General features: G+C 73.3%; 54 protein-coding genes (1 of these 54 cut by a window edge). 26 read left to right on the plus strand and 28 right to left on the minus strand.

Translation table 11 applies throughout. The features are described 5' to 3' along the window. Positions 1–211 precede the first annotated feature (211 nt). The 7 genes from ACIQI7_RS08225 to ACIQI7_RS08255 all read left to right on the plus strand — a co-directional run bounded on the left by ACIQI7_RS08225 (position 212) and on the right by ACIQI7_RS08255 (position 9905). A complete protein-coding gene (locus ACIQI7_RS08225) occupies positions 212–805 on the plus strand; it encodes a hypothetical protein (protein WP_401106271.1) in 594 nt (197 codons plus the stop codon). 275 nt (positions 806–1080) lie between these two features. Beyond that, a complete protein-coding gene (locus tag ACIQI7_RS08230) occupies positions 1081–3723 on the plus strand; it encodes a hypothetical protein (protein WP_401106274.1) in 2643 nt (880 codons plus the stop codon). Between the two features lie 130 nt (positions 3724–3853). Continuing rightward, positions 3854–4885 (plus strand): phosphate ABC transporter permease subunit PstC, encoded by a 1032-nt coding sequence (pstC, locus tag ACIQI7_RS08235; protein ID WP_401106276.1) that lies wholly within the window; start codon positions 3854–3856, stop codon positions 4883–4885. A 64-nt stretch (positions 4886–4949) separates the two neighbouring features. Then, on the plus strand, positions 4950–6197 hold the full coding sequence (gene pstA, locus ACIQI7_RS08240) for a phosphate ABC transporter permease PstA (RefSeq protein WP_401106279.1): 1248 nt from the start codon (positions 4950–4952) through the stop codon (positions 6195–6197). 38 nt (positions 6198–6235) lie between these two features. Further along, positions 6236–8065: a phosphate ABC transporter substrate-binding protein PstS gene (locus ACIQI7_RS08245; RefSeq protein ID WP_401106282.1), complete on the plus strand. Its 1830-nt coding sequence runs from the start codon at positions 6236–6238 to the stop codon at positions 8063–8065. Further along, a complete protein-coding gene (locus ACIQI7_RS08250; protein WP_387759684.1) occupies positions 8062–8973 on the plus strand; it encodes a sortase in 912 nt (303 codons plus the stop codon). Before ACIQI7_RS08245 ends, ACIQI7_RS08250 begins: the two co-directional genes overlap by 4 nt. A 155-nt stretch (positions 8974–9128) precedes the next feature. Next, positions 9129–9905, plus strand: a complete 777-nt coding sequence (locus ACIQI7_RS08255) for a phosphate ABC transporter ATP-binding protein (protein WP_401106902.1) — start codon at positions 9129–9131, stop codon at positions 9903–9905. 24 nt (positions 9906–9929) lie between these two features. Here ACIQI7_RS08255 and ACIQI7_RS08260 read toward each other — a convergent pair whose 3' ends face one another. Continuing rightward, positions 9930–10772, minus strand: coding sequence for an HAD family hydrolase (locus tag ACIQI7_RS08260; RefSeq protein WP_401106285.1), 843 nt, complete (start codon positions 10770–10772; stop codon positions 9930–9932). 161 nt (positions 10773–10933) lie between these two features. Here ACIQI7_RS08260 and ACIQI7_RS08265 point away from each other — a divergent pair, with 161 nt between their 5' ends. Continuing rightward, the gene (locus tag ACIQI7_RS08265) at positions 10934–11122 is read left to right on the plus strand and encodes a hypothetical protein (RefSeq protein WP_401106288.1); all 189 of its coding nucleotides are present in this window, start codon (positions 10934–10936) and stop codon (positions 11120–11122) included. Positions 11123–11343: 221 nt separating this feature from the next. Here ACIQI7_RS08265 and ACIQI7_RS08270 read toward each other — a convergent pair whose 3' ends face one another. The 3 genes from ACIQI7_RS08270 to ACIQI7_RS08280 form a co-directional block, all read right to left on the minus strand. Beyond that, positions 11344–12057: a hypothetical protein gene (locus tag ACIQI7_RS08270; RefSeq protein WP_401106291.1), complete on the minus strand. Its 714-nt coding sequence runs from the start codon at positions 12055–12057 to the stop codon at positions 11344–11346. A 94-nt stretch (positions 12058–12151) separates the two neighbouring features. Then, positions 12152–13006 carry a hypothetical protein gene (locus ACIQI7_RS08275; protein ID WP_401106293.1) on the minus strand — a complete coding sequence of 285 codons (855 nt, stop codon included), beginning with the start codon at positions 13004–13006 and terminating at the stop codon, positions 12152–12154. Beyond that, positions 13003–13548 carry an RNA polymerase sigma factor gene (locus ACIQI7_RS08280; protein ID WP_401106296.1) on the minus strand — a complete coding sequence of 182 codons (546 nt, stop codon included), beginning with the start codon at positions 13546–13548 and terminating at the stop codon, positions 13003–13005. Before ACIQI7_RS08280 ends, ACIQI7_RS08275 begins: the two co-directional genes overlap by 4 nt. A gap of 85 nt (positions 13549–13633) precedes the next feature. Here ACIQI7_RS08280 and ACIQI7_RS08285 point away from each other — a divergent pair, with 85 nt between their 5' ends. The 4 genes from ACIQI7_RS08285 (at position 13634) to ACIQI7_RS08300 (ending at position 17323) form a co-directional block, all read left to right on the plus strand. Continuing rightward, on the plus strand, positions 13634–14545 hold the full coding sequence (locus ACIQI7_RS08285; protein WP_401106299.1) for a serine/threonine-protein kinase: 912 nt from the start codon (positions 13634–13636) through the stop codon (positions 14543–14545). 164 nt (positions 14546–14709) lie between these two features. Further along, positions 14710–15630: a DUF72 domain-containing protein gene (locus tag ACIQI7_RS08290; protein ID WP_401106302.1), complete on the plus strand. Its 921-nt coding sequence runs from the start codon at positions 14710–14712 to the stop codon at positions 15628–15630. Positions 15631–15716: 86 nt separating this feature from the next. Next, a complete protein-coding gene (locus ACIQI7_RS08295; protein WP_401106304.1) occupies positions 15717–16604 on the plus strand; it encodes an LLM class flavin-dependent oxidoreductase in 888 nt (295 codons plus the stop codon). An 89-nt stretch (positions 16605–16693) separates the two neighbouring features. After that, a complete protein-coding gene (locus tag ACIQI7_RS08300) occupies positions 16694–17323 on the plus strand; it encodes a hypothetical protein (RefSeq protein WP_401106307.1) in 630 nt (209 codons plus the stop codon). 27 nt (positions 17324–17350) lie between these two features. Here the strand turns inward: ACIQI7_RS08300 and ACIQI7_RS08305 are convergent, their stop codons facing one another. From ACIQI7_RS08305 to ACIQI7_RS08320, 4 genes are read right to left on the minus strand one after another with little or no spacing between them, the layout of a single operon-like run. Continuing rightward, complete coding sequence (locus ACIQI7_RS08305) at positions 17351–17866, minus strand: hypothetical protein (protein ID WP_401106310.1); 516 nt, start codon at positions 17864–17866, stop codon at positions 17351–17353. After that, positions 17863–18411: a hypothetical protein gene (locus ACIQI7_RS08310; RefSeq protein WP_401106313.1), complete on the minus strand. Its 549-nt coding sequence runs from the start codon at positions 18409–18411 to the stop codon at positions 17863–17865. Before ACIQI7_RS08310 ends, ACIQI7_RS08305 begins: the two co-directional genes overlap by 4 nt. Then, the gene (locus tag ACIQI7_RS08315; protein ID WP_401106316.1) at positions 18408–20690 is read right to left on the minus strand and encodes a hypothetical protein; all 2283 of its coding nucleotides are present in this window, start codon (positions 20688–20690) and stop codon (positions 18408–18410) included. The genes ACIQI7_RS08310 and ACIQI7_RS08315 overlap by 4 nt, the downstream gene beginning before the upstream one ends. A 13-nt stretch (positions 20691–20703) precedes the next feature. Beyond that, positions 20704–21141: a hypothetical protein gene (locus ACIQI7_RS08320; protein WP_401106318.1), complete on the minus strand. Its 438-nt coding sequence runs from the start codon at positions 21139–21141 to the stop codon at positions 20704–20706. A gap of 215 nt (positions 21142–21356) precedes the next feature. Between ACIQI7_RS08320 and ACIQI7_RS08325 the strand changes: the two genes are divergently transcribed. The 4 genes from ACIQI7_RS08325 to ACIQI7_RS08340 all read left to right on the plus strand — a co-directional run bounded on the left by ACIQI7_RS08325 (position 21357) and on the right by ACIQI7_RS08340 (position 24963). After that, positions 21357–22334, plus strand: a complete 978-nt coding sequence (locus tag ACIQI7_RS08325; protein ID WP_401106319.1) for an ABC transporter ATP-binding protein — start codon at positions 21357–21359, stop codon at positions 22332–22334. Continuing rightward, complete coding sequence (locus ACIQI7_RS08330; RefSeq protein ID WP_387759710.1) at positions 22318–23217, plus strand: ABC transporter permease; 900 nt, start codon at positions 22318–22320, stop codon at positions 23215–23217. Before ACIQI7_RS08325 ends, ACIQI7_RS08330 begins: the two co-directional genes overlap by 17 nt. Before the next feature lie 32 nt (positions 23218–23249). Next, entirely contained in the window at positions 23250–24167 is a 918-nt protein-coding gene (locus ACIQI7_RS08335) for an ABC transporter ATP-binding protein (protein ID WP_401106322.1), read from the plus strand. A gap of 79 nt (positions 24168–24246) precedes the next feature. Further along, entirely contained in the window at positions 24247–24963 is a 717-nt protein-coding gene (locus ACIQI7_RS08340; protein ID WP_387759714.1) for an ABC transporter permease, read from the plus strand. A gap of 142 nt (positions 24964–25105) precedes the next feature. On the opposite strand, the gene ACIQI7_RS08345 is transcribed toward ACIQI7_RS08340, so the two are convergent. The 11 genes from ACIQI7_RS08345 to ACIQI7_RS08395 all read right to left on the minus strand — a co-directional run bounded on the left by ACIQI7_RS08345 (position 25106) and on the right by ACIQI7_RS08395 (position 37473). Beyond that, positions 25106–26350, minus strand: coding sequence for a CynX/NimT family MFS transporter (locus tag ACIQI7_RS08345; protein WP_401106325.1), 1245 nt, complete (start codon positions 26348–26350; stop codon positions 25106–25108). 63 nt (positions 26351–26413) lie between these two features. Then, a complete protein-coding gene (locus ACIQI7_RS08350) occupies positions 26414–27136 on the minus strand; it encodes a FadR/GntR family transcriptional regulator (RefSeq protein ID WP_401106328.1) in 723 nt (240 codons plus the stop codon). A gap of 149 nt (positions 27137–27285) precedes the next feature. After that, complete coding sequence (locus ACIQI7_RS08355) at positions 27286–28131, minus strand: HAD family hydrolase (protein ID WP_401106330.1); 846 nt, start codon at positions 28129–28131, stop codon at positions 27286–27288. 52 nt (positions 28132–28183) lie between these two features. Continuing rightward, on the minus strand, positions 28184–29458 hold the full coding sequence (gene serS / locus ACIQI7_RS08360; RefSeq protein ID WP_401106332.1) for a serine--tRNA ligase: 1275 nt from the start codon (positions 29456–29458) through the stop codon (positions 28184–28186). Between the two features lie 517 nt (positions 29459–29975). Beyond that, a complete protein-coding gene (gene pheA, locus ACIQI7_RS08365; RefSeq protein ID WP_401106334.1) occupies positions 29976–30911 on the minus strand; it encodes a prephenate dehydratase in 936 nt (311 codons plus the stop codon). Positions 30912–31058: 147 nt separating this feature from the next. Further along, the gene (gene efeB / locus ACIQI7_RS08370) at positions 31059–32396 is read right to left on the minus strand and encodes an iron uptake transporter deferrochelatase/peroxidase subunit (protein ID WP_401106336.1); all 1338 of its coding nucleotides are present in this window, start codon (positions 32394–32396) and stop codon (positions 31059–31061) included. Then, positions 32393–34453: a FixH family protein gene (locus tag ACIQI7_RS08375; protein ID WP_401106339.1), complete on the minus strand. Its 2061-nt coding sequence runs from the start codon at positions 34451–34453 to the stop codon at positions 32393–32395. The genes efeB and ACIQI7_RS08375 overlap by 4 nt, the downstream gene beginning before the upstream one ends. 12 nt (positions 34454–34465) lie before the next feature. Then, on the minus strand, positions 34466–34978 hold the full coding sequence (locus ACIQI7_RS08380) for a copper chaperone PCu(A)C (protein WP_401106342.1): 513 nt from the start codon (positions 34976–34978) through the stop codon (positions 34466–34468). Next, positions 34975–35643: an SCO family protein gene (locus ACIQI7_RS08385; protein WP_387758972.1), complete on the minus strand. Its 669-nt coding sequence runs from the start codon at positions 35641–35643 to the stop codon at positions 34975–34977. The genes ACIQI7_RS08380 and ACIQI7_RS08385 overlap by 4 nt, the downstream gene beginning before the upstream one ends. 79 nt (positions 35644–35722) lie before the next feature. Next, complete coding sequence (locus ACIQI7_RS08390; RefSeq protein WP_401106345.1) at positions 35723–36472, minus strand: YcnI family protein; 750 nt, start codon at positions 36470–36472, stop codon at positions 35723–35725. A gap of 185 nt (positions 36473–36657) precedes the next feature. Then, positions 36658–37473 carry a hypothetical protein gene (locus ACIQI7_RS08395; protein WP_401106348.1) on the minus strand — a complete coding sequence of 272 codons (816 nt, stop codon included), beginning with the start codon at positions 37471–37473 and terminating at the stop codon, positions 36658–36660. A gap of 230 nt (positions 37474–37703) precedes the next feature. Between ACIQI7_RS08395 and ACIQI7_RS08400 the strand changes: the two genes are divergently transcribed. Beyond that, on the plus strand, positions 37704–38339 hold the full coding sequence (locus ACIQI7_RS08400) for an ATP-binding protein (RefSeq protein WP_401106351.1): 636 nt from the start codon (positions 37704–37706) through the stop codon (positions 38337–38339). A gap of 148 nt (positions 38340–38487) precedes the next feature. Continuing rightward, positions 38488–38949, plus strand: a complete 462-nt coding sequence (locus ACIQI7_RS08405; protein ID WP_401106354.1) for a hypothetical protein — start codon at positions 38488–38490, stop codon at positions 38947–38949. Between the two features lie 33 nt (positions 38950–38982). Here ACIQI7_RS08405 and ACIQI7_RS08410 read toward each other — a convergent pair whose 3' ends face one another. The 5 genes from ACIQI7_RS08410 to ACIQI7_RS08430 form a co-directional block, all read right to left on the minus strand. Next, on the minus strand, positions 38983–40017 hold the full coding sequence (locus tag ACIQI7_RS08410; RefSeq protein WP_401106357.1) for a UDP-N-acetylmuramate dehydrogenase: 1035 nt from the start codon (positions 40015–40017) through the stop codon (positions 38983–38985). Between the two features lie 8 nt (positions 40018–40025). After that, the gene (locus ACIQI7_RS08415; protein WP_401106360.1) at positions 40026–41069 is read right to left on the minus strand and encodes a serine hydrolase domain-containing protein; all 1044 of its coding nucleotides are present in this window, start codon (positions 41067–41069) and stop codon (positions 40026–40028) included. Between the two features lie 2 nt (positions 41070–41071). Then, positions 41072–42373: a UDP-N-acetylglucosamine 1-carboxyvinyltransferase gene (locus ACIQI7_RS08420; RefSeq protein WP_401106362.1), complete on the minus strand. Its 1302-nt coding sequence runs from the start codon at positions 42371–42373 to the stop codon at positions 41072–41074. Positions 42374–42375: 2 nt separating this feature from the next. Beyond that, positions 42376–43116 (minus strand): hypothetical protein, encoded by a 741-nt coding sequence (locus ACIQI7_RS08425; protein WP_401106364.1) that lies wholly within the window; start codon positions 43114–43116, stop codon positions 42376–42378. 364 nt (positions 43117–43480) lie between these two features. Next, the gene (locus ACIQI7_RS08430) at positions 43481–44797 is read right to left on the minus strand and encodes a helix-turn-helix domain-containing protein (protein ID WP_401106367.1); all 1317 of its coding nucleotides are present in this window, start codon (positions 44795–44797) and stop codon (positions 43481–43483) included. Between the two features lie 522 nt (positions 44798–45319). On the opposite strand from ACIQI7_RS08430, the gene ACIQI7_RS08435 reads away from it, so the two are divergent. The 5 genes from ACIQI7_RS08435 to ACIQI7_RS08455 all read left to right on the plus strand — a co-directional run bounded on the left by ACIQI7_RS08435 (position 45320) and on the right by ACIQI7_RS08455 (position 50754). Then, a complete protein-coding gene (locus tag ACIQI7_RS08435) occupies positions 45320–45928 on the plus strand; it encodes a hypothetical protein (protein WP_401106369.1) in 609 nt (202 codons plus the stop codon). Beyond that, entirely contained in the window at positions 45925–47349 is a 1425-nt protein-coding gene (locus ACIQI7_RS08440; protein ID WP_401106372.1) for a hypothetical protein, read from the plus strand. The genes ACIQI7_RS08435 and ACIQI7_RS08440 overlap by 4 nt, the downstream gene beginning before the upstream one ends. A 205-nt stretch (positions 47350–47554) precedes the next feature. After that, positions 47555–48886, plus strand: a complete 1332-nt coding sequence (locus ACIQI7_RS08445; protein ID WP_401106373.1) for a hypothetical protein — start codon at positions 47555–47557, stop codon at positions 48884–48886. 314 nt (positions 48887–49200) lie between these two features. Continuing rightward, positions 49201–49422 (plus strand): hypothetical protein, encoded by a 222-nt coding sequence (locus ACIQI7_RS08450; RefSeq protein ID WP_401106375.1) that lies wholly within the window; start codon positions 49201–49203, stop codon positions 49420–49422. Between the two features lie 21 nt (positions 49423–49443). Further along, positions 49444–50754, plus strand: a complete 1311-nt coding sequence (locus tag ACIQI7_RS08455; protein WP_401106376.1) for an amidase — start codon at positions 49444–49446, stop codon at positions 50752–50754. Here the strand turns inward: ACIQI7_RS08455 and ACIQI7_RS08460 are convergent. Next, positions 50751–51392 (minus strand): TetR/AcrR family transcriptional regulator, encoded by a 642-nt coding sequence (locus ACIQI7_RS08460; RefSeq protein ID WP_401106379.1) that lies wholly within the window; start codon positions 51390–51392, stop codon positions 50751–50753. The genes ACIQI7_RS08455 and ACIQI7_RS08460 overlap by 4 nt on opposite strands. 175 nt (positions 51393–51567) lie before the next feature. Here ACIQI7_RS08460 and ACIQI7_RS08465 point away from each other — a divergent pair, with 175 nt between their 5' ends. Beyond that, complete coding sequence (locus ACIQI7_RS08465) at positions 51568–52434, plus strand: alpha/beta hydrolase (protein WP_401106381.1); 867 nt, start codon at positions 51568–51570, stop codon at positions 52432–52434. After that, positions 52431–53048 carry a TIGR03086 family metal-binding protein gene (locus ACIQI7_RS08470; RefSeq protein ID WP_401106383.1) on the plus strand — a complete coding sequence of 206 codons (618 nt, stop codon included), beginning with the start codon at positions 52431–52433 and terminating at the stop codon, positions 53046–53048. The genes ACIQI7_RS08465 and ACIQI7_RS08470 overlap by 4 nt, the downstream gene beginning before the upstream one ends. An 80-nt stretch (positions 53049–53128) precedes the next feature. Here the strand turns inward: ACIQI7_RS08470 and ACIQI7_RS08475 are convergent, their stop codons facing one another. Then, positions 53129–53287, minus strand: coding sequence for a hypothetical protein (locus tag ACIQI7_RS08475; RefSeq protein WP_401106386.1), 159 nt, complete (start codon positions 53285–53287; stop codon positions 53129–53131). Between the two features lie 203 nt (positions 53288–53490). On the opposite strand from ACIQI7_RS08475, the gene ACIQI7_RS08480 reads away from it, so the two are divergent. Then, on the plus strand, positions 53491–54312 hold the full coding sequence (locus ACIQI7_RS08480; RefSeq protein WP_401106389.1) for an integrase: 822 nt from the start codon (positions 53491–53493) through the stop codon (positions 54310–54312). Positions 54313–54381: 69 nt separating this feature from the next. Here the strand turns inward: ACIQI7_RS08480 and ACIQI7_RS08485 are convergent, their stop codons facing one another. Together ACIQI7_RS08485 and ACIQI7_RS08490 are read right to left on the minus strand one after the other, a co-directional pair. Then, positions 54382–55341: a pirin family protein gene (locus tag ACIQI7_RS08485; protein ID WP_387758989.1), complete on the minus strand. Its 960-nt coding sequence runs from the start codon at positions 55339–55341 to the stop codon at positions 54382–54384. A gap of 124 nt (positions 55342–55465) precedes the next feature. Further along, positions 55466–55759: the 3' portion of an SseB family protein gene (locus ACIQI7_RS08490; RefSeq protein WP_387758990.1), read on the minus strand. It continues 210 nt past the right edge of the window; the window shows 294 of its 504 coding nt (coding positions 211–504); its start codon lies off the right edge, out of view; its stop codon occupies positions 55466–55468.

Here is a 55759-nt window from a genome sequence, read left to right on the forward strand (position 1 = left end):
CGGGGGGGCTGCGCCCCGGTGCCCCCGGGCCCGGGGGCGCCCCCCCCCCCCCCGGCCCCCCCCCCCCCCCCCCGGGGGGGGGGGGGCCCCCCCCCCCCCCCCCGCCGGGCCCACGCGACGACGACGTGACGGGGGAGCCGGTCAGCCACGCCTGAACGTCGCCGCCTCGCACGACCAGCACACCTCCTCTCCCTCTCCCAAGGAGTCCAGCATGTCCCGCATCAGCGCCCGCCTGGCAGCGACCGGTGCCGCCGTCGTCCTCTCCCTGACCGCCGTGAGCGGTGCCGCCGTCGCCGACCCGGCCACCACCCCGGCCGCCGGCCAGGCCGTGATCACCACCGACGTCGCCTTCCTGACGAACGCCGCGCTCAACGGCATCGTGGTCATCCCGATCCAGCCCGCCAGTGCGGCGTACGACCAGACCGCGGGCCTCACCGTGACCCTTCCGGTGAGCGGCGGCGCGGCCGACATCCCGGCCTTCTACGGCGACGTGCGGTTCGGTGGCGGCCTGCTCTTCCTGAACCTGAGGACCGGCAGGAGCGTCACCTTCAAGCAGCTCGACTTCTCGGTCGACGACGGCTACTTCACCGCCGTGCCGAACGGCTCGACGACCCCGGTGCCGCTGCTCGACCCGGCCGGCGACAACGTGATCAGCCGCAGCGGCCTCACCCAGAACCTGAACTCCTCCAGCTTCCAGGTGGACGCCGCGGGCGCGCAGTACCTCGACGCCGCGCTCGGCACCGGCTACTTCACCGCCGGCCAGCAGATCGGCAAGCTCGCGCTGTCCTACACCCCGGCGCACTGAACCACCCGGTACCGAGCCCCGGTACCGAGCCCCGGTGCCGAACCGCCCGGCACCGGACCGCAGGTCGGCGGGCCCGCGCCCCGGCGCGGGCCATTCGCCTGCGGAGTTCCCAACTCCGGTACGGAGTCGTCGCGTTGTGGTCTCGTACACCTGGTCGACCGGATCCCGCCATGTCCGACTGGCCGAATAGTACGCACGGAATCGTCCGTCCCCGGCGCGATCGACGCCCCTCGTGCCGCCTCCCTCGGCGGCCCGCACCTCCCGGAGGCCTCGCCATGAGAAACCGCGTACCCGACCCGAGAGGCCGAGGGAGGTGGCGCCGTCGACTACCGGCCCTGGTCCTCGCCAAGGCCGCGGTGGCGGCGCTCGCCGTCATTCCGATCGGGCTGGGCGCGGCGCCGACGGCGCACGCCGACTCGGCCGTGACCGTCCCGGGCCCGAAGGTCTGGATCCCGGCCGCCAAGCAGTACGGCGCCCCGGGCAGCGTGACCGTCTCCCAGACGGCCAACCTGACCAACCAGGTCCTCCAGGTCTCCTGGAGCGGTTTCACGCCGACGGTCTACCTGGGCTCCAACGCTCCGGCCCAGACGGCGCAGCCGCTGTCGACCCACATCCTCTACGCGGTGCGGATCTACCAGTGCCGCGGCACCGACCCGGCGGTGACGGACTGCTACGGCAGCACGCTCTACGGCGGCGACCCGTCGAAGGGCTTCGAGCAGCCGCCCCGTCCGACCCGCACGGAGGTGCCGGAGTGGCCGACGAACCAGGTGATCGCCGCGACCGGCCCGGACGGCTCGGGTTCCGCCTCGATCGAGGTGTGGAGCGCCAAGGAGAGCGCCACGCTCGGCTGCGACGCGACCCACCCCTGCTCGCTGGTGGTCGAGCCGAACTACGGCGGTGACCCGCTGGACCTCTACCAGGTCCTCGACGGCAAGGCCGACTGCGAGTTCCACGACCTGGACACCGACCCGGACGGCTACACCGCCGCCGACGGGATCATGGTGCCCGGCAACCAGAACTGGAGGACCGGCAACCGGACCAGCGAGCAGTGCGCCTGGCAGCACCGGACCGTGGTCCCGCTCTCCTTCGCCCCCACGGCGGACTCCTGCGCGGCGAGCGACCAGGCCTTCGGCGCCGCCGGCCTGGAGATGGCCAACCGGGCCGTGCAGCAGTGGCGGGCCGGCCTCTGCCTGGGCGACTCGCCGATGACCGTGGGCTACGTCCCCGCCGGCGGTGAGCCGCAGGCCCGCGCCGCGTTCCTGGCGGGCAGCAGCACCACCGAGGTCGCGCTGACGGCGCGGCCCGACCGGTCACCGCCGCCGAGGCCGTACGTCTACGCCCCGCTCGCCACCACCGGCATCTCGGTCACGTACCTGATCGACGACCCGAAGACCGGCCGGCAGATCCGCGACATGAGGCTGAACGCCCGGCTGGTGGCCAAACTGCTCACCCAGTCCTACGCCTCGCCGGGCGCCACCATCCCCTCCGTGGCCGGCAACCCGACCTGCCTCTTCACCGACCCCGAGTTCAGGCAGCTGAACCCGGAGACGGCGGCCAACGGGATCCACTGGCCCACGAGTTGCGGCGGGACCCTGACGGTCTACCCCGGCGTCCCCGGCGGCACCACCGACTTCACCCACCAGCTGACCTCGTGGCTCGCCGCCGACCCGGACGCCGCCCGCTTCCTGGACGGCGAGCCGGACCCGTGGGGCATGCGCGTCGACAGCTTCTACCTGAAGCCGAAGTTCGTCGGCTACCCGACCGAGGCCTTCCAGGTCCAGGACTTCTCCGGGCCCGCGCAGGGCAGCTCGGGCGTGGACTTCCAGCACTGGAAGCAGTACGAGTGGAACCCCTCCCTCGACGGGCTCGGGAGGGTGGCGCGCAACCTGATGCAGTACCAGCCGAACTGCCAGCAGCCGAACACCGAGGCCAACGGCAGCCACAAGCCCTGTGCCGCGCAGATCCCCGGCGTACGCTCCCTGCTCGCCATCATGGACACCGCCCAGGCCAAGGCCTTCTCGCTCCCCGAGGCCTCGCTGCTCAACCCGGCCGGCTCCTTCGTGGCGCCCGGCACGGCCGGCTTCCAGGCCGCCGTCGCCGACATGCCGACCGACGCCGCCACCGGGGTCCAGCAGCTGCCCTACGGCGCACCGGACACCGCGTTCTCGCGCGACCAGCGGGCGTACCCGCTGACCACGGTGCAGTACGCGATGGTGCCGACCGGCGGGCTGCCCGCCGCGAAGGCCGCCGCGATCTCCCGGTTCCTCCAGGCCGTGACCACCGACGGCCAGACCTACGGCCTCGCGCCGGGGCAGCTCGCCCAGGGCTACCTCGCCCTGACCGGCGCCCAGCGGCAGCAGGCCCAGGAGGCCGTGCGGCACGTCGCCGCCCAGGACGGCCGGCTGCCCGGCAACCAGACCGCCCCGCCGGCCGGCAACCCCGAACCGGGCACCCCGGAGAGCGGCAACGGCGGTTCCGCCTCCGGCGGTACGGGCTCCGCCGGCCCGGTCGACGGCACCGGCCCGGTGGGCACCGGATTCGGCTCCTCGGACGGCGGCTCCGGCGGCACCGGATTCGGCTCCTCGGACGGCCTGACCGGCGGCGGCCTCTCCGGCACCGGCTCCACCGGCGCCACCGGGACGGGTACGGCCGGCGGTGCCGCGGCGCCCGGCGCCCCGGCCGCCGGCAGGCCCGGCGCGACCGCCGCGCCCGCCGGCAACGCGATCGCCGCGGCCCCGGTCGGCACCCCGGTGCCCGACCGGCCCGGCACCGCCCGGCTGCTGCTGCCGGTCGCGCTGATCGCCGGCCTGGTGCTGCTGGTCGGCGGACCGGCCGCGCTGTTCCTCGGCGGCACCCCGGCCGGGGCGAAGGTGCTGGCCGGCGCCCGCACCCAGTGGTCGCGACTGCGCCGCAGGTAGGAACCCGCGCTCGGCGGGGCCGCCGTCCCGGCCCCGCCGAGCGCGTTCCCGCCCGCCGGGGCAGCGTCCCGGCCCTCACCGAGCACGCCCGTTCCCGAGCACGCCCGTTCCCGAGCACGGAGAGCACACCATGACATCCGCCGCCGAGCCCGCGGCACCGTACGCCGGGGCGCCCCGACCTCCCGGCCACGGGCCCGACCAGGACGTGCCGCGCACCATCACCGCCCCCGCGACCCCGGGCGACCGGGTCTTCCGCGGCGTGCTGCGGCTGGCCGGCCTCTCGGTCTTCGCGATCATGGGACTGATCGCCTTCTTCCTGATCCTGCGGGGCACCGACGCGCTGCGCGCCGTCGGCTGGTCCTTCCTGACCGAGCAGAAGTGGCAGACCGCCGCCCACAACTTCGGGATCGGCGCCGTCCTGCCCAACGGCCTGCTGATCGCCCTGATCGCCCTGGTCATCGCCGTCCCGGTGGCGCTGGGCACCGCGGTCCTCATCTCCGAGTACGCGCCGGTGCGGCTGCGGGCCGCGCTGGTCTCGCTGATCGACCTGATGGCGGCGATCCCCAGCATCGTCTACGGCCTGTGGGGCCTGTTCTTCCTCCAGCCGCGGATCCTCGGCTTCGTCCGCTGGCTGGCCAACCACCTCGGCGACGCGATCCCCTTCCTCAAGGTGCGCACCGGGGACATCGGCACCTCGTACACCTCGTCGACCTTCATCGCGGGGGTGGTGGTCGCGCTGATGATCATTCCGATCATCACCTCGCTCAGCCGGGAGGTCTTCTCCCAGGCGCCGCAGGGCGAGCGGGAGGGCGCGTACGCGCTCGGCTCGACCCGCTGGGGGATGGTCCGGGCGGTCGTCCTGCCGTTCGGCCGGGGCGGTGTGATCGGCGCGGTGATGCTGGGCTTCGGCCGCGCGATGGGCGAGACCATCGCCGTCGCGCTGATCATCTCGCCGAACTTCAAGGCCGTCACCCACATCCTGGAGAACGGCGCCAACTCGATCTCCGCGCTGATCGCGCTGCGCTTCGGCGAGTCGGACGCGCTGTCGCTCTCCGCGCTGATGGCCGCCGGCCTGGTGCTGTTCGCCCTCACCCTGCTGGTCAACGTGCTGGCCGGGTTCGTCATCAACCGCTCGCGCTCCGGCGCCGCGACGGCGGACTGAGCATGACGGAGTCTCAGCCCGTGCGCGGGGCCCGCAGCCGTCCGAACCGTGAAGGGACCATCCGATGACCACGCTCGACCTGCCGCCGGTCGCGGTTCCCGGGCCGGCCGGCGAGCCCGGGCCGACCGGGCCCACCGGGTCCGCCGTGGCCGCGGCCCCGCCCCCCGAGAAGAAGCTCCGGATCGGCGGCGTCACCCGCGACGACGTCCTCACCGTGACGGGCGCGGCGGCCGGCTCGCTCGCCCTGGACTGGGTGCTGTACGAGCGGGTGCTGCCGTTCAGCGGCGCCTTCGGCTTCCTGGTCTGCTGGTACCTGTTCTTCCTGGCCGGCTACTACCTGCTCGGCCGGCTCCAGTGGCACCCGATGATGGTGCGGGACCGGCTGATCGCCGTCGTCGCCTGGAGCTCCGGGCTGCTGGTGGTCGCGCTGATCGCCGACCAGATCGGCTACGTCGCCGGCCGGGGCTGGGAGGCGGCCCAGCACCTCAACTTCTTCACCGAGTCGATGGAGTTCACCGGCCCGCTCGACGGGCTGACCTCGGGCGGAGCGCTGAACGCGGTCGTCGGCTCGCTAGAACAGCTCGGCCTGGCGACGCTGTTCGCCGTTCCGCTGGGCATCGCGGCGGCGGTCTTCATGTCCGAGGTGGGCGGCCGGATGGCCCGCCCGGTGCGCACCCTGGTCGAGGCGATGACGGCCCTGCCGTCCATCGTGGCCGGCCTGTTCGTCCTCGGCGTCGTGATCCTCACCTTCGGCTTCGAGAAGAGCGGCTTCGCGGCCTCGCTCGCGCTCACCGTGATGATGATGCCGATCGTCACCCGGGCCGCCGAGGTGGTCATCCGCCTGGTGCCCGGCACCCTGCGCGAGGCCTCCTACGCGCTCGGCGGCAGCCAGTGGCGCACGGTGTGGAACGTGGTGCTGCCCACCGCCCGCCCCGGCCTGGTGACGGCGGTGGTGCTCGGCATGGCGCGCGGCGTCGGCGAGACCTCCCCGGTGCTGCTCACCTCCGGCTTCACCTCGCAGTTCAACGCCAACCCGTTCGACGAGCACCAGGTGTCGCTGCCGCTGTACATCTGGAACTACGTCAAGCAGCCGTACGACGGGATGATCGCGCGCGGTTTCGCGGCCGGTCTGACCCTGATGGCCGTGGTGCTGATCCTCTTCGTCACCGCGCGCGTGCTCGGCGGCCGCCGACCCGGACAGCTGACCCGCGCCCAGCGGCGCCGGATCGACCGGGACGCCCGCCGGACGGAGGCGGCCGCCCTCGGCGGCACTGCCCGCCCGAACGCCCTCCACGCGCGGTCGGAGCGCTGATGTCAAGACCAACCACCCTGCGTACCAGAGGAGTTCACATGTCCAGGGGCCTCAGTCGCTCCGTGGCCCGGCTGCTGGCGGGGGCGATGTCCCTGATGCTCGCGGCGGCCTCCCCCCTGCTGGGGCAGACCCCGGCGTTCGCGGCCTCCGTCTCGCTGAGCGCGGACGGCTCCAGCTGGGCCGGACCGGCCATCGACCAGTGGCGGCAGGACGTGTCCCCGCAGGGCATCCAGATCAACTTCAACCCGGTCGGCTCGGCGGCCGGCCGCACCCAGTGGGCGGTCGGGCAGGACGACTTCACCGCCTCGGACGTGCCGTTCCGCGCCGCGCAGGACACCGGCGTGGGGCAGGGCGGCAAGGAGTCCGGCACCGGCAGCGCGGAGAACCCGGTCTGGGGCTTCTCCTACGTGCCGGTCACGGCGGGCGGCACCACCTTCATGTACAACCTGGTGGTCGGCGGCAAGCAGGTCCGCGACCTGCGGCTGTCCCCGCAGACCATCGTGGACATCTTCACCAACAAGATCACCAACTGGAACGACCCGAAGATCACCAACGACTACGGCAAGGCGCTGCCCAGCCTGCCGATCACCCCGGTGGTCCGCTCCGACGGCTCCGGCGCCACCGCGCAGTTCACCCGCTGGATGGAGCACACCCACAAGGACCAGTGGGACGCCTACTGCACGTCCGTCAACGGCGTGAGCTGCGGCGGCTACACCGAGTTCTTCCCGCCCTCCGGCCGGATGACCGCGCAGAACGGCTCCGACGTGGTGGCCGGCTACATCAAGTCCCCGACCAACGTCGGCACCATCGGCTACGACGAGTACGCCTTCGCCAAGCGCAGCAACTGGCCGGTCGTGAAGGTGCTCAACGCGGCCGGCTACTACTCGCTGCCGACCGCCTCCAACGTCGCCGTGGCGCTCACCGCCGCCAGGATCCGCGGCGTGGACGACGCCACCCCGGCGAACGACCCGAACTACCTGCAGCAGAACCTCGACGGCGTCTACACGATGGACGACCCGCGGGCCTACCCGATCTCCAGCTACAGCTACCTGATCGTGCCGCGGGCCGGGGCCGCCAACCCGCCGCCGCCGCGCTTCAACAACGACAAGGGCTCCGCGCTCAGCCGCTTCCTCTCGTACGTGCTCTGCGAGGGCCAGGGCAAGGCGGACGACCTCGGCTACTCGCCGATTCCGCGCGGACTGGTCAAGGGCGGCCTGCTGCAGACCAGGAACATCCCCGGCAACGCCAGCCCGGTCGACCCGAACACCCTCGCCAACTGCGCCAACCCGACCTTCAACTCGGCCGGCGAGCTGACCGTCCTGAAGAACGCCCCGATGCCCAGCCCCTGCGACAAGGCGGGCACCCCGATCGACTGCACCGTGCAGAACGGTCAGCCGGTCAGGACCGGTTCGGGCGCGGGCGGCTCCGGCGGCGCGGCCGGCGGTTCCGGCGGTGCGGCGGGCGGTTCCGGCGGCACCGGCAAGCCCGGGGGCTCCGGGGGAGCCGGGGGCGGCACCGGTTCCGGTGGTGCGGGCGGCGCTGGGGCGGGCGGTGCGGGCGCGGCCGGCGGCGCCGGTGACCCGAACGCCGCCGACGGCGGTGCGGCCGCCGGTGACCCGAACGCGCCCGGCGCCGGCGACGGCACCGAGGAGGTGGTGGTCGACCCGCAGACCGGCCAGGTGGTCGCCCGCGGCCGCGGCGGCGTCGCCACCGAGGTGGCGGCCGACGTGGTCGAGGTCAGCGGCAGGCCCGAGGACTGGACGCTGTCCGCGCTCACCGCGCTGGAACTGCTCGCCGTGGTGCTCGTCCCGCCGCTGCTCGGCCGCCGGCTGCTGCGCCGCCGCAACGGCTCGGGCGGCACCTCGTGACCGCCCCGGTGCTGGAGAAGCCGGCCGCGACGAGCGCGCCGGCCCGGCCGGCCGGCCCCGCCGCGCCCACCGCCCCGGCCCGGCCCGCCGTCTCCCCCGGGCGGCGGCGGTTCCTCCAGGGCGCCTGGGCGGTCAGCCTGGCGGCCGCGCTGGTGCTCGGCTTCGTCGGGTACCTGTTCACGCTCTCGCACGTCCAGCAGCGGCACTACCAGTCCACCGCCCACAAGACCTTCCGCGACCAGCTGGCCCGGGCGGTCGCCCCGACCGGCGCGGCCGCCGACGGCGAGCCGGTGGCGCTGCTGGACATCCCGGCGATTGGCCTGCACCAGGCCGTGGTGGTCGAGGGCACCACCGGCCGGGACCTGATGCGCGGCCCCGGCCACCGCCGGGACACCGCGCTTCCCGGCCAGCGCGGGGTCGCCGTGGTCTTCGGCCGCGGCGCCACCTTCGGCGCGCCGTTCGCCGGACTGTCCAGGCTGCGGGTCGGCGACCGGATCGAAGCCACCACCGGCCAGGGGAAGTTCACCTACACCGTCAACGCGTACGGCGACGGCGACCACCCGGTCGTCGACCCGGCCCGCAACCGGATGGTGCTGGTCACCGGCGACTCCGACTGGATCCCCGGCTCCACCGTGCTGATCGGCGCCCGGCTGGAGGGCGACCCGGCGCAGAACCCCGGGGGCCGGCCCGCGACCGTCCCGTACGACAAGGCGCTGGCCGCGGACAAGGGCGCGCTGGCCACGCTCCAGCTGTGGTCGCTCGGCCTGCTCGGCGCGGTGGCCGGCGCCCTGGTGCTGGCCCGGTACTGGCGGCGCTCGGCCGCCTACCTGAGCCTCGCGCCGGTGGTCGGCGCACTGCTCTGGGCGGTCTACGAGAACGCCGCCGCCCTGCTGCCCAACCTCTACTGACGCGCGCCCGGAGGACCGTTCCGATGACCGACGCACCACTGACCGACACCCCGCCGGCCGACCCGGCCGCCGACACCCTCACCCTCCCCCCGGCCGCCCCCGCGCCCCACCCCGGCCGGCACGCCGCGGCCACCCGCCCCGACCCCGGCGGCGAGGTGCTCGCCGGGCTGGAGACCCGGGACGTCTCCGCCTGGTTCGGCAGCCGCAAGGTGCTGGAGCGGGTCTCGCTGGCGATGCCGGCCGGCGAGGTCACCGCGCTGATCGGCCCGTCCGGCTGCGGCAAGTCCACCTACCTGCGGATCCTCAACCGGATGCACGAGATGGTGCGCGGCGCGGCGCTCTCCGGCGAGGTGCTGCTGGAGGGCGACGACGTCTACCGGCCCGGCCGCCGGCCCGCCGAGGTGCGGCGCCGGATCGGCATGGTGTTCCAGCGGCCGAACCCGTTCCCGGCGATGTCGATCCAGGACAACGTCTCCAGCGGGCTCAAGCTGGCCGGGATCAAGGTGTCCAAGGAGGAGCGCCGCCACCTGGTGGAGACCAGCCTGCGCCGGGCGGGGCTCTGGGACGAGGTGTCCACCCGGCTGCACACCCCGGGCGGGGCGCTCTCCGGCGGTCAGCAGCAACGCCTGTGCATCGCAAGGTCGTTGGCCGTCTCGCCGGACATCCTGCTGATGGACGAACCGTGCTCGGCGCTCGACCCGACCTCCACCCGGAGGGTCGAGGAGACCATCGCCGAACTGCGCGGGCGGCTCACCATCGTGATCGTCACCCACAACATGCAGCAGGCCCAGCGCGTCTCGCAGACCTGCGCGTTCTTCCTGGCCACCCACGACACCCCGGGCCGGATCGTCGAGGCCGGGCCGACCGGGCAGGTCTTCGGCAGCCCGCGCGACCAGCGGACCTCGGACTACGTCAACGGCCGCTTCGGCTAGCCGGGCCGGCCGGGGCGGCTCCTCCTACCGGCCGAGGAGCCGCTCCAGCACCGCCGCGACGCCGTCCTGCTCGTTGCTCACGGTGTGCAGCGGCACCGCCGCCAGCACCTGCGGGTGCGCGTTGGCGACGGCGTAAGCGGTGCCGGCCCAGGCCAGCATCTCCAGGTCGTTCGGCATGTCGCCGAAGGCCACCACCTCGCTCCGGTCGATCCCGCGCGCGGCGCACCAGCGGGCCAGCGTGCTGGCCTTGGTGACGCCGGGCGCGCTGATCTCCAGCAGCGGGATCGCCGCGGACCGGGTGATCTCGGCCAGGTGCCCGGCGGCCTCCCGGGCCTCGGCGAGGAACTTGTCCGGGTCGAGGTCCGGGTGCTTGGCCAGCAGCTTGAACAGGCCCCGGACCGGCCCGCCGGCCCCCAGCAGCTCCTCCGCCGGGCCGACCTCGTGCTCCAGCTCGTCGCCCCACATCGGCACCGCGTACCCGGCCTCGCGGGCCCAGCCGCCCGGGTGCTCGAAGGCGAACGCGGTGCCGGGCAGCTTGGCCCGCAGCGCGTCGACCACCGCCAGGGTGGTCTCCACCGGCAGCGGGAAGGTCTCCAGCAGTTCCCCGCGCCGTACGTCCACCACCGCGCCGCCGTTCGAGCAGATCGCCACCCCGTGGCCGCCGATGTGCGGGCTCACCTGCTGCATCCAGCGCGGCGGCCGCCCGGTCACGAACACCACCTGCACCCCGGCCGCCTCGGCCGCCGCCAGCGCCGCGGCGGTGCGGTCGGTGACGGTGCCGCCGGAGCAGAGCAGGGTGCCGTCCAGGTCGGTGGCGATGAGGCGGGGCGCGGTACGGGGTTCGGTCACCGCTCCATCTTCGCCCATCGGCGCGGCCGGGGCACCGCCCCGGAGCCGGGGCCACCGGCCGTTCCCGCCGTGATCAAGCCCTTCGTACGCCGTTTCCGGCCGAACCCGCGGCCACCGCGGTGCCCGGCCGGCCCCGGCGGGCATGACCGTTCCCGGCCACCCCGTCGGCAGGAAGAGCCATGCCCACACGCCAGCTCCGCGACCAGCCGCCCCCGACCACCCGCCCCGGCACCCGCGACCCCCGGGCCCCCGGCGCCTCGCGCGACCCGGTCCTGCTCGGCGACGTCCTCTTCCACACCCTCGCCGAACTCGCCCGTCGCACCAGCGCCCCCTCCCTCCCCGCCCAGCGCACCCGCCCGCACCCCTAGCGCGACCGCGCGACCGGTGCGCCCGTCCGGGGCCGGGGCACGCGGCCGAGCACCACTGTCCGTCCCGTCCACCGGTGGAGCGAGGGGCGGAAGGTCCGGCGGCGGGCCGAGGAGCCCGGCTTCCGCACCACCCACACCGTGTACCGCCCTGGGGGGCGGGCGAGCCGCTTCGAAGGCCCGGGCCCGCTCCGCCCGCCACCGCGGGCGGAGCGGGCCGCCGGTCAGGCGGAGAGGCGGTTCAGCGCCGCGGTGGCGATGCCCTCGACGTGGGTGGGGGCGTCGGCGGGCCGGCCGGTGAGCTCGACGACGGCGACCTTGGCGCCGCTGCGCAGGACCGCGACCCCGCCGCTGGCGGTGCCGTCGCCGTTGTAGGCCGGGTACCAGCGGCCGGTGCCGCCGGCGACGGTCAGGGTGTGGCCCGCGCCGTAGTACCAGTGGCCGGCGGGCTCGTCCTGGCACGCCTCGACGAGCGCGACGAGCTGCTGCTCCCAGGTGGCGGCCGCGGCCTCGGTGGGGGCGGCCGCGGCCGACTCCGACAGCCGGCCCTGGGCGTCGAGGGTCCAGCTCACGGACGCGTACGCGGTGGCCTTGTCCTTGGTCAGGCTGCGCATCGTCTCCTCGCCGGAGCACGCGGACAGCCCCTCGCGTCCGGTCAGCGTGACGGTCGCGCCGACCGGGTTCATGCCCTGCCGGAAGTCCTCGCTCTGGACGAGGCGGGCGGAGCCGAGTCCGGGCGCGGCGGCCGCGGCCGGGCGCGCGGCGGCGACCGGCTGGGCGGTGACCGCGGTGCGCTGCGCGGCGTCGTGTGCGGCCCCGTCGGCGGTCGCCGACTGGGTGCCGACGACGCCGACCGTGATCAGTGCGGCGGCGAAGCAGGCCGCGGCGGCGAGCCGGTTGCGGCGAACGGTCTTCTGCTGGGTCTGGTTCTCGGTCATCTGGTCCCCCTGCTGGTCGGGACGCCTGCTGCGTCCTCGTACAACCGGGGAGATGCCGCCGCAGGAGCGAAAGTTGGAGGCCCGACCCGCTGTTTCACAGCTGTGACAGAGCGGCCCTGACGACGTGGTCCATCGCGGCCGTGCCCAGGCAGGCGCGGACCGTCAGCACTCCGTAGTGGCTGCCGCTGCGCAGCACGGCGACGCCGCCGCAGGGCTCCTTGCCCTCGGGCGCTCGGCCGGTGGTGTTGAGGGTTCCCTCGTAGGTACCCATCCAGCTCGCGGTGGCGTCCGGGGCGAGCTGCAGTGTCGTGGTCCTTCCGTAGACCCAGTGCCCTGGTGGTCCCTCCTTGCAGGGCACCTCCTCCAGCAGCAGGCGCTCGCTGTAGCTCTGCGCCAGGGAAGGGCTCGGGGCCTCGGCGACGACCTCGCGGGCGACCTGGTCGACGCGGTCGGCGGCCGGCGGGGGGTCGCCCGGTTCGGTGCGGGGGCTGGTCGTCAGTCCGCGGAAGTGGGCGCCGGGCCCGCCCGGGGGCTGTTTGAGGGTCGTCTGGCCGGAGCAGGCCGAACTGGCGTCAAACCCGTCGCCGCGCCGGTCGGTGACGTGGATCTGCCCGATGCCGATGTCCGGGCTGAACGCCGCGGGGTCCACGAGGTTCGCGGTCGTCACCGGCCCGGTCGCACCGGTCGGCGAGGCGGAGCCGGAGCCGGAGGCCGGGGACGCGGGTGCCGGGACGGACGCGCCGGGCGTCGCGGGAGCGGACGCGCCCTGGGACGCCCCGCCGGCCGCGGCTCCCGACCGCGCCGCCGGTTGCCCGGTGGTGCCGGGGGGCGGTGGCAGGACGAACCGGCCGGTCGCCAGCCCGAGTGCGACCGCGGCCACCAGGGCGGCGACGGCGGCCCGGGGCCGGACGGCGGCGGGGCGGCCCCCCGCCGCGGGACCGTCGCTCACGGACCGGTGACCAGGCGCTCGCGCACGAAGCGGCGGGCCTGGTGGATGCGGTCCTTGACCGTGCCCAGCGGAACGTCCAGCTCCTCGGCCACCTGGACGTAGGTCAGGTCGCCCAGGTCGCGCAGCACGAAGGCCTCCACCAGGGTGGGGTGCCGCAGCTCCAGCGCGGCCAGCGCCTCCATCAGGTCGAGCCTGGTCCCGGCGATGACGCTGGTGGTGCGCGGGTCGACGGACTCGGGGAGGTCGGCGTGGCTGTCCTCGGCGCGCCGGCGCATCGAGCGGTAGGTGGACCGGGCGGCGTTCGAGGCGATCACCGTCACCCAGCCCAGGAAGGAGCCGCGGCCGCCGTACCCGCCCAGGTGCGTGCTGATGGACAGCAGCGCGTCCTGCGCGGCCTCCTCCGCGTCGGCGTGGTGGGGCAGGAAGCGCGAGCAGCGGCGCAGCACCAGCGGCCGCAGCTTGGCCAGCAGGTACTCCACCGACCCCGGTTCGCCCGCCTGGGCAGCCGCCACGAGCCGTTCCAGCTCGGCTTCCTCGAACACCCGGATCCCCCGTTCCGTCCCGCCGGCACCGCGCCCGTCGAACGGGAGTTCCGCACTCCCCCCGACTCCGGCAGAATGCTGCCACATGCGCAAGCTCGGCCGTTACCTCCTCCTGGAGCGGCTCGGCGCCGGCTCCTTCGCGACGGTCTGGAAGGCCTACGACCCGGAGCTCGACACCGAGGTCGCGGTGAAGGTGCTGGCCGAGAACTGGGCCGCCAACGCGGACGTGCGCGAGCGGTTCCTGGCGGAGGCGCGGCTGCTGCGCCGGATCGCCAGCCCGCGGGTGGTCCGGGTGCACGACGTCGGGGTGCAGGAGGACCGGCCCTACTTCGTCATGGACCACGTCCGCGGCGGCACCGTGGCGGACCGGGTCGGGCAGTGCGACCCGCAGGAGGCGCTGCGGCTGGCCGCGGAGGCGGGCTACGCCGTCCAGGTCCTGCACGAGGCGGGTGTGGTGCACCGCGACGTCAAGCCGTCCAACCTGCTGCTCGCCGCCGGCCCCGCGCCCGCCGCGGTGCTGGTGGCGGACCTCGGCAGCGCCAAGCAACTGGCCGACGCGTCCGGGCTCACGGTGACCACGGGAACGCCCGCGTACATGGCACCGGAACAGGCCTTCCAGACCGGAGGGTTCGACGGAAGGGCCGACGTCTACGCGCTGGCCGTGGTGGCCTACGAACTGCTGACCGGGCAGAAGCCGTTCGGCCCGGGCGGGCGCGCCACGGCCCTGATGACCGACGGGCGGACCGCCTCGACGCTGCCGGCGCTCCCGGCCGAAGCGGAGCTGCCCCCGCACATCGCCGCGCTGCTCCGGGCCGCGATGTCCGTCGAGCCGGCCGACCGGCCGCCGACCGCCCGGGCCTTCGCGGACGCCCTGCTGGCTCCGGTCCCGCGGCCCCGGCCCCCGGCGGGCCCCGGGTGGCTGACCCGGCGCGTGGTCTGGGCGGCCTCGGGCGCGGTGTTCACGGCGACGGCCCTGCTGAGCTGGCTGCTGCGTTGAACCCGCCCGGGGCCGGGCCGCACCGGCGGTGGTGTCCTCGGTCAAGCCTCGTTCGCCACCGCTGCCCGAGCATCCAGGGCACGGCAGCCCGCTCACGACGTCCGCGACCGGGATCACCCTCGTAACCGCGGAGTCGGCGGCTCGCGTCGGGGCACACGAGGCGCATGGGAGACATCCGCGTCGGCGCGTGTTCGTGGACGGACCGAGAACTGGTGGCCAGTGGCTGGTATCCGGAGGGGCACCGCGACGCGGAGGCCAGACTGCGGTACTACGCCGCGCGGTTCCCGTTGGTCGAAGTGGACGCCACCTACTACGCGTTGCCCAGCACCCGGAACAGCCTCCTGTGGGCAGAGCGCTCACCGGCGGGCTTCCGCTTCGACGTGAAGGCGTTCTCGTTGCTCACCGGGCATCCGACGCGACCAGGCGCACTGCCCGCCGATCTGCGACCCGCCTTCGCCCGGGGGCGCGGCAGGCCCGAGGCGGACCCGGGGCTGCTCGACGAGGTGTGGGGCCGCTTCAGCGGAGCCCTCGAACCGCTGCGCCGATCGGACCGCCTGGGATCCCTCCTCTTCCAGTTCCCCCCGTGGTTGGCGCCGGGCGCCGCGGCGGCATCGCTTCTGCGCCGGTGCCGGGAGCGCACCGCGGGATGGCCGGTGGCAGTGGAGTTCCGGCATCCCGGGTGGTGGCGGGGCGAGCACTTCGCCGCGACCTTCGGCCTGTTGGCCGAGTTGGAGATGGCCGCCGTGGCCGTGGACACGGTGCAGTCACTGCCCACCTCCATTCCCCCGGTCACCCCGGTCACCTCCGCCCGGTTGGCAGTGGTGCGCTTCCACGGACGCAACCGCGCGTGGGGGACCGGCACGAAGGAGGAGCGGTTTCGCCACACGTACACGCCCGAGGAGCTGACCTCCTGGACTCCGGCCATCCGCGCAATGGCCGAACGGGCCGACCAGGTCCACGTCCTGTTCAACAACTGCTGTGGCAGAGCGGCTGTGCACGCCGCGGAGACGATGAGCCACCTGCTCGGCGGTCCGTCGACGGAGGCGGGCGCGTGCGAGGCCACCGCGCGGCGCGGCCCGGCATGAGCGTCCCGCAACTCCCGGAACCGGTCTCCCGGCGTTCCGCACGTGCTCCGAAGGGTCCCGTGGCAGCGGCGCGTAGGGTCGGTGGCATGCGTCTGAGCACAGTGATCCTCCCCATTCACCGGTGGGCCGAGGGACAGAAGATCTGGCGGCGGGCCGAGGAGCTCGGGTTCCACGCCGCGTACACCTATGACCACCTCTCCTGGCGGTCGTTCCGCGACCAGCCGTGGTTCGGCGCCGTCCCCACGCTGACCGCCGCGGCTTCGGCCACGGAGAGCATCCGCATCGGCACTCTCGTGACGTCGCCGAACTTCCGGCACCCGGTGACGCTGGCGAAGGAGCTGATCACGCTGGACGACGTGTCCGGCGGGCGGTTCACCCTGGGGATCGGGGCCGGCGGGACGGGCTTCGACGCGACGGCGATGGGGCAGGAGGCGTGGTCGCCGAAGGAGCGGGCGGACCGGTTCGGGGAGTTCCTGCCGCTGCTGGACGAACTGCTGCGCAACGACGCCACGACCCGTGAGGGTACGTACTACTCGGCGGTCGAGGCGCGGAACGTCCCCGGCTGCGTGCAGACCCCGCGGCTGCCGTTCTACGTGGCGGCGACCGGCCCGCGCGGGCTGAAGCTGGCCGCCGAGCACGGGCAGGGCTGGGTGACGTACGGCGACCCGCGCGGGCCGGCGGACGTGCCGGTGGAGCAGGCGCCCGAGGTCATCGCGCGGCAGATCGAGAAGCTGACGGCCGCCTGCGAGGCCGTCGGCCGGGACGTCACGACGCTGGAGAAGGTGCTGCTCCAGGGCTCGACCGCGGAGAGGCCGCTGCAGTCGGTGGAGGCCTTCGTCGACTGGGCGGGGAGGTACCGGGAGCTGGGCGTCACCGAGCTGGTGATCCACTGGCCCGTCCCCGGCTCGATCTTCGAGAACGACCTCGCCGTCTTCGAGGAGATCGCCACCGAGGGCCTGGCCAGGCTGGGCTGAGAGTCGGCGCCCCGGGCGTCGGCCCGGGGCGCTAGTCTGTCCGCCGCACCGTACAACTGATCATGCGTCACCACGGGGGTTCCTTCGTCATGCCTTCTTCCCGCTCCAGCAGACTGCTCGCCACCGCGCTGGTCGCCGCCGCCGCGTTCGGCCTGGCCGCCTGCGGCCCGGACGACTCCTCGGACCAGGGCGCGGGAAGCGTGCCGACCGGCGCCGCCTCCGCCGCGCCCACCGCCGCCCCGGCCGGCACCGCGAGCCAGGCGCCGAGCGGCAAGCCCGCGGGGACCGGCAAGCCCGTCGCGACCGGCAAGCCCGCCGCGACGGGCACGCCGGCCGCCGACGGCGAGCCGGAGGGCTTCTGCACCCACGGGCCGCTGCCCGCCGGGCAGAAGTGGGTCTACCCGGTGAAGGGCACCAGCGCGACGACCCTGGTCTACCAGGAGACCAAGGACGCTTGCGGCGTGAACGACGTGGTCTTCGAGCCGGTCGGGGCGAACAAGAGCGCCCCGATCGCGCCGACCGCCAAGGGCCACCTCAGCTCGGTGCTGGCCCCGCCGAAGGACGTCAACGTGGCCGACCTGGTGAAGCACGTCAACGAGTGCCTCGCCGAACCGACCAACGTCAAGGGCTCCTACCCCTGCTCGGGCGTCGGCGACTACAAGGTGGCGATCGACGCCTCCGGCAAGGTCACCGAACTGTGGGAGCGGGCCCACAGCTGACGGGCGCCGGGAGCGGCGCCGGTCGGCTCACACCGCGGTGACCGATTCGGCGCCGTTCGCGCAGCCCAGTTCCTGGGCGGCGCGAACGGCGAAGCCGGTCAGGAGCTCGGTCACGTGTACCTGGTCGGGGCGGTCGGCGGAGGGGAAGTCGGGGCTGAACCTGAGGGCGGCCCGGTAGGGCTCGTTCTTGCCGTTCAGGGTGCAGCCGAAGGAGACTTCACCGTCGAGGCCGTTGCCGGGGTAGGCGGCGCCGGCCGCCATGACCTGGAGCACCCGTCCGCCCTGGCCTTCGACCCGGCAGTCCAGACCGGGCACGCCGTCCCGTGCCGGGACGCGGAACCCGGTCTCCACGAAGACCCGGGGCGTGTGCCCCAGCAGCGCTGCGAAGCCCGGGGCGTCGAGGGTGCCCCTGCACTCCCCGTGCGACAGGTTGACGGCCGGTGGCCGGTACCCGGTGCGGTCGAGGTACACATGCCAGCCGAGCAGGCCACCGCCCAGCAGCAGGGCCGTCGAACCCGCGATCACCAGTCGGAAGCGCTTCACTGGCAGACGTCCTTCATGCTCTTCTTCAGCCTGTCCCGGGCGATCCGTTCCAGGTCCGCCTGCTGCTGGTCGGCCGAGCCGGCCCTGGCCGCCTCACCGGCGGTGACGACCAGTTGGACGTGGCCGACCGGCCCGCCCTCGCAGTAGTCGGAAACGGTCGCGCCACCGGGCCAGGAGGCGGCCACGCTGCCCGCGTCGAAGCTGCGGGCGTCCGGGTGCCTGGCGGCCTCGGGGGAGAGGGCGGGCCCGCCGTCGTGGAAGACGGCGGAGACGGTGACCGCGGTGCGCCCGTCCACGCGGACCGTGCAGGACACCGGGGCGGCGGTGAGGCCCCGCGACCTCTCCTCGACGTCCTGTTCGCCGCGCGGCAGCAACCGCCCGAGCGGGGTGTCGTCACCGGTGGGCAGCGTGCACAGGTTCGACTCCCGGCCGGCCGTCTCGACCGGCCGGTGGCCGCGCCAGTCCAGGTAGCCGACCGTCCCGGCGGCCGCGACGGCCACGACCGCCGCGGCGGGCAGGATCCAGCGTCCGCCGAGCCCTGTCATCCGTCGCCCTTTCCGTGGTTGACGTGGTTGTTGGTGACCCCGGTGGTGTACCCGTTCGTCACGCTGATCCCGGCGCTTTCGGCGAGGCGCTGGATGTCCGCCCGGCTCATCCCGGAAGTGCCGCCGGCGTCCGTGATGGCCTGCTTGACGCCTCCCACCGCCTGGTTCCGGCCGTCGGCGTTGTTGTCGCGTGCCGTCTGGTTCCCGGCTGCCGTGGTGTCCTGCTTGTTGGCCTCGATCACGCTCTCGGCGATGGAGTCGACGATCTGGCCCGCGATCTCGCCGCCGACCGGTACCTTCTCGGTCACCGTGCCGATGATGCTGTTGAAGGCGTCCTTGGCGTAGCCGACGTTCTTCTCCAGTGCCTCGTTGAACTCCTGGTCGGACTTGGCGTGCTGGTAGTGCACCTCGTCGACCCGGGCCTCGTTGAGGAACCCGCTGACGATTCCGCCGGCGTGGGCGACGTTGTCGATGTCGACGTTGAGCCGGGCGAAGTCGTTCTGCCCGCTGTCCATGTGGCCCCGTATGAGGGCGGTGGTGTACGCCTGGTTGGCATTGACCACCGCGCCGTACGAGTCCGGATCCCGTCCGAGCGCGTCCAGCAGACCGCTCACACTGGACTGGCTGAGAACGGCCGGGGAACCGTTGACCGGGAGGGCGTGGGTGGCGGAGAGCGAGTTCTGCACGTCGCCGATGTACTCGGCGGTCATGTGCCCGAGGCTCACCCGCATCGCGGCGAGCTTGCCGTCGCCCTTGATGTCCTCCAGCACCCCGCCGTTGCCGTCCCTGCCGAAGGTGTTCACGACCTTCTGCATCAGGTCGGCCTGCTCGGTGGTGTGCCTGGCCGGCGGGACGGGGCCCGGCTCGTCGTACGGGTGGCCGGTGGTGGCCGCCTCCAGGGCGCGGCCGAGCGCGGCGGGCCCGGCCTGCTTGCTCGCGTCCCAGACCTTGGAGTCCCGCGAGGTCGTGTCCGGGATCCAGTCCTTGTCGTGCACGTAGTAGTCGAAGTAGTCGGCCGGCTTGGGCTTGCCGCCCTGGTTGACCGTGCCGTCCTCGTTGTACGCGGTCGGCTTCTCGGTGAAGAACCTGGTGGAGGCCTCCGGGCTGTGCGCGAGCGCCTCCAGGACGGCCGTGGTGGGCCGGAAGCCGGAGCCCGCCTCGTCGCCGCCGGTCAGGTTGAAGCCCTGGATCTGCGAGCCGGGCGGCGGGGCCGGCCAGTACTTGTCCTGGGTGTCGAGCTGGGTGACGTGCTCGGCGATCGGGTTGATGAAGTGGGCGTCGTAGTTCCCGTTCATCAGGATGCCGGAGAGCACCTGGTAGCCGTACGGCACGTAGTCCAGGCCGGAGGCCTGGTACGGCTTGTCCCAGACCGGCTGCGAGCCGGCCTTGCGCAGCGCGGCGGACCACTCGTCCGACAGGTGCGGCTCGTTGGTGGTACGGGTGGCGGTGGCGAGGGTGAGCCCGAGGTTCTTCTGGAGGTCCTGATAGGCCTTCCAGCGCGGGGACTTGTCGTCGCGGGGGTGCGCCGGGTCGCCGACCATGTCGTTCCAGGACTTGATCAGGCCGTCCGGGCCGAGGTTTTGGTAGAACTTGGTGGAGAACTTCGGGTCGTTGCCGTGCGAGGCCAGCAGCGAGTTCAGCTCAGTGAGTTCGGGCTCGGTGATGTCCCCGCCCTTGGCCGCGAGCTGGGCGGCGCGCTTGCCGTCCGCCTCGGGGCCGCTGCCGATGGCCTTGCTGTTGAAGGACTTCTGCCCGTCCGTCATGCTGTCGGAGCGCAGCGCCCAGGCGATCCGCTCGTCGGCGGCGGCGGCCTCCGCGACGGCGGCGTCGATCGCCTTCCGGGCGGCCTCGGCCTTGTCGCCCCACTCCTTCTGGTAGTCCCGCATGGCCTCGTAGTCGTGCCGGGTGGCGTTGTCGGCCGGGGGCCAGCTCACGGTGCCGTTGTCGGTGACGGTCAGTCCGGCCGTGCGGGCGTCCGCGACCGCCTTCTCCAGCTTCGTCCTGGCGGCCTTGAACTCGGTGGACGCCTCCTTGAAGGTGGAGGCGAAGGCGTTGGCCTCGGTGACGGCGGCGGTCAGCTGCTCGTTGGTGCGCTGCAGGCCGGGGCGGGCCTGGTCGGCCGCCGCGCCGGTCCAGCAGGCGGAGTTCACCTTGGCGATCACCGTGGTGTCCCAGTCTCCGTCCATCGCCTGGAGCTTCTGGGCCACGGTGGTCCAGGCGGTGGCGGCGGCGTCCAGGACACCGAAGTCGGCCGTGCTGAGCTCGTGGAAGTCGACCATCGCAGCTCTCCTCTCAGGCGCCGAGGTCGTGCTGGACGGCCGACTCGTTCTGCCGGTAGTTGGTGGCGGTGGCGCGCAGCGCCTGGGTGGTCTGCCCGATGGTGGCGCCGAGCGCGGCGACGCACTGGTCCCAGGTGCCGGCGGCGCCCGCCGCGGCCTTGCCGGTGCTCCAGTTGGCGAGCGCGGTGGAGACCTTGGCGGTGGCCTCGTCGGCGCCGCGGCCGTCGGTGTTGAGGCGGGCGTGGATCTGGTCGGAGTTGTTCCCCGCGGTGGTGAGCGCGTTGGGATCGGCGCTGAAGCCGCCCCCGCCTCCGCCACCGCCCGAGGCCGAGGCCGAGTTGATCCGGGTGCGGGCCGCCTCCTGGGCACGGGCCCGGGCGGTGAGGTTCCCGTCCGCGTCGTAGGCCCAAGGGTTCATCATCCGGTCGAACGCGGTCGCCCGATCAGACATGTCGCTCGCTTCCCCTCCGTGCCGGCACGCTGTTCCGGCACCCCCGTCGGCAAAGAATTCGGCAAGTACGCCAAGAGTTCGACAAAGGGTACAACTGGGCTCCGCTTTTGCCGAACCCCTAGGGGTGAGGGTGCCGGACGTCATACCGCAGCAGCAGAGCGACTCGTCATTCGTGCTCATGACCCGTACCGCACAAGACCGTTACGTTGGTGGGCGTGTCCACAGCTGTCATCAAGACGGACGGCCTCACCAAGAGGTTTCCCCGTGTCACCGCTCTCGACCAACTGACCGTCGAGGTGCGGCCGGGCGTGGTCGGTCTGGTCGGATCCAACGGCGCGGGCAAGTCCACCCTGATCAAGATCCTGCTCGGGCTCGCCCCGGCGACCTCCGGCCGGGGCGAGGTCCTCGGCCTGGACGTCGCCACCCGGGGCTCCGAGATCCGCGCGCAGGTCGGCTACATGCCCGAGCACGACTGCCTGCCACCGGACGTCTCCGCGACCGAGTTCGTGGTGCACATGGCCCGGATGGCGGGGCTGCCCGCCACCGCCGCCCGCGAGCGCACCGCGGACACCCTGCGGCACGTCGGCCTGTACGAGGAGCGGTACCGCCCGATGGGCGGCTACTCGACCGGCATGAAGCAGCGGGTCAAGCTCGCCCAGGCCCTGGTGCACGACCCGAAGCTGGTGCTGCTGGACGAGCCGACCAACGGCCTCGACCCGGCCGGCCGGGACGAGATGCTGGCGCTGATCCGCCGGGTGCACACCGACTTCGGCATCTCGGTGCTGGTCACCACCCACCTGCTCGGCGAGCTGGAGCGGACCTGCGACCACCTGGTCGTGATCGACGGCGGCAAGCTGCTGCGTTCCTCCTCCACCGCCTCCTTCACCGAGGCGACGGCCGTCCTCGCGGTCGAGGTCGGCGACCACCCGGAGGACCACCTCCTGGAGCCGGGCCCGGCGGTCCGCGAGCGGCTCGCCGCGGCCGGCCTGTCCGTCCAGTCCGAGGGCTCGCACCAGCTGCTGGTCCGGCTGGCCGACGAGTCGACGTACGACACCATCCGCGACGCCGTCGCCGGACTCGGCCTCGGCCTGGTCCGGCTGGAGCAGCGCCGCCACCGGGTCGCCGAGCTCTTCACCGACTCCCAGGACACCGAGCAGAGCAGGGGAGGGACGAACGATGCCGCTGCCTCCTGAGACCAGGTCCGCCGACACCGGCGTCATCCACGACATCGGCTACCGCGGCTACACCGGGCCCCGGCTCGGCCGCTCCTACGCCACCCGCGCGCTCTTCACCCAGAGCCTGCGCGCCGCGTACGGCCTCGGCCGCTCGGGCAAGTCCAAGGTGCTGCCGATGCTGGTGCTGGGCGTGATCACCGTGCCCGCGCTGGTCATGGTGGCGCTCTCGGTCGTGATGAAGCGCGAGGAGCTGCCGGTCGAGTACGCCGGTTACCTCTCCATGCTCAGCCTGGTGGTCTCGGTCTTCCTCGCCTCCCAGGCGCCGGTGCTGCTCTCCCGGGACCTCCGCTACCAGACCGTCCCGCTCTACTTCTCCCGCCCGATCACCCGCACCGACTACGTCCGGGCCAAGTTCTGCGCCATGTTCTGCGCCCAACTGCTGCTGATGGCGGCCCCGTTGCTGGTGCTGTACATCGGCGCGCTGCTCGGCGGGATGGACTTCGCGCACAACACCGGGCACTTCCTGTACGGGCTGGTCGCGGCCGTGCTGTACGCCCTGGTGCCGACCTCGGTGGCTCTGGTGATCGCGGCCGCCACCCCCCGGCGGGGCTTCGGGGTGGCCGCCATCATGGGCTACCTGGCGGTCAGCGCCGCGCTGGGAGCGGCCGCGGTCGGGATCAGCAACCCCGGCACGACCGGCTCCGACGCGGCGCAGTGGATGTCGCTGATCTCGCCCACCGACCTGGTGGAGTCCCTGGTCAACGAGCTGTTCGGGCTCGGCGAGGGCTTCGACCGCCGGCACGCGCCGGGCGGCCTCGGGCTGGCGGTGTTCGCGCTCGTCGCGGTGGCCATGGTGGCCGGCTCGTACCGGCTGCTGCTGCGCCGCTACCGCAGCGTCTGATTCAACCGCAGTGTCTGAGAGAGGGACGCAGCATGGCCACCATCAGCATCGACAAGGTCTCCCGCTGGTTCGGGAACGTGGTCGCGGTCAACGACATCTCCATGGCCATCGGCCCCGGCATCACCGGCCTGCTCGGTCCCAACGGCGCGGGCAAGTCCACGCTCATCCACATGATGAGCGGCTTCCTGGCCCCCTCCAGCGGCTCGGTCACCCTGGACGGCGCGCCGATCTGGCGCAACCAGCAGGTGTACCGGCAGATCGGCCTGGTGCCCGAACGGGAGTCGATGTACGACTACCTGACCGGCTGGGAGTTCGTCCTCGCCAACGCCGAACTGCACGGCCTGGCCCAGCCGGGCGCGGCCGCCCGCCGGGCGCTGGACCTGGTGGAGATGGACTACGCCAAGGACCGCCGCACCGGCACCTACTCCAAGGGCATGAAGCAGCGGGTCAAGATGGCCTCCGCCCTGGTCCACGACCCGTCCGTGCTGCTGCTCGACGAGCCCTTCAACGGCATGGACCCGCGCCAGCGGCTCCAGCTGATGGACCTGCTGCGCCGCTTCGGCGCGGACGGCCGGACCGTGCTGTTCTCCTCCCACATCCTTGAGGAGGTCGAGCAGCTGGCCCGGCACATCGAGGTGGTGGTCGCCGGACGGCACGCGGCCTCGGGCGACTTCCGCAGGATCCGCCGGTTGATGACCGACCGCCCGCACCGCTACCTGGTCCGCTCCAGCGACGACCGCCGGCTCGCCGCCGCGCTCATCGCGGACGGCTCCACCAGCGGCATCGAGGTGGACGAGCGGGACCGGGCGCTGCGGATCGAGGCGGTGAACTTCCAGGGCTTCACCACCCTGCTGCCCAGGGTCGCCCGGGAGGCCGGCATCCGGCTGTACACCGTCTCCCCGGCGGACGAGTCGCTGGAGAGCGTCTTCTCGTACCTGGTGTCCGCGTGAGTGCCGCCGCCAGGGCCGCTGTCGTCCGGCACGTCCGGGGAATCGCCCGGGAAACCGCCCAGGAAGGGACCGACCGACCATGAACCCCACCGTCGCCAGGCTGACCCTGCGCGGGCTGCTGGGCCGCCGCCGCGGCCTGCTGCTGCTGGTGGTCCCGGCCCTGCTGGTGATCGTCGCGGCCATCGCGAGCGCGTCCAGCGCCGACCCGCACGACACGGCCGGCAACGTCCTCGGCGCGCTCGGCCTCGGCACCCTGGTCCCGATCCTCGGGCTGGTGGTCGGCACCGGGGTGATCGCCAACGAGATCGACGACGGCTCGATCGTCTACCTGCTCGCCAAGCCGCTGCCCCGGTGGCGGATCGTCACCACCAAGCTGGTCGTCGCGATCGGCGTCACCTGGCTGTTCTCGGTCGTCCCGACGCTGCTGGCCGGGCTGCTGCTGGTCGGCACCCAGGACGGCGTGGCGCTCGGCTACACGGTGGCGGTGCTGGTCGCCGGAGCCGCGTACAGCGCGCTGTTCCTGCTGCTCGGCGTGGTCACCCGGCACGCGGTGGTGGCCGGGCTGGCGTACGCCCTGATCTGGGAGTCGACGATCGGCAACTTCGTCGAGGGCGCCCGGACGCTGAGCATCCAGCAGTGGGGCCGCTCGGTGGCCGAGGCGGTCGCGGGGGAGAACGCGATCAGCTCCGACGTCTCGCTCGGGGCGGCCGTGCCGCTGCTGCTGGTGGTCACCGTCGCGGCGACGGTGTTCGCCTCGGTGAAGCTGGCCGGGATGACCCTCGCCGGCGAGGAGTGAGCCCGGTGCCGCGCCGAGCCCCCTGCGGAGCTGAGCCCTCCACGGAGCTGAGTTTCGCTACGGAGCCGAGCCCGCTACGGCCGTGGGCCCCGGACACCCTCAGGTGTCCGGGGCCCACGGCCGTGCTCCCGCGGCGAGCCGCTCAGAGCGTGCGGTTGCGGCCCGCGCCCCAGCCGGCCACGCCGACCACCAGGGCCAGCACCAGCATCAGTACCAGGGTGGCCTCCCACCCGCCGGTCAGCTGGTGCAGCGCACCGGCGCCGACCGGACCGGCCGCCGCGACCAGGTAGCCGATCGCCTGCGACATCCCGCCCAGCTGGGCGGCGCCGCCCACGGTGCGGGTGCGCAGCACGATGAACGCCAGCCCCAGGCCCAGCGAACCGCCCTGGGCGACGCCGAGGATGGTCGCCGACACCCACGCGGCGGAGACCGGCGCGGCCAGCAGCAGCGCGATGCCCAGCCCGTTCAGGGCGGCCATGGTCACCGCCAGTGCGCGCTGGCTGGTCATCCGGCCGGCCATCAGCGGCACCAGGAAGGCGCCCGCCACCTGCACCAGGTTGGAGAAGGCGAAGACCAGACCGGCCTCGCCGCGGTCCATGCCGTGGTCGGCCAGGATGGTCGGCATCCACGCGACCAGGGTGTAGACCAGCAGCGACGAGATGCCCATGAAGAGGCTGATCTGCCAGGCCAGCGGGGACTTCCAGATGCCCTCGATCGGCTTGCTCGGCGCACCGGCCGCGGCGGCCGCCGTCGCCTGCCGCTCCTGGCGGGAGCGCAGCACCTGCGGCAGCCAGGCCACCGCCGCGACCAGCGCGAGCAGCGACCAGGCGCCCAGCGACGCCCGCCAGCCGCCGCCGAGCGCGTGCTCCAGCGGGACGGAGGTGCCGGCCGCCAGGGTGGCGCCGACCAGCATGGTGGTCGAGTAGACGCCGGTCATGGTGGCCGCGCGGTCCGGGAACTCGCGCTTCACCAGGCCCGGCATCGACACGTTCAGCACCGCGATGGCCACGCCGATCACCACGCAGCCCGCGTACAGGGCCGCCACCGAGGGCAGCACCCGCAGCAGCACGCCCGCACCCAGCACCAGCACCGCGCCGAGCACCACCCGCTCGACGCCGAAGCGGCGGGTCAGCCGGGGGGTGAGCGGAGCGCCGACACCCTGGAAGAGCACGGGGACGGTGGTGATCAGCCCGGCCGCGGTGGCGGACAGGCCGAAGGTCCGCTGGATCTCGCCGACCATCGGGGAGACCGCGGCCAGGCAGGCGCGCATGTTCAGCGCGACCAGCACGATGCCGGTCAGCAGCAGGAGCGGATGGGCCAGCCGGGTGCGGACGGGGAGCGGGGCGGGAGCGGTGACAACCGGCTGCTGGGCACGGGTGACGGCCATGGGTGTGCTGTTCTTTCGTGAATGTGCGTGGGTGCGGACGGCGGAACCGAGGCTCGCGCCGTCCTACTTCCGGGCCGCGATGGCCGCGAGCAGCTGCTCGACGGCCGCGGTCGGGCCGGCGAGCAGCGCACGACACGCAGCCTCCGCCCGGTCCGGGTCACCGCTCTCGATCGCGTCGACCAGCGCCTCGTGGGTGGCGACGACCGCCTCGGGCATGTCGTGGTCGCCGAAGGCCGAGGTCATCGCCTCGCGTACGGAGGCGCCGAAGTAGCGGTACACCTCGGCCAGCGCCGGGTTGTGCGCGGCCTCGACGACGGCGGTGTGGAACTCCAGGTCGTGCTCGACGGTGGCCTCGCGGCTCGCCCGCTCGGGGTGGGCCGCGAACACCTCGGCCTCACGGGCCAGGGCGGCGCGCATCCGCCGGATGTCCTCGGGGGTGTGCCGCAGCGCGGCCAGCCGGGCGCCCTCGGTCTCCAGCGCCGCACGGACCTCCAGGACGTCCCGGATGCCGGAGCGCTGGACGCCGCGCAGCACGGACGCCGGGTCGCTGGTGGAGCGGACGAATGTCCCCTCGCCCTGCCGGGAGACCAGCATTCCGGCGTGCGCCAGCACCCGGATCGCCTCCCGCACGGTGTTCCGTCCGACCTGCAGCTGCTCGGCCAGCTCGTGCTCGGTGGGGATCCGCGACCCGACCGGCCACGTCCCGTCCGCGAGCTGCTCCCGCAGCTGCTCGATCGCGGTGTCCACCAGGGAGCGCCGTCCGGCCGCCTGCAAACCGCCGCTCATGCCGGACCTCCCTCTCCACCGCATACGTCCTACCGGTCGTCGGTCATCCTACAACCGCTTGCCCGGTCATCCTACAACCCACCCGTGAACAGGCCGTGAACAGCGGTCGGCCCGCTCGGACGGCCGGGCCGGCGCCTCCACCGGAGGCGTCAGCGCGGCGGGTAGAGCCCCTCCAGGACCACGGCGACGCCGTCCTCGTCGTTGCTGCCGGTGACGGCGTCGGCGACGGCGAGGAGCTCCTCGTGGGCGTTGGCCATGGCGACGCCGTGGGCGGCCCAGCCGAACATCGGGACGTCGTTGGGCATGTCGCCGAAGGCGATGGTGTCGGCGCCGCGGACGCCCAGGCGGCGGGCGGCGACGGCCAGCCCGGTGGCCTTGGACAGGCCGAGCGGGAGCAGCTCGACCACGCCGGCGCCGGCCATCACCACGCCGACCAGGTCGCCGGCGGCACGGCGGGCGGCCTCGGCGAGGGCGTCGTCGCCGAGGGCGTGGTGCTGGATGTACAGCTTGCTGAGCGGGGCGTCGAACAGGCCGGTGCGCTCGACCCGGACGACCGGCAGGTCGGAGCCGATCCGCAGCTCGTAGCCGGGCCCGGCCAGCACCTGGCCGTCGAGGCCGTCCTGGTTGGCGGCGACGGCCAGCGGGCCGGTCTCGGCCTCGATCTTCTCGATCGCGAGCGCGGCGAGCCGCCGGTCCAGAGTGAGCGAGGTGAGCAGCCTGTGCGCGCCGGCGTCGTACACCTGGGCGCCCTGGCCGCAGACCGCTATGCCCGTGTAGCCGATCTCGTCGAAGACCGGGCGGGCCCAGACCGCGGAGCGCCCGGTGACGATGATGTGCAGCGCGCCCGCGCCGGTGGCCGCGGCCAGGGCGGCGCGGGTGCGCTCGGAGACGGTCTCCCCGCTGGTGAGCAGGGTGCCGTCGAGGTCGGTGGCGACCAGCCGGTAGGGCAGGTCGCCACCGTCGGGGGAGCCGGGGCTGGGGCTGGTGGTGCTCATGGGCCGTACGTCTCCCGGGAGTCGCGGGTGGTGCTGGGTGGTGCGGACCGGGTTACTTGACCGGCTCGAGGACGGTCCGCCCGCCGAGGTACGGCCGCAGCGCCTCGGGCACGACGACCGAGCCGTCGGCCTGCTGGTGGTTCTCCAGGATCGCCACGATGGTGCGCGGGATGGCGACCAGGGTGCCGTTCAGGGTGGCGAGCGGGCGGGTCCTGCCCTCCTCGCGCATCCGGATCGACAGTCGGCGGGCCTGGTACTCGGTGGTGTTGGAGGTCGAGGTGACCTCGCGGTACTTGCCCTGGGTGGGGATCCACGCCTCGATGTCGAACTTGCGCGCGGCCGAGGCGCCGAGGTCGCCGGAGGCGACGTCGATCACCCGGTACGGCAGCTCCAGCGCGTTGAGGAAGTCCTTCTCCCACTGGAGCAGGCGGCGGTGCTCGTTCTCCGCGTCCTCGGGAGTGGTGTAGACGAACATCTCCACCTTCTCGAACTGGTGGACGCGGATGATGCCGCGGGTGTCCTTGCCGTAGGTGCCGGCCTCGCGGCGGAAGCAGGACGAGTAGCCGGCGTAGCGCAGCGGCAGCTTGTCGGCGTCGAGGATCTCGTCCATGTGGTACGCCGCGAGCGGGACCTCGCTGGTGCCGACCAGGTACCGGTCGTCCTCGGCCAGGTGGTAGACGTTCTCGGCGGCCTGGCCGAGGAAGCCGGTGCCGTCCATGGCGGCCGGGCGGACCAGGGTCGGGGTGATCATCGGGATGAAGCCGGCCGCGGTGGCCTGGGCGATCGCCATGTTGACCAGGGCGAGCTCCAGCAGCGCGCCGACGCCGGTCAGGTAGTAGGAGCGGGCACCGGCGACCTTGGCGCCGCGCTCGGTGTCGATCGCGCCGAGGATCTGGCCGAGCTCGACGTGGTCGCGGGGCTCGAAGCCCTCGGCGGCGAAGTCGCGCGGGGTGCCGATCTCCTCGAGGGTGACGAAGTCCTCCTCGCCGCCGACCGGGGCGGCCGGGTCGATGAGGTTCGCCAGCGAGCGGAGCAGGCGGTCGGCCTCCTCCTTGGCCGCGCTCTGCTCGGCGTCGGCGGCCTTGACCTCGGCGGCGAGGTCCTTGGTGCGCTGGAGCAGGGCGGCCTTCTCGTCGCCCTTGGCCTGGGCGACCTGCTTCCCGAGCACCCGCTGCTCGTTGCGCAGTTCGTCGAAGCGGCTGCCCGAGGACCGGCGCCGTTCGTCGGCGGAGAGGAGGGCGTCGACCAGGTCGACGTCCTCGCCACGGACGCGCTGCGAGGCGCGCACTCGGTCAGGGTCCTCACGGAGCAGGCGAAGGTCAATCACAGGCCCTAGCGTACCGGGCGACCGTTCCTCCACCGGTACCGCTTTTCCCCTGGGGATAACTCCCCGGGGCCTGTGGATAACTTCTGCGGGCCGCCGCGCGGCGGCGGGTTATCCACAGGCCCGGCCCCAGGCCTGTGGATCAAAGGGGAGGATTGCCTTCCGCGTGAACGAACTACGGGATTGAGGTTTCAAACCTCAATCAACCTTCTCGAGTGAGGGAATTGAACCACTCGGACGGGTGATTTGCTGGCAACCGGGTGACTCTGGTCCGATTGGTCATCTCTGCGCCGCAAACCGATGATCCGACCTGTTCTGGGCAATGGCTATACCGGTTTGTCGACTCGTCCCCAGGCCTGTGGATAACTCCGGGCTTGTGGACGGCGGAGGGCCTGTGGACAGCGGGGTCGCGGCCCGGGCCGCCTGTGGACGACGGGGGAGGTCGCCCGACCGCCCTGATCGGCCCGGTCCGGAACGGTCCACAACGATCGGAAAAGGTCCGAAAGACAAAAGGCGTGGCTCAGATGTCGGCGCGGCCGTCGAGTGCGCGGGAGAGCCAGTCCGCCGCCGAGGTGAAATCCGCGTCCGACGTCCCCGGCCGCCGGTGGGCGGTCGGCTGCCGGTCGGCACGCGGATAGGAGCCGAGGTACCGCACCTGCGGGCAGATCCGCTTGAGGCCCATCATCGCCTCGCCGACCCGGCGGTCGGACAGGTGGCCCTCGCAGTCGATCAGGAAGCAGTAGCTGCCCATGCCCTCACCGGTCGGGCGGGACTCGATCCGCATCAGGTTGACCCCGCGCACCGCGAACTCCTGGAGCAGCTCCAGCAGCGCACCCGGGTGGTCGTCCGGCAGCCAGACCACCATCGAGGTCTTGTCCGCGCCGGTCGGCGAGGAGACCCGCCCCGGGCGGCCGACCAGCACGAAGCGGGTCGCCGCGCTCTTCGCGTCCGCGATCTCCTTGACCAGCGGCTCCAGCCCGTAGATCGGCGCCGCGAACTCGCCCGCGAACGCGCCGTCGTAGCGGCCCTCGGCGACCAGCCGGGCGCCGTCCGCGTTGGAGGCGGCCGACTCCCACTTCGCCTCCGGCAGGTTCGCCGCCAGCCAGCGCCGCACCTGCGGCTGGGCCACCGGGTGGCTGGTCACCGTCTTGATCCCGGACAGCTCGGTGCCCGGCCGCACCAGCAGTGCGAAGGTGATCGGCAGCAGCACCTCACGGTAGATCATCAGCGGTGCGCCGGAGGCGAGTTCGTCGTTGGTCGCGGTGACCGCGCCCTCCACCGAGTTCTCGATCGGGACGAACGCCCCGGCCGCCTCCCCGCCGCGCACCGCGTCCAGCGCCAGCGCCACCGAGGACAGTGGCACCAGCTCCCGGGTCGCCGCCTCGGGCAGGGTGTGCAGGGCGGCCTCGGTGAACGTGCCGGCCGGTCCGAGGTAGGTGTAGCGGGTGGCCGACATGACGCCTCCGTGGGATCTCGGGTGCTGCGCGGGCGGGTTGTGCCGAAGCAGTCACCATAACGAGTCCGCGGCCCCGGCAGGAAAGCGTTCCAGTGGCCGGGACCGCGGCGGTGGACTTCGCGGGTCCGTCGCCGGACCCGGGGGGAACTACCCCTCCAGCAACTGCTGGCCGAGGTAGCCGCCGGGCGGTGCGCCCGGCGGCAGCGCGTACAGGCCGCCGGCCTCGTGCCGCAGGAAGCGGGAGAGGCCGTCGCCCCGGGAGAGCTTGCGCTGCACCGGGGTGAAGCCCCTGCGCGGGTCGGCCTGGAAGGCGAGGAAGAGCAGCCCGGCGTCCGGCGAACCGTCCGGGAGCAGCCCGTCGTGGTACGAGAAGCCCCGCCGCAGCATCGCCGCCCCGCCGTTGGCCGCCGGGGCGGCGACCCGGATGTGCGCGTCGGCGGGGATCGCCAGGGTGCCGTCCGGGCCCTGCGCGGAGAGGTCGACCGGGGACTGCTCGCCGGCCCCGGCGGGAGCGCCGAGCGGGGCGCCGTCCGACTTGCGCCGCCCGATCACCCGCTCCTGCCGGTCCACCGGCAGCGCCTCCCAGTGGTCCAGCAGCATCCGGATCCGCCGGAACACCAGGTACGAGCCGCCGGCCAGCCAGGCCGGCTGGTCGCCGCCGGCGGCGCAGAACACCTTGGCGGCGAAGCCCTCCTCGTCCGGCCTGGGGTTGTTGGTGCCGTCGATCTGGCCCATCAGGTTGCGCCCGGTCACCGGCCGGGCCGCGGCGCCGGGAGTGCGGGCGAAGCCGGCCGACTGCCAGCGCTGTGTCGCGGTACCGGCCGCCAACCGCTGGAGCACCCGCAGGGCGTGCACCGTGACCAGGGCGTCGTCCGCGCCGATCTGGACGAACAGGTCGCCGTCGCCGCGGGCCGGGTCGAGCGCGTCGCCGGGGAAGGCGGGCAGCGGTTCGAGCCCGGGCGGGCGGCGGTCGGCCAGCCCGGCCTTGTCGAACAGCCCGGCGCCGAAGCCGACCGTGACGGTGAGCGAGCAGGGCCCGGCGTCCAGCGCGACCTGGTTGTCGAACTCCTCGGCCGGCTCCCCGGCCGTCAGCCGCTCGGCCGCCCTCGTCCAGCGCTGCAGCAGGGTGCGCAGCCCGTCCCGGCCGACGCCCCCGGCCAGGTCGAAGGCGGCCAGCTGGACCCTGGCCTGCGCCGGGTCGGTGATCCCGGCCTGGTGCTCGCCGCGGAACGGCACCCGGGCCGTGCCCAGTGCCCCGCCGGCCGGGCCCGCCGCGCCCGCCGCCGGGCCGGGCCGCCCGTCCAGGGCGACCGCCCCGGCGACGCCCGCGCCTGCGCCGGCCAGCAGCCCGGCCCCGGCGGTGCCGAGCAGCGCCCGCCGGGTGAAGCCCCCGGGGCCCGTCGACGCGTGCTCCGCCGACGCCTGCTCCGCCGGGGCGCGGTCGGGCGACCCGTGGCCCGTCGGGAGATCCGTCACCCCGCTCATCCGATCTTGAACTGCTGGGTCGGGGTGGTCTGGTCGATGTCGGAGGAGCGGACCTGCACCGACACCACCCAGTTGCCCGCCAGCGGCAGCTGCGCGGTGCCGGTCCAGCGGCCGGTGCCCTCCGGGGTGAGCGCGACCGGCAGCGGGCCGAGGTCGCGGTCCGGCAGAGTGAAGGCGAGCTGCACCTCGGGGACGTCCACCGGCTGCCCGTCCGCGCCGTCCAGCGCGAGCCGCACCTCGTTCGGCCCGGTCCGGGCCGGGTTGAGGGTGACGGTCGCGGTGCCCTTGGCGTTCGGCGTCCGGCCCTTGGTGTCGTACGGGAGCTTGAGCTCGACGGTGCGGCCCGGCTCGGTCTGCGGCGCCGCCCCCGCCGCGGCCCCGCCGCCGCCCGGAGCGGCGGCCGCCCCGGCCCTGATCTCGCCCGCCACCCGCCCGGGCGGGGAGTTGGTGAGCATCGTGGTGACCACCAGCACCGCCACCGCGACCAGCGCCTCGACCAGCACCGAGCGGCGCAGCCCGGCCCGGGTCGGGGTCAGCCCGCGGTCGCGTCCGGCGCTCTGCCGGGCGGCCCGCTGGCGCTCCAGCTGCGCCTGCCGGACCGGGTCCTCACCGTGGGCCGCCACGGCGACCGGCTCCGGCAGTTCGGCCGGGGCGACCTCCAACGCCTCGGCCGGGACCGAGCGCAGCCTGGCCAGCCAGGAACGGGACATCCAGGCGACGCCGAGCATCACGACCACGCAGCCGCTCTTCACCAGCAGCAGCCGGCCGTACTCGGTGCCGGTCAGCGCGCCCCAGCTGCCCAGGCCGCGCCAGGACTGGTAGACCCCGGTGGCGGCCAGCACGGCCACCGAGCCGAAGGCGATCTTCGAGAAGCGGTCCACCACCTCGGCGCCGACGCCCTCGCGAAGGGCGACCAGCAGCGCGGCCAGCCCGCCCAGCCAGAGCGCCATGGCGAGCAGGTGCAGGATGCCCAGCGGCAGCGCCAGCCAGACCTGGATGCCCACCGAGGCGTGGTCGGCGCCGACCCAGGTCGCCGAGAGGGCGACCGCCAGCACCAGCCCGGCCACGCCGAGGCCGAGCCGGACCTCGCGCTGCGGCCGCTCGGCGGCCCGCTGCTCCAGCTCGCGCAGCTCACGCAGCTCGGCCGCCTCGGCGTCCTCCTCGGACGCCGGCGGGCGGCCGGAGCCGTCGGAGTCCTCGGAGCCGTGCTCCGCCTCGTCCCGCGGCTGCGGGACGAGGGGCCGCGGCGGCTGCCCCAGCTGTCCGACCAGCAGCGACAGGAACACCCCGCCCGCCGCGAGCAGCAGCAGCCGGGCGGCCAGCGCGGTGCCGATCCGCTCGTCCAGCGTGGCGCGGATCAGCGAGAGGTCGAAGGCCTGCCCGACCCCCGAGCCGCGCTCGTACGGGCCGCGCAGCATCAGCACCGCCACGGTGGAGACCAGCAGCGCCGTCCAGCCGGTCATCAGCAGTCGCTGCACCCGGCGCCGGGCGGTGCCGGCCGGCCAGCAGACCAGCACGAAGGCGGCGACGCCCGCCAGCAGGGCGAAGGCGGCGTACGCGACGGTGCGGCCGGTGCCGTACAGGGCGGCGACCAGGCCGTCGGCCTCGACGTCCTGGAGCGCGGTGGCCGACACCGAGGTGTCCGAGGGCGCGCCGATCGAGAAGGTGAACGCCCCGCCGACCGGGTGCGAGTCGTCCGAGACGGCCCGCCAGGCCACCGTGTACGTGCCGTTGGCCAGCCCGCTCCGCAGCCCGACCCGGGCGGTGTTGCCCTTGCCGTCGGCGTGCGCCGGGTCGCCGGTGTCCACGGCCTTGCCGGCCGGGTCGAGCACCCGGACGGAGTCGCCGGAGAGCGAGACGGACTCGCTGAAGGTCAGCGTCACCGCCTGCGGGGCGGTGGCGACCACCGAGTTCTGCCGCGGGTCGGTGGAATCCAGGACGGCGTGCGCGGAGGCCGGCCCGGCGCCCGCGAGCATCAGCGCGAGCAGGGCGCCGAGGACTCCGAGCACCCCGGCGGTCCGGCGGTGGGTGGCCTTCTCCAGGCCGACCGACTGCATGGTGGCGGTCCCCTAACTCTGGTTCGGGCGGTAGGTGAGCTCCTTGACCGGCACCTTGACGGAGATGGTGCCGGACTTGGCGAAGGTGAGGTCGAGCTCCAGCTCGTCGCCGAGGACCGGGGTCTTCCGCCACCCCATGATCATGAGGTGGTTGCCGCCCCGGGCGAGCTGCAGGGCGCCGTGCGCGGGCACGTCCAGGCTGTCCACCTGCTTCATCGTCGACTCGGTCGAGCGGTGCATGGTGACCGATTCGGCGGCCGGGCTGCTCACCTTGAGCAGCTGGTCCTGCCCGCCGTCGTTGCGGACCGTCAGGTAGCCGGCCGCCATGCCGCCGGCCGGGGGCAGCGGGACGTAGCTGTCGGCGACGCTGAGCCGGGCCGGGCCGCCGGCACCGTCCTGGCCGCCGGTGCCGGCGTCCGTCCCGCAGGCGGCCAGGATGGCGCCGCCGCCCAGGGCCGTCGCGACGACGGCGCCGAGCAGGGCGCTGCGGCGGAAGCGGCGGGTTCCGGTCTGCGCCGGGGTCACGCCGCGACCCCCTTGGCGAGCAGCGGCAGGTCGTGCTCGTAGGTCTTCTCCTCGGTGCCGCTCATGTAGAGCACGTGCGCCTTGTCGTCCGAGGGGAGGAAGGCCAGCACCTGCGCGCCGTGGGTGGAGGTGACCGTGCCGTCCCCGTTGACCACCGGGTCCTCGATCATGATGCCGAGCGACTTGGCGGCGGTCTTCACCTTGGCCAGGTCCCCGGTGAGGCCTATGAAGTCGCTGCCCATCGAGTCCAGCCAGGTGCGCAGCACCTTCGGGGTGTCGCGCTGCGGGTCGGTGGAGACGAAGACGACGTTGACCTTCTGCCGGTCCTCGGGGGAGAGCGCCTTCATCGCGACGCCGATGTCGCCCATGGTGGTCGGGCAGACGTCCGGGCAGCTGGTGTAGCCGAAGAACAGCAGGGTGGCCTTGCCGTTGGTCTGCCGGCGCAGGTCGAAGGGCTGGCCGGAGGTGTCGGTCAGCTGGAGGTCCGGCTTCTCGAAGTTCTTGGCGAGCTTGGTGCCCTGGTACGGGGTGTCCTCCTTCTGCCGGGTGACCTTGGCGGCGGTGGAGCCGCCGCCGGAGGAGCCGCAGGCGGAGAGCGTCAGGGCGGCGGCCAGCGCGAGGGCGGCGGCGCCGGCCAGCCGGGTGGTGCGGGTGGTGCGGGGCATGGGAGTTCCGATCGTGCGGGGGTGGGACCGCCGGCGGGGCCGCGCCCGGTGGACGGACGCGGCCCCGGCGGCGCGGGGATCAGGAGGCGGAGCCGCCGCTCCTGCGGCGCAGGCCGAGCACGCCGACGGCGGTGCCGATCACGCCGACCACGATGCCGACCACGCCCAGCGTGCGGGCGGTGGAGTCGCTGGAGTCGGCGTCGCCGGAGGCGCTGGCGCGGTCGGAGCTGTCCCCGTGGGCGCCGGCGGCCGGCGAGGCGGTGACGCCGTGGCCGTCGCCCCCGGCGGCCTTGGTGAGCTTCAGGACGGGCGCGGGCTTGGCCGGCTCGGGCTGGCCGTCCTTGCTCTCGTCGATCCAGCGGGCGACGTCGCCGTTGTCGTAGGTCTGGAGCGTCTTGAAGACCAGGTTGTCGGTGTCGGTCGGCAGCGGGCCGAGCGAGACCCGGAACTCCTGGAACTGGCCGGGGGCGATCCTGGTGCCGGTGTCGGCGGTCCAGGTGATCTTGGAGACGGCCTCGGTGACGTCGTTGCCGTGCACCTTGATCGGCTTGTCGAGCTTGGCCTTCTCGACCGTGGCGGTCCAGCCCGGCAGCGGCAGGGTCCGGACCGAGGCCAGCGGGTGGTCCAGCGGGAGGTTGACCTCCAGCTTCACCGTGCCCGCCGAGTCGCTCTCGTTCGGCACCCGGAAGTCGACGGCCGTGTAGCCGCCCTGGGAGGCGGCGCCCGGGTTCACGGTGACGTGCGCGGAGGCGGGGCCGGCCAGCGCCACCACGGAGGCGGCGGCGGTGAGGGCGACGGCGGCGAGACGGCGGGCGGGAAGGGAACGCATGATGCGGGTCTCCGATCGGAGCTCGGCGGCGGCCGGTGCCGGGCGACGGACGTGAGCCGTGCCGCGTTGGCCGCGCGCGGGGAGGTGGGGGGGCAGAGCCTCGGGCCGCCCCGGTGGTCGGGGGAACGGCCGGACGGTGCGCACACCGGCACCCGGTACGGCCGGAGGCCGCCAGGAGACGCCGGTCAGTACGCGAGGGCCCCGCACGGCGGGCCGCGCCGCACCACGCTGTGCCGCAGCACGGCACCCGCCGGGAGCAGGCTCTCCCCGCCCCGGGCACCGAACCGGCGGGCCGGGCCGGCCACGCCGAACAACCCGCGCAGCAGCGCGGCCACCAGCGCGAGCGCCGTGCGCAGCGGCGCCGCCCAGTGCTCCCGGGCCGCCGTGGCGGCCACCCGCAGCAGCCGCCAGAGCGCCGCCTCGCCGCGCCGCAGCCACCAGCCCGCGACCAGCGCGGCGCCCAGGTGCCCGGCCAGCATCGACGGCGTCATGCCGAACAGGCCGGCCTGCCACCAGGGCGCGGCGGCGAACGCGTGCGGGTCCAGGCCCGCGGAGGAGACCAGCTGCTCCGGGGACGGGCCGCCGGACAGGCCGACCAGCGTGCCGGGCCGGGCCTCGTTGCAGATCAGCCGGCCGGCCACCTGCGGCACGCTCAGCGGGCCGGAGCCGCCGTGGTGCATGCCCGGCATCGAGCCGTCGAAGCCGTGGAAGAGGCAGTGCAGTCCGAGCTGGCCGGCGCCCAGCGCCCCGGCGATGGCCGCCAGCGAACGCTCCCGCCCGCCGCAGACCGCCGCGAACGCCAGCACCGCGGCGAAGCCCAGTGCCAGCGCGGTCGGCGGCACGTTCCCGCCACCCGCCAGGGCGTGCCCGGCGGCCGCGATCAGGGTGCACACCAGCGCGAACGGGACCGCCCGGGCAAGCCGCAGGTCCCAGGCGGCGGACCCCACCGGCCGGGCCGGTCCTGGGGCGCCCGGGAGCGGGGCGGCGGCGAGGGCAGTCATGGCCGGGCCATCCTCTCATTGCGTACGCCACCGACACGGGCAGGGTGGGAAATCCCTACGAATGCCCCTTTCGGCCGCGGCGTGCGAGGGGGCGTACGTGTCGCCCGGCACAGACCCCGTCCCCCGGTCCATCCGCCGAACGGGCGGTAGCGGGCCCCGGGCACGGTTCACCCGGGAATCGCCCGGAGATACCTAGTTGTATGTGGAGCCGCAGCCAGGAGGGACCTCCCGTGGACATCTGGTGGACTCTGCACCTCAAGCGCGACCCGGCCAGCGTTCCGCTGGCCCGGCGCATCCTGCTCGGTGCGATGGCGACCGCGGGCGTCGACCCGCAGATCGCGGACGACCTCGGCGTCGCCCTCACCGAGGCCTGCGCCAACGCCGTCGAGCACGGCGCCACCGGGCGGCCCGACGACGGCTTCCAGGTCACCGCCTCGATCTGCGGCGACCGGCTGCGGATCGAGGTCACCGACTCCGGCCCCGGCCTGCCCGCCCCCGCCGCGCCCGCCCGCCGCCCGGCCGCCCCGGCCCAGGCCCGTCCGGCACTGCCCGGCCGCGCCCCGCGCCGCACCCGCCGTGGCCGCGCCACCGTCCCGGCCCGCGTCCTCGCCGCCCACCACCCCCGCCGCGACGACCACCCGTACGACACCCACGTCCTGCCCTGCCGTCCCAGCGCCCCCACCCTGCGCCCGGTCGACCTGGACGCCCTCCCCGACCTCACCGCCGAATCCGGCCGCGGCCTCTTCCTCATCCACGCCCTCACCGACCACGTCCAGCTCCGCAACCACCCCCTGCGCGGGGCGATCGTCAGCTTCGACAAGATCCTCAAGTGGCAGGACGGAGCGCTGCTCCAGGCGGCTTCGTAGGGCTTGCGGATCTCGGACCTGCACGAAGGACCTGAAAGAACCTTTCCTCCCCGCCCAGTAGGGCAGCGAGCCAGTCCTCACCGACGAGCCGCAGGCAAGGACGGGAGGGCGGTAGGAAGACTCCGAGGAGAAGGTCGTCGAGCAGCCCGTGGCGGCGCCGGACGAGCAGGTCCGCGAGGCGGTCGCCACGTTGTTCCGGGTGATCCGCCCCGAGCCGCGCCTGCGGCCCGGCCAGGCCGAAGCCGAGGAACTCGCACCCCTCGTCGCGCAGTGGCTGGAGCGCGGCGCGACCCAAGCAGACCTCGCCCAGGCCCTGCTGCCGGGCCTGCCCGCCCCGGTGCATTCAGCGGTCGCCGCGGTGCTCCGCTACCGCCTGGAGCACAAGCTGCCACCCGCACAGCCCGTTGCACGGCCCGCAGTGGCCCGGTACACCGAGTGCGCCAAGTGCCACGACCCGGTGCCCCAGCCGGGCATCTGCCAGGCGCGCGCAGGCCTGGGCGCGCGAACGGTCACCGTTAGCGGGGGCGGGTCGGTGACCCGCAGTGGAGCGGCGCGCGCCAGGCAGGCTCTTCGTTCGGCCCGGGCACCCGGGTCGAGCCTCAGGGTCTGACCACCACTGGGTGAGCGAACCACCGACCCCTACCTACGGCCAGGTGCCGACCAGTACCGGCTCCGGCTGAAGCCTGATGCCGGTCGCGATCTTGACCTGAGCCGAGAGTTCGGTGAGGGCTTGGGCGAATCCCGTTGCGGTGGCCCCGTCGTGGGCGGTGAGCGTGAGAGTGCGGCGGTTCGAGCACTGGATACCGGCGGCGATCTTGTACCCGGGGCGGTAGCCGATGTGCTCCAGGAGCCAGCCGGCGCTCGCTCGCAGCTGCCCGTCGCTGTCGGTGTGGACCGGGCATCCGGCGGCCGACCAGCAGGCGGCCTGGGCTGCGGTGACGGGCGGGTTGAGGAAGACCGATCCGGCCTGGTGGGCGTCGGGTCCGTGCGGGTCGAGGAGGAGTCCTCGGCGGCATCGGTTGGCGAGGACGGCGGCGGTCACCTCGGCCACGGGCGGGCGGACGCCCAGATGAAGGCCGAGTTCGTCGGCGAGGGGCTGGTAGCCGATCGGAGCCGCCGGTGAGCGGGTGAGGTGGAACGTCGTGGTGAGGATGGTCCAACGGCCGGGATGGTTCTTGAAGCGGCTGTGGCGGTGGCGCAGGTGACAGGCCTGGGCGGGCAGGGTCCGCAGGCGGCCCATGTCCCAGTCCCAGACGGTGAGGTGGTCAAGGGCGTCGGAGATCTGCTGGCCGTAGGCGCCGACGTTCTGCACGGGGGCGGCACCGGTGGTGCCGGGTATGCCCGCTAGGCACTCGATCCCGGCCAAGTGCTCGGCGGCGGCCCATTGGACGAGGTCGGCAAGCGGGTGGCCGGCCTGGACGGTCGCGGCCACCGTGTCGTCGTCCATCCGCTTCACGGCGATGCCCCGGGTATTCATCACGGCGACGGTGCCCTCGTTGCCGGTGTCGGAGGCGACGACGTTGCTGCCGTGGCCAAGGGTGAGGGGTGCGTCCTCCTGCCGGTCGCCGATCGTACGGACCAGCTCGAGCCAGTCATCGGGGTCGGCGAGGTTCAGGATGTCGCCGACCGGGCCACCGAGTCGAAGGGTGGTGAGCGGCGCGAGCGTGGAGTGGGGCACGGGGCCTCCTAGGGTTCGGCTGTGACGGCCTTCAGGGCCAGGGCCCGCAGCGGGGCCAGGCGGGTGCGGTTGTCCTGGTGGTGGTAGACGGCGTTGGTGCAGATGGCCAGGTAGCGGCCGGTGGCCGGGGCGAGGTAGAGGCTGGTGCCGGTGAAGCCGTGGTGGTAGGCCACCCGACCGTCGTCGGCGAGGATCCAGGCCAGGCCGCGGTCGAGTCCGGACTCGATCTGGGCCTGCGGCTGCATGCTGGCGGTGAGCCAGCGGCCCAGGGGCCCATCGGCGACGTGTGAGGTCAGCAGGTGGGTGGCGAAGGTGGCGAGGTCGGCCGGGGTAGTGAACACCCCGGCATGGCCGGCGACTCCGCCGAGCAGGGCGGCGTTGTCGTCGTGCGGCATCCCCCACAGCCGGGGCCCGCCGGTCAGCCGCTGCTCTGTCGGGGCGACCTGAGCGGAGCGGGGCACCGGTCCATACGTCGTGTCGGTCATGCCGAAGTCCTGCCAGAGCTCGGCCGCGAGTTCGTCCAGGCGTCGGCAACGGTAGTGGGTCAGGGCCAGGCCGAGGAGGATGAAGCCGCGGTTGATGTAGCGGTGGCCGGCACCGGGCTCGGCGATCAGCTCCTCGCCGCAGATCAGTTCGGCGAGCGGTTCGGGGCGGTGCCGGTACCGGTCGAGGCGGGTGTCGCCTCGCAGGCCGGAGGTGTGGGCCAGGATCTGGCGGACCGTGATCCGGCCGCCGGGCGCGTCGGCCGCGATGCCGGGCAGCAGCTCGCGGACCGGGGTGTCCAGGGTGAAGTCGCCGATGAGCGAGGTGCCGACCAGCGGCCAGGTGGCCAGCACCTTCGTCAGCGACGCCACGTCGTACACCGTGTCCGGGCCCGGCCGGACGTTGCCGCACTCGGGCGCGACGACACCGGAGGACAGGTATCCGGGCTCGGTGCCGACGGTGCCGTGGGCGATGACGCCGCCGGGCACGGTGCCGTCTGTGGTCATCAGGTCCAGGCACTCGCGCAGGTCGGCGAGCGCGGTTGGGGTCCACGGCACGGTGGTGGTCACGGCTACTCCTGGTCGGTCGTCAGGTCGGCACCGAGCGCGGCCAACTTCGGCAGCAGGCTGCCGTATCCGCGCCGCAAGTGGTACGTCCCTCGGATCGTAGAGGTGCCCTCGGCGGCCAGTGCGGCGATCACGAGCGCGGTCGCCGCCCGGATGTCCTCGCCGACCACCTCGGCGGCCTTCAGTGCGGACCGCCCCCGAACGGTGATCGCCGACCCGCTCGCGTTGACGGTCGCGCCGAACGCGGCCAGCGCGGGCAGGTGGGTGTCCCGTTGGACGTAGATCCGTTCCTCGATGCGGGAGACGCCCTCGGCCTGGGTCAGGAAAGCGGTCAGCTGGGGCTGCACGTCGGTCGGGAAGCCCGGGTGCGGGCCGGTGGCCATCTGCACCGGCCGCGGCCCGGCCGAGGCGCTGATGGCCGTGCCGCCGTCCAGCGGGTCCAGCTGGATCCCGGCGTCGGCGAACACCGACACCAGCCCGTCCGGGAACGCGGCCGGCGGGAAGCCGTCCAGGTGGACGGTGCCGCCGGTGACGGCGGCGGCCAGCGCGAGGGTGGCGGCCTCCAGCCGGTCTGGCGGCACGGTGAACACCCCGCCCCGAATGCGGTCGGTGCCGGTGACGTTCAGTGCCGTCCTGCCGCGCCACTCGATGCCGACGCCGGCCTGCGAGAGCAGGGCGGCGGTGTGGGTGACCTCGGGCTCCACACTGGGGTTGAGGATCGCGGAGGTGCCCGGAGTGCGGGCGGCCAGCAGCATCGCGGTAACCGTCGCACCCAGGCTCGGTCCCCACGAGTGGGTCTCGGCGTCGGTGATGAACGGCAGCCGATTGCCGGTGAAGCGGGCCCGCACCCGGCCCCGGTTCACCTCGACCTCGGCCCCGGCGGCTTCCATCGCGGCCAGGTGCCGGTCGATGTAGCGGGCGCAGAAGGCGTCCCCGCCGGGGGTGGGGAAGGTGACCTTGCCGGTGCGGGCCAGCAGAGCTCCGCCCATCACGGCGGTGGTGCGGATGCGCCGTCCGAGGTCGTCCGGGACGACGGGGAAGTAGGAATCGGCCGGTCGGGTGGCGAACTCGTCTCCGGTCACAGTGGCGCGGGTGCCGGTGCGGTGCAGGATGTCGGCGACCACTGCGGTGTCCAGGATCTCGGGGGCACCGAGGAGGGTCAGCGGTTCGTCGGCGAGGATCGCGGCGGCGTACAGGTGTAGGGCGATGTTCTTGCTGCCCTGCACGGTGGCGGTGCCGACGAGACGACGGCCGCCGCTGATCCGCACGGCCCGCTCGGCGGTCGTGGTGGTGCCGGTGGTGGGCATGGTCACCTTCCCTGGCTTCCGGCCGGGAAGAAACCCCCGACCTGGGTCTTCGGGTAGAGCAGGGTGTGCGCGCCGATGAGGGTGGCGGGCTGGAGCACGGTGCCGGCGGGGACGATCACCCCATCGCCGATCACCGCACCGAACTTGGTCTGGCCGGTGGCGACGCGGCGGCCGTCGAGGTGGGCGCAGACCTCCTCGACGGCCGGTTCGGTGACCGGGCCGGAGGTGATCCGCAGGCCCGTGGTGGACACGAACGCGCCGATGTTGACGCCGAGACCGAGGACGGAGTCGCCGACGAAGCTGGTGTGCTTCATGAAGACGCCGCCGGTCAGTAGGGAGCGGGTGACCTCGGCCCCGAATCCGATGCGGCAGCCGGGGCCGATGACGGTGTTGTCGCGGACCCGGGCGCCGGCCTCGATCACCGCGCCGGGGCAGACCAGCACCGGGCCGGTGACGTATGCTCCCTCGGCGATGACAGCCCCGGCCGCCGCGATGACCAGGCCGCGGACGGTGGCTCCGGGCTCGATGACGCCGACGGGCTCGGGCAGTGTGATGTCCGGGTGGCCGGCCAGCAGGTCGGCGACGGCCTTCTTGATCCCGAACACGGTCGGGCAGCAGCTCAGCAGACCCAGCACCACGGGGTCGATGACCTGCTCGGTGTCGATGTAGTACTCAGGAGTGGTGCGGAAGTCGATGCGCTCCAACTCGGCGTCGACCGTGGGCGCTTCGGGGAATCGGCGCATGGCGGGTTCTCCTCTCGTGGGAGCGAGCGGAAGACGGGGGCGGGTCGTCATGACCTACGAGACGGGCAGATCCGGCGCGGTCGCCGAAGCCTGGAGACGAGCTTCGACCTCGTGGTGGACGGAGAAGCCGAGCAGGGCGAGCACCGGCAGGTGCAGAGCGGCCCAGGAAGCGGTCAGCCAGGCACCGGGCCGATCCCGGTTTCGGACGGCGGCATGCCGGGGACCGGCGGCGGGAGGCAGGGAGGTGCTGAACATTGGCATGGGAGGCCTTCGGCAGCGAGGAAGGGGATTGACGTTCCCCAGTGAACCGTCGGGGCGAAGGCCGGATCCGTAGCCGGGTTACGAGCCGTAGTCCGGCTACGGGTCAGACGATCCGGACACCTGCTCGGGCAGCGAAGTCCCGGACGCCGGGCAGCTTTCGGTCGTGCCGCAGCAGACTGCCGGCCAGGCCGCGGACAGCGCCGCGGTGGATTTCCTGCGGGGCGGCCTCCTCGGCCGCCAGCAGGGCCTTGAAGCACTGCTCGGGTTTTCCCCACTGGTCGAACGCACGGGCCACGTCGATGAAGAAGCGGGCCTGACGCTCGGCGGTCGGCAGTGTGCTGGGGTCGATTGTGCGGGCCAGCTCGATCGCCCGGCCGGCATCGCCGAGTTCGTAGTGCACCGAGAGCTCGTGGAGGGTGACACTCTGGACGCCGTCCGCCAGACCGGTGGCCCGGCTGGCCGCGGTGGCGCTCTCGGCGGCCTCCCGGATCAGGGCGTGGGCGTACGAGCGGTCACCGGTCTTCGCTGTGGTGTAGGCGGCGGTGGCGTAGAGATCGCCGCGGACGGCCAGGCGGGCAGCCTCGGACACGGAGGCGTCGGCGAGGAGGTCCTCGGCCGCGACCACCACGATGTCGGTCGCCCGGGCCAGGCTTCCCTGGCGTCGCCAGGAACTTGACACCATCCGTTGGGCTTCGGCGACCACCAGGGAGTCCCCGCCCAGGCGGGCGGCGGTCAGCGCGCGGTCGGCGGTGACGGCCACGAGGTTGTTGTCGCCGACCTTGATGCACAGCCGGACGGCGATGTTGTAGAGCTGGGCGACACCGCGGGCGCGTTCCTCGGCCGTACCGACCGACTGGGCCGCCGCGATCCGGCCGGGCAAGGCACTGGCGAGGGCGTCGTACCTGGCCGCCTTGAACTCCAGACGCGATCTCACCAGCGAGGTGGCGACGGATTCCGCGGTCGCCTCACGTCGAGGTGCCGGAACCCGGTCCGTACCGTAGAGCAGGAAGTCTTCCAAACCAGCCAACGGCACGGCCGACTCGGCGTGCGCGGCCTGTTGGCCAGCGACCGGAGCGAAGAGGGCTGCAGCCGCCAGGGCCATGAACGGGCGGCGTCGCACATCGTCCTCCTCGTCAGCCGAAGTGCTCGCCAGCGTAGCCGAGGCAGGCTTCCGTGGGCGTGACCTCGCCCGGTCCGAGGCAGGTTGGGGCAAGGCGATCAAATCGGCGAGGTCGACGCCCAACACCTCGGCGATGCGCTGGAGAAGGGTCAGGTCCTTGACCTGCTGCAGGTCCCGCTCGACCAGGGACATCCAGTCCTCACTGCGACCGACCTCGGTGGCCAGCCGCAGCTGCGTCCACCCCAACGTCGACCGCCGGAGCGAGACGAACGCCCCGAACGACTTGCTGTTGTCCCCCACCGCAGACTCCCGCGGATCGTACCCAATCAGCTACAGGCCGCTACCGTACCGACGATCGGGGTCGCGGTGTAGCGCTTTCGGTTCGCAGCCTGGATCCGTGGAGCCGTTGAGCTCGTTACCTCGGCCCCAGGGCGCGGCGGGTCATCCATGTTCCCGGTCGCACTACTGTGAGGCGGCTTCACCGCCCGGCACAGCTCATGCCATGCGCGCACGACGTCGGTCATCTTTTCCAGGAGCACTCGCACCCTCCCGAGAAGGACGCCCGCAAGCGAGACACCCCAGATCAGGATGGCGCTCCACTCAGCGAAAGCTCCAACCACGACAGACCTCGGAGGGCAGTGGGACGATCCCCCTGAAACCATCCTCCGAGCCGACGCTGAGGAAGTCTCCCCAAATGGCCATTTCGCTCGAATCTGTGTTCGATAACACGCCAGTTGCTGCCGTTTCCACGTCATCGCCTGCAAGCACACGAGGGCCCCTGTTAGTGGTAGGAGCCCGTTGGAGTCCTCTAGGCTGATCAACGTGGCAGTGGGGGAAGACGCCCACCTCAAGGGATTCTCAGGCGCCCGCCGGGCAAAGATGTGGCTTGAGGGCACGATGAGAATCTCGGGCGCATATGCGAACACCGACTCGCCGTCGTGCGCCCGACGGCTGACTCTGGCATGGCCTCATGGCGGGCAGACGTTCTCCTTCGACCTGGGAGGCGCCATGCGTGGCGCCCCCTACCACGGGGACATGTTCTGTGCCGAGGTGAAGAACTACCAGCAGCCCAGTGACCAGGGAACTCAGTTCGATGAGTTCGTGGCGAAGTGCTATGTCGCGTGCCAGAACGGTCATCTCCTGAGTGATCACCTCATGTGGATCACATGGGCTCCCTTCCGCGCCAACACCTGGTCGCAGTTGGACTCGCCGAAGCATGTCGAGACGGCAGTTCTGCTCCACCACGAACGCGTATTCGGAACGGCTGACCGAGCTGCCGCTGAGTCGGCGATCGACCCCGAGATCGTTGCGATGGTCGCGTCGCGGCTGTGGCTGATCGTGCTGTCAGAGAAGCAGGAGACGCTGGTCCCCCTCAAGGACTGGGAAGCCATCGTGGCTGCCGAACTGATCCGTAAGGGAGAGCAGTGGTGAATCAGGCGTCGCAGGCGATCATGGCCGCGCTCGACGAGACGGATCCGAGGCAGCCCTTCGGCCGGGTCAAAGAGATCATCGGGCAGCAACTACGCCGGATGGACCCCCGCGCCGAGGTCATCGCGACAGGCTTCTTCAACCACACCTATGCCCCGGACATGGTGATCCGCTGGCCTCAGGCGACTCGTACCCCCGACCGTCACGTCTATCTCCGTACAACGGCCAACCCGGCGGAGCTCCAGGACGACATCGCCCGGCTGCAGACCAAGGACCGACCGATGATCGTGTCCCTGGGGCAGCTCGAAGCGTCCCGTGCGGCGGCAGACCTCCAACCGTCAGCCACCGAACGTCAAACTCTGCTCCTCGACACTCCGGCCTTCGGTGAGCTGGTTCCTACCCAGGACACCCCCAGCGTCCCTCGGCTCATCTCCAGCTCCGTGATCGAAGGCGGGCATGGCGCCCTGGACGGCCCCGCGATCACCCGGTTCAGGAGTGCTGTCGTCAGCGGCGTGGAAGCTGCCCGTGAAGGAGATGTCGCACCGACGCGTGTGGCGGTGGAAGCGGTATCCGCCCGGATGGTGCCCCTGGTCGCGGACCGGATGACGGCCTTCATGGCTGCCCTCTGGCAGGGCGGAGGCTCCACCCTGGCCAGCTTCCCGGGCACGTTGCGACGCTCCGGCCGCCTGGACGAATCCACCCTCGCCTACCTTCTCAGTGCTGAGGAGATTCCTGACAGCGGCTTCTGGAGTCGCCTGCTTCCCTTGATCAACCTGCCGCTCCTGCTTCGCACACCGGTTCGCGATCCGGAGAACCTTCAGCACCTCATGCGGCCGGCGGCTCAGCAGTGGCAGAGTCACGTTTGCGTGCTTACTCCGGGGACCACGTCCAACGCGCCGATCGGCCCTTGGCGCTGGGCAGTGGATCAAGGCAACCTCGTTCTGCAGATGTCACGCTTTCGGGCATACGTTGCCCAGACGCAGAAGGATCTCGACACGACCGAAAGGTACGACGAGCCCACTCTGGACGATGTACGCGCTCGGGCCGACCGGTTCTCCATCCCGCTTACGTCAATCCGAATGCTCGTCACCGATCGACGCATCGGCTACGACAGCCCTGGAGACAACGTCGTTCACGACTCCCAGCTCGCCGGCATCAGCGAGGCGCTGGGCCGGGCTGAAGCGGTCATCGAGGCGGATGCGCCAACACCCTCCGGTGCGGTCCTGCACTGCAGCTTCACCTACCGCTTGGCCAGTGCACGAGGTGCCCGCAGCCACGTTCCTCTCGATGAACTCATCGGCACAACGGCGCGCCTCCTCTCCGACCTCACCGAACACGAGGCCGACCAACTGGCACGCCTACTCGGCCCTCAGGGGCAACCCATAGCCTCGCCCTGGAATCAGCCGACCCTGTTCGAGTCCTAACGGCGAGTCGAACGGAAGTACGGCACGTCACTCCGGAGAAGGTGCAGGTCGAACTGACGAACCACCACTCCGGCGTGTTGATCCAATCTCAGACAGTAACCGACGCGATCTCGACAGTCCCACTTATCTCCTCATCGCGCGTTGGCCCTTGCCGCCACGCTGTACCCGCCGCGAGCCCGACAGGCGCGCGAGATCGGGAGGGGATATGGCGAGGGGCACCGCCCATCAGGTCGAACTGCTGCGCGCAGAGGTCGGGACGGCCCTGCAGGCCGGCCTGGAGGAGATCCGCAACAACACCGATAACCTGCGGGCCGAACTCAGCGCGACGCTGGCGGCCGGCCTGAGCGAGCACCGCGACGAGTTCTTCGAGGCGATCGCCCGGGAACAGCAGGAAGCCAGCCGTGCCCATCAGGACAACCGCAGCCTCCACCGTCAGCTGGGCAACCTGCGGGCCGAGCTCAGCGCCCTGCAGAACAGCATCCGTTCCCCCCTGGGCGTCGGCCCCGACGACTCGCCTCGGTCTGCCACCGACTCCCCTGATGGGGCCGTGAGCCAGTCGGCGGGAGTCTCTCCGGAGGCGGACGGCCAGAACGACGCCATTCACTCTCCCGGCGACGACGACAGCGACGGTTCCGTCGACGCCACCGGGCTTCCCAACGCCGAGCTCCCGGCATCCGAGCAGGCCGCAGAGCCGGCCACCCCCACCGTGACCGGCGAGGCCGCGGAATTCGACAGCGAGGAGACGACCGTGTCCGAGACCACCCCCGCCGACAACGCGCCGGTCACCCCGCCCGCCCTGACCAAGGACCAGCTCAGCCAGATCGCCGCCGAGGTGGCCGCCAAGCTCGCCGAGCGCCAGGGCAGCCTTCCGGAGCCTGTAGCGCCCGAGCCGGAAGTGCAGTCCGCCGAAGCGCCCGCGCCCGAGCCGACCACCGCCACCGCCTCTCCGGAGGATCAGGCACGGCTGATCGCAACCGAGGTCGCCGCCCAGCTCGCAGATCTCCTGCGCCCCTCCGTGGCTGCGGCGCAGGACGCGGAGGTCGAACCCGAGCGCACGGAAGCAGTCGCACAGGAGCAGGCCTCAGTCGATGACCTCCCGAGTGGGTGCGCCAACGACGTGTCCGGCCTGATCCCGGAGCCCTTCGTCTGGGAGAACCACGTCAGCACCCTCCGCAAGGCCGCCGCGGTGAAGACCGTCTCGATCTCCTGCCACCCCGAGACCTGGGACTTCCTGGCCGCTCAGGTCGAAGGCACCGACCACTTCTCGAAGCCGGTCAACGACAGCAACGAGGACACGGTCCTGTCCGGCCGGAGCACCCTCGCCCTTCTCAACGCGCTCCGGGAAACCGTGTGCAGCGGCCTCGGCAAGGACACCGGCATCGAGACGTGGACCCTCGCCGTCACCAGCTACGAGCGCATCGCCGCCGTCATCAACAGCACCCGACCCGCCGACGACGAGGTAGGCAACGACCGCCTGCAGCAGCCGCACATCGTCCTCGACGACCGCAGCAGCAGCGGTTCGCCCGCCGCCGGCTGACCTGCCGATCAACAGCCCCAGTCTCCTTGCAGGGCGCCGAAGACCGGTGCGAAACGAGAGCACATCGGGGGCACATGAAGGCCAAAAGTGCCGCTGACCAGTGCGAACTACTGAACGTAGTTCCGCCTGGTCAGCGGGACTTTTCTGGTCGAACTCGCAGGTCACGGGCTTATGGGGATCAAAAGATCCTCAAGTGGCAGGACGGAGCGCTGCTCCAGGCCGCGTCCTGACCGTCGCCCGCCCCGGCCCGGTGGCCGTGGGCCCCGGTTGCCGGGGGTGGGAGGGGGTCGGACGATGGGGGGATGATGCACCAGATGCGAGCCGAGTACGGCGCCGGCGGTGCGGCCGAGGGGGTTCGGCTGTGGCACGTGGTCCGGGGTGAGGAGAGCGTCGCGATGTGCGGGCGGGAGCTCGATCCGGGGGCGCGGGTGCGGGAGGCGGTGGACTGGGGGAGGACCCCGGAGCTGTGCTGCCACACCTGCGGGGCGTACTTCCTGCGCGAGGCACCGTACCTGGCGGGCGAACACCGCCCCTGAAGCCGGTCTACCGTGACCGGCATGGAGGAACCACTCGTCCGGCGGCGGCCGTTGACCGACGAAGCCGCCGGGCTGCGCGCCGGTGTGCCGGAACTGCCCGAGTACGTCGACCGGTTGTGCGCGCTGATCGAGCGGGTGGACCCGCTGGTCCACGCGTTCGTGCCGGAGCCGGGGCGGTACGAACGGCTGCGGGCGCAGGCGCGGGAGCTGGCCGCGCGGTACCCGGAGCCGGGCGGGCGGCCGCCGCTGTACGGGGTGGCGGTGGGCGTCAAGGACGTCGTGCACGTCGACGGACTGCCCACCCACGGCGGCTCGGCGCTGCCGCCCGGGGTGCTGGCCGGGCCGCAGGCCGTGGTGGTGGACCGGCTGCGGGCGGCGGGGGCGCTGGTCGCGGGCAAGACGGTGACCGCCGAGTTCGCCGCGAGCGCCCCGGGCCCGACCCGCAACCCGCACCATCCCGGGCACACCCCGGGCGGCTCCAGCAGCGGTTCGGCGGCGGCGGTCGCGGCCGGGCTGGTGCCGCTGGCGGTCGGCACCCAGACGGTCGGCTCGGTGGTCCGCCCGGCCGCGTACTGCGGGGTGGTGGGCTTCCGTCCGACGTACGGCCGGATCCCGATCACCGGGGTGATCCCGAACGCGCCGAGCTTCGACACCCTCGGGATCTTCACCGCCGACCTGGCGGGCGCGGCCCTGGCGGCCCCGCTGCTCTGCGACGGCTGGCGGGCGGTGCGGGACGGGTCGGAAGCGCCGGTGCTCGGGGTGCCGGACGGGACGTACCTGGAGCGGGCCGAACCGGCCGCGCTGCGCGCCTTCGAGGAGCAGACGGCGCGGCTGACACGGGCCGGGTTCGCGGTGCGCCGGGTCGGGCTGTTCCCGGACTTCGCCGGGATCGTCCGGCAGTTGCAGACGGTCAACCGCTTCGAGCTGGCCCGGACCCACGCCGACTGGTTCGCCCGCTTCGGCGGGCTCTACCGGCCGGAGACGGTGGCGGGCATCCGGGCCGGCCAGGGCGTCACGGCCGAGGACCGGGCGGCCGCCCTGCGGTTCCGGGAGCGGCTGCGCGAGCGGGTGGCGGAGGCGGGCGCGGCGGCCGGGGTGGACCTGTGGCTGGCGCCCTCGGCGACCGGCGGCGCGCCGGAGGGCCTGCACAGCACCGGGGACGCGGTGATGTCGCTGCCGTGGAGCTTCCTCGGGCGGCCGGCGCTGAGCCTGCCCGCCGGGCGGACCAGGGAGGGGCTGCCGCTGGGGCTCCAGGTGGTCGGCGCGGAGGGCGGGGACGAGCGCCTGCTGGCCCAGGCCGCCCTCGTCGAACGGGCCCTGGCTGGGAGTTAGGCGAGCGCCGGGTCCGCCGGGTCGGCGGCCTCGGCGCGCAGCAGGCGCAGCAGCAGGCGGCCGGCCCGCTCGTACGGGGTGTCCTCGTCGTGCAGCACGGCCTGGGAGTTGGCCGTCTCCAGGACGGCGATCAGGGCGAAGGCGAGGTCCCCGAGGTCGGTGTCGGGGCGCAGGGCGCCGGCGGCCCGGGCGTCGTGGAGGGTCTCGACGACGGTGTCGAACCACTCGCCGGCGCAGCCGGCCAGGGCGTCCCGGACGGCGCCGGGGCGGGCGTCGAACTCGGCGGTGACCTCGTAGAAGAAGCAGCCGCCGGGGAAGACCCGGGCGCGGGAGTAGGCGAGCCAGCCCTCGCAGAGGGCCCGGGCCCGGGCGAGGCCGGGCGGGGTGTCGGCGACCGGGGTGACGACGGCGTCGGCGAAGATCCGGCGGGCGGCGCGGACGGTGGCCAGCTGCAGTTCCTCCTTGGAGCCGAAGCCGGCGAAGACGCCGCTCTTGCTCAGGCCGAGGTCGGTGGCGAGGCGGCCGATGGAGAGCGCGTCCAGGCCCTCGACGGAGGCGATCTCGACGGCGCGGCGCAGCACCGCCCGGCGGGTCTCCTCGCCGCGTAGGACCCGTCCGTCCGTGGTCGGTCCGGCCATCGTCCGCCCCTGTTCTGCTCGTCGTGGGTGCCGCCCAGGGTAGTGCGTGCGCCGTGGCGGGCCCGGACGCGCGCCTGGGCGGGCCCGGGGAATCCTCGGAAAACTGCACGAACGGTCGTGCTAATATCTCGCCCGAGCGAGGCGTGACAAGGAGCGCGAAGAGCAGGGAGACCCGATGGACCCGACTCAGGGACTGATCCGTACGACCCTCAACCCCACCGCCCGGATCGCCCCCGGCCTGGCCGGGCGGGCCGCCTTCGAGCTGTTCAGGCACCCGCTGCGGCGCAGCCGGGTGCGCGGTTCGGAGCGGGAGGTGCACGAGCGGGCGGTCACCGAACGGCTCGCCGTGGGCGGCAAACAGGTGGTCGGCTACCGCTGGGGGAGCGGCGAGCGGCCGGTGCTGCTGCTGCATGGCTGGCGCTCCCGGGCCTCCCGGTTCGCCCCGTACGTGCCCCGGCTGCGGGCGCTCGGGCTGAGCGCCGTCGCCTTCGACGCGCCGGGCCACGGCGACTCCGGCGGCCGGACCACCAGCGTGCCCGAGTACCGCGAGCTCGCGCTGCGGCTCCAGGACCGGTACGGGCCGTTCGAGGGCGTGGTGGCGCACTCGCTCGGTGGCTGCGCGGCCTTCGGGGCGCTGGCCGACGGCCTGCGGGCGGGGCGGCTGGCCGCCGTCTCCGGGGTGTCCCGGGTCGGCTTCTTCCCGGCCGCGTTCTGCGCCGGGCTCGGGCTGAACGCCGACGTGGAGCGGGCGTTGCGGGCGCGGATCGAACGGGAGCTGTTCGGCGGGGACGCCGGGGGCTGGGAGCGCTACGACGCGGCCCGCCAGGTCGACGCGGTCGGCTGCCCGGTCCTGGTGGTGCACGACGAGGGCGACACCGTCGTCCCGTTGAGCGAGGCGCACCGGCTGCGCAGGGCGTACGGGGAGCGGCTGGACCTGGTGGTCACCCGGGGGCTCGGCCACCGCCGGATCATCGCCGAGCCGGCCGTCGTCGACCAGGTGATCGGATTCATCTCCGCCGGACTGGAGGCCGCCGCCGCATGAGGAGCACGGTGATCGTCGAACTGCACGCGCGGGCCATGGAGTTGGCCGTCCAGGTGGTGGACGGCGTACGGCCGGACCAGCTGGACCTGCCGACCCCCTGCGCCGGCTGGACGCTGCGCGGACTGCTGGAGCACTGCGTGGGCCAGCACCAGGGCTTCGCCGCGGCCGCCCGCGGTGCCGGGCCGGACCCGGCGCTGTTCGCGGACGCCCCGCTCGGCGCCGACCCGGCCGGCGCCTTCCGCCGCAGCGGGGCCGACCTCACGGCGGCCTTCCGGGCGGCGGCCGCCGCGGAGCGGCCGCTCTGGCTGCCCGAGATCCGCGACGGCGGGCCGTTCCCGTTCGCCGCGGCGGTGGGCTTCCACCTGCTGGACACCCTGGTGCACGGCTGGGACGCGGCCGCCGCGCTCGGCACCCGGGACGGGTTGGTCGCGGCGGTGGACGGCGACGACGCGCTGGCCACCGCGCTGCTGACGGTGGCGGAGGCCGTCCCGAGCACCCCGGAGGCCAGGGCGCCCGGGCGGGCCTTCGGTCCGGGGCTCGAACCCGGCGGCGGCGCCGGCCGGTCGGCCCGCGCCCTGGCGCTGCTCGGCCGCGACCCGGCCTGGAAGCCGTAGCGGCCGAGCGAACTCAGGGCGGCGGGGCAGCGGGGCTGCGGGCGCCGGGGGCGTCCGGGACGCGGGGGATCCCGGAAGGCCTAGGCGATCCGGGAACTCCCGGTGCCCCGGGCGTCGGGGCCCCGGGTGTCGGGGCCGCGCCGCTCGTCGGGGAAGCGCGGCCCGCCGATCAGGAAGAGCAGTACGGCGGTCGGGAAGCCGAGCGAGGCGGCCAGCACCACGATGAACTGCCAGAACATCTTCCGCTCCTCGTCAGTCGCGGGCGTCCCGGATACCCGAAGGTGATCCCAAACCCGGCCCGCTCCGATTGGCCGAATCGTCCGGTCACTGTCCGACGGTATGGCCGAATCACCCCCGCTGCCACCGGGCGCCGCGCCCCGGCCCGCGCCGCACCGGCGCACGGGTCTGGGCGCGGGCCGGGGGCGGCGGCCACACTGTCGGGATGCAGCTACAGCTCGCAGGGGAAGCACGGCGGCCCGACCGCGAGAGCGAGGACTTCGCGGCCGCCTCGCCGGAGGCGCTGGTCCTGCTGGACGGCGCGAGTTCGCCGACCGGCCTGGAGTCCGGGTGCCGGCACGGCACCGCCTGGTACGTGCGCCGGCTGGGCGTGCACCTGCTCGCCCGGCTCACCGACCGGCCGGACCGCTCGATCGCCGAGTGCCTGGCCGACGCCATCGTGGAGACGGCCGCGCTGCACGGCGGCCGCTGCGACCTGGCCCATCCCAACACCCCCGCCGCGATGGTCGTCGCGGCCCGGCGGCACGGCGGGGCGCTGGAGTACCTGGTGCTCGGCGACTCCCTGCTGGTGCTGGAGCCCAAGGACGGCCCGCCGAAGGTGATCGGGGACAACCAGCGCTTCCCCGGCGGGGAGGCGCTGCGCCGGAAGGTCTGGCAGACCGTCCCCGGCTCGGCCGAACGCGCCGCGCTGCACCTGGAGTACGCGCTCGCCGTGCGGGCCGCCCGCAACCGGGGCAACGGCCCGTGGATCGCCGCCGCCAGCCCGCGGGCGGCCGAGCACGCCGAGACCGGCTTCGTCCCGCTGGACGGGCTGCGCGCGCTGGCCGCCCTCACCGACGGCGCCTCGCGCTACACCGAGCGCTTCGGGCTGGGGAGTTGGGGCGACGTGCTGCGGCTGCTCGCCGAGTCGGGGCCGGGCGAGCTGATCGCCCAGGTCCGGGCGGTGGAGCGGGCCGACGCCGAGTGCGAGCGCTGGCCGCGCGGCAAGACGCACGACGACGCCTCGGCCCTCTACGCGCTGTTGTGACCGGGTACGGCGCGGCGGCCGCGGGTCTCGCCCGCGGCCGCCGCGCCGCGCCGCACCGGCTCCGAGCCGTCAGCGGCCGGAGGCGGGGATGGTGCCGAGCCGGCCGGCCTGGAAGTCCTCCATGGCCTGCTGGAGTTCGCGGTGGCTGTTCATCACGAACGGGCCGTAGTGGGCGACGGGCTCGCGGATCGGGAGGCCGCCGAGGAGGACGACCTCGAAGTTGGTGTCGCGGGAGTCCTGCTTCTCGTCGGCGCGGATGGTGAGGGAGTCGCCGTCGCCGAAGACGACGGCCTGGCCCCGGTGGAAGGGGCGGTGCTCGGTGCCGGCCGAGCCGTTGCCGGCGAGGCCGTAGGCGAGGGCGTTGAAGTCGGTGCGCCAGGGCAGGGTGATCTGGGCGCCGGGGCTGACCGAGGCGTGGATCATGGTGATCGGGGTGAAGGTGGTGCCGGGGCCCTGGTGGCCGCCCAGCTCGCCGGCGATCACCCGGAGCAGCGCGCCGCCGTCCTCGGTGCTGAGCAGCTTGACGCTGCCGCCGCGGATGTCCTGGTACTTCGGGGCGATCATCTTGTCCGAGGCGGGCAGGTTCACCCACAGCTGGAGGCCGTGGAACAGGCCGCCGGAGCGCACCAGCGACTCCGGCGGGGTCTCGATGTGCAGCAGGCCGGAGCCGGCCGTCATCCACTGGGTGTCGCCGTCGGTGATGGTGCCGCCGCCGCCGTGCGAGTCCTGGTGGATGAACGTTCCGTCGATGATGTAGGTGACGGTCTCGAAGCCGCGGTGCGGGTGCCAGGGGGTGCCCTTGGGCTCGCCGGCCGCGTAGTCCACCTCGCCCATCTGGTCCATCATGATGAACGGGTCGAGGTACTTCTGGTTGATCTTGGCGAAGGCGCGGCGGACGGGGAAGCCCTCGCCTTCGAAGCCCTCGGGAGCGGTGGCCACGGTGAGGACCGGCCGGGCGCTCGTGACGGCGGGGTCCGGCGTGGTGACGCGCGGGAGGGTCAGCGGGTTGTCGACGGTCACGGCGGGCATGTCGGCCTCCTTCGGGGGGTGGTCTGGCCTACGTGCACGAGGTTAGTTCAATCCTCAACAACAAGCAAGTTGAAAATTGAACTATGTGGTGACGAAGGAGCGGCGCTCCCTCTCCCGGGACGGATCAGCCGTACATCCGGCGCATGGTGAAGTCGACCATCTGCTCGACGGCCTTGGCGTCGAACACCATCCGGTGCTCGCCCTCCATGTCCAGCGCGAAGCCGTACCCGGTCGGCAGCAGGTCCAGGACCTCGGCGCCGGTCACGGTGAAGTGCTTGGAGTCCTTGCCGGCGTAGCGGCGCAGCTCCTTCAGCGAGCTGAACATCGGGATCACCGGCGTCGGGGTGTTGTGCAGCGCCAGGAAGCCGGGGCGGTCGCCGCGCGGGCAGTGCACCTTCGAGGTGATGAAGATCGCCTG

It is taken from the genome of Kitasatospora sp. NPDC092039, assembly GCF_044756065.1.
Lineage (GTDB): Bacteria > Actinomycetota > Actinomycetes > Streptomycetales > Streptomycetaceae > Kitasatospora.

Excerpts from the sequence above, each read along its gene's own strand:
- ACIQI7_RS08225 (WP_401106271.1), top strand. The coding sequence starts at position 212 with ATGTCCCGCATCAGCGCCCGCCTGGCAGCGACCGGTGCCGCCGTCGTC.
- ACIQI7_RS08230 (WP_401106274.1), top strand. The coding sequence starts at position 1,081 with ATGAGAAACCGCGTACCCGACCCGAGAGGCCGAGGGAGGTGGCGCCGT.
- pstC (WP_401106276.1), top strand. The coding sequence starts at position 3,854 with ATGACATCCGCCGCCGAGCCCGCGGCACCGTACGCCGGGGCGCCCCGA.
- pstA (WP_401106279.1), top strand. The coding sequence starts at position 4,950 with ATGACCACGCTCGACCTGCCGCCGGTCGCGGTTCCCGGGCCGGCCGGC.
- ACIQI7_RS08245 (WP_401106282.1), top strand. The coding sequence starts at position 6,236 with ATGTCCAGGGGCCTCAGTCGCTCCGTGGCCCGGCTGCTGGCGGGGGCG.
- ACIQI7_RS08260 (WP_401106285.1), bottom strand. The coding sequence starts at position 10,772 with ATGGGCGAAGATGGAGCGGTGACCGAACCCCGTACCGCGCCCCGCCTC.
- ACIQI7_RS08265 (WP_401106288.1), top strand. The coding sequence starts at position 10,934 with ATGCCCACACGCCAGCTCCGCGACCAGCCGCCCCCGACCACCCGCCCC.
- ACIQI7_RS08270 (WP_401106291.1), bottom strand. The coding sequence starts at position 12,057 with ATGACCGAGAACCAGACCCAGCAGAAGACCGTTCGCCGCAACCGGCTC.
- ACIQI7_RS08285 (WP_401106299.1), top strand. The coding sequence starts at position 13,634 with ATGCGCAAGCTCGGCCGTTACCTCCTCCTGGAGCGGCTCGGCGCCGGC.
- ACIQI7_RS08290 (WP_401106302.1), top strand. The coding sequence starts at position 14,710 with ATGGGAGACATCCGCGTCGGCGCGTGTTCGTGGACGGACCGAGAACTG.
- ACIQI7_RS08295 (WP_401106304.1), top strand. The coding sequence starts at position 15,717 with ATGCGTCTGAGCACAGTGATCCTCCCCATTCACCGGTGGGCCGAGGGA.
- ACIQI7_RS08300 (WP_401106307.1), top strand. The coding sequence starts at position 16,694 with ATGCCTTCTTCCCGCTCCAGCAGACTGCTCGCCACCGCGCTGGTCGCC.
- ACIQI7_RS08310 (WP_401106313.1), bottom strand. The coding sequence starts at position 18,411 with ATGACAGGGCTCGGCGGACGCTGGATCCTGCCCGCCGCGGCGGTCGTG.
- ACIQI7_RS08315 (WP_401106316.1), bottom strand. The coding sequence starts at position 20,690 with ATGGTCGACTTCCACGAGCTCAGCACGGCCGACTTCGGTGTCCTGGAC.
- ACIQI7_RS08320 (WP_401106318.1), bottom strand. The coding sequence starts at position 21,141 with ATGTCTGATCGGGCGACCGCGTTCGACCGGATGATGAACCCTTGGGCC.
- ACIQI7_RS08330 (WP_387759710.1), top strand. The coding sequence starts at position 22,318 with ATGCCGCTGCCTCCTGAGACCAGGTCCGCCGACACCGGCGTCATCCAC.
- ACIQI7_RS08335 (WP_401106322.1), top strand. The coding sequence starts at position 23,250 with ATGGCCACCATCAGCATCGACAAGGTCTCCCGCTGGTTCGGGAACGTG.
- ACIQI7_RS08340 (WP_387759714.1), top strand. The coding sequence starts at position 24,247 with ATGAACCCCACCGTCGCCAGGCTGACCCTGCGCGGGCTGCTGGGCCGC.
- ACIQI7_RS08345 (WP_401106325.1), bottom strand. The coding sequence starts at position 26,350 with ATGGCCGTCACCCGTGCCCAGCAGCCGGTTGTCACCGCTCCCGCCCCG.
- ACIQI7_RS08350 (WP_401106328.1), bottom strand. The coding sequence starts at position 27,136 with ATGAGCGGCGGTTTGCAGGCGGCCGGACGGCGCTCCCTGGTGGACACC.
- ACIQI7_RS08355 (WP_401106330.1), bottom strand. The coding sequence starts at position 28,131 with ATGAGCACCACCAGCCCCAGCCCCGGCTCCCCCGACGGTGGCGACCTG.
- pheA (WP_401106334.1), bottom strand. The coding sequence starts at position 30,911 with ATGTCGGCCACCCGCTACACCTACCTCGGACCGGCCGGCACGTTCACC.
- efeB (WP_401106336.1), bottom strand. The coding sequence starts at position 32,396 with ATGAGCGGGGTGACGGATCTCCCGACGGGCCACGGGTCGCCCGACCGC.
- ACIQI7_RS08375 (WP_401106339.1), bottom strand. The coding sequence starts at position 34,453 with ATGCAGTCGGTCGGCCTGGAGAAGGCCACCCACCGCCGGACCGCCGGG.
- ACIQI7_RS08385 (WP_387758972.1), bottom strand. The coding sequence starts at position 35,643 with ATGCCCCGCACCACCCGCACCACCCGGCTGGCCGGCGCCGCCGCCCTC.
- ACIQI7_RS08390 (WP_401106345.1), bottom strand. The coding sequence starts at position 36,472 with ATGCGTTCCCTTCCCGCCCGCCGTCTCGCCGCCGTCGCCCTCACCGCC.
- ACIQI7_RS08395 (WP_401106348.1), bottom strand. The coding sequence starts at position 37,473 with ATGACTGCCCTCGCCGCCGCCCCGCTCCCGGGCGCCCCAGGACCGGCC.
- ACIQI7_RS08420 (WP_401106362.1), bottom strand. The coding sequence starts at position 42,373 with ATGCCCACCACCGGCACCACCACGACCGCCGAGCGGGCCGTGCGGATC.
- ACIQI7_RS08425 (WP_401106364.1), bottom strand. The coding sequence starts at position 43,116 with ATGCGCCGATTCCCCGAAGCGCCCACGGTCGACGCCGAGTTGGAGCGC.
- ACIQI7_RS08445 (WP_401106373.1), top strand. The coding sequence starts at position 47,555 with ATGGCGAGGGGCACCGCCCATCAGGTCGAACTGCTGCGCGCAGAGGTC.
- ACIQI7_RS08450 (WP_401106375.1), top strand. The coding sequence starts at position 49,201 with ATGCGAGCCGAGTACGGCGCCGGCGGTGCGGCCGAGGGGGTTCGGCTG.
- ACIQI7_RS08455 (WP_401106376.1), top strand. The coding sequence starts at position 49,444 with ATGGAGGAACCACTCGTCCGGCGGCGGCCGTTGACCGACGAAGCCGCC.
- ACIQI7_RS08460 (WP_401106379.1), bottom strand. The coding sequence starts at position 51,392 with ATGGCCGGACCGACCACGGACGGACGGGTCCTACGCGGCGAGGAGACC.
- ACIQI7_RS08465 (WP_401106381.1), top strand. The coding sequence starts at position 51,568 with ATGGACCCGACTCAGGGACTGATCCGTACGACCCTCAACCCCACCGCC.
- ACIQI7_RS08470 (WP_401106383.1), top strand. The coding sequence starts at position 52,431 with ATGAGGAGCACGGTGATCGTCGAACTGCACGCGCGGGCCATGGAGTTG.
- ACIQI7_RS08475 (WP_401106386.1), bottom strand. The coding sequence starts at position 53,287 with ATGTTCTGGCAGTTCATCGTGGTGCTGGCCGCCTCGCTCGGCTTCCCG.
- ACIQI7_RS08480 (WP_401106389.1), top strand. The coding sequence starts at position 53,491 with ATGCAGCTACAGCTCGCAGGGGAAGCACGGCGGCCCGACCGCGAGAGC.
- ACIQI7_RS08485 (WP_387758989.1), bottom strand. The coding sequence starts at position 55,341 with ATGCCCGCCGTGACCGTCGACAACCCGCTGACCCTCCCGCGCGTCACC.